The organism is Reichenbachiella sp. MALMAid0571 (assembly GCF_040151475.1).
Lineage (GTDB): Bacteria > Bacteroidota > Bacteroidia > Cytophagales > Cyclobacteriaceae > CAXBNB01.
On the sequence record NZ_JBDKWG010000151.1, the window covers coordinates 1 to 57671 of the forward strand.

The 57671-nt window shown below is 43.5% G+C and carries 54 protein-coding genes, 1 tRNA gene and 1 pseudogene (1 of these 56 running past the window's edge); 42 read left to right on the plus strand and 14 right to left on the minus strand.

The window, feature by feature from the left end:
• The first annotated feature begins 146 nt into the window (after positions 1-146).
• Positions 147-3302 carry a MopE-related protein gene (locus tag AAOP42_RS22035; protein WP_349530759.1) on the plus strand — a complete coding sequence of 1052 codons (3156 nt, stop codon included), beginning with the start codon at positions 147-149 and terminating at the stop codon, positions 3300-3302.
• A 204-nt stretch (positions 3303-3506) separates the two neighbouring features.
• On the plus strand, positions 3507-3671 hold the full coding sequence (locus AAOP42_RS22040; protein ID WP_349530760.1) for a hypothetical protein: 165 nt from the start codon (positions 3507-3509) through the stop codon (positions 3669-3671).
• Between the two features lie 164 nt (positions 3672-3835).
• Here AAOP42_RS22040 and AAOP42_RS22045 read toward each other — a convergent pair whose 3' ends face one another.
• Both AAOP42_RS22045 and AAOP42_RS22050 read right to left on the minus strand, forming a co-directional pair.
• Positions 3836-4732, minus strand: a complete 897-nt coding sequence (locus tag AAOP42_RS22045; RefSeq protein ID WP_349530761.1) for a TIM barrel protein — start codon at positions 4730-4732, stop codon at positions 3836-3838.
• Positions 4733-4984: 252 nt separating this feature from the next.
• Positions 4985-5869, minus strand: a complete 885-nt coding sequence (locus tag AAOP42_RS22050) for a sugar phosphate isomerase/epimerase family protein (protein ID WP_349530762.1) — start codon at positions 5867-5869, stop codon at positions 4985-4987.
• Between the two features lie 416 nt (positions 5870-6285).
• On the opposite strand from AAOP42_RS22050, the gene AAOP42_RS22055 reads away from it, so the two are divergent.
• The 38 genes and pseudogenes from AAOP42_RS22055 to AAOP42_RS22235 all read left to right on the plus strand — a co-directional run bounded on the left by AAOP42_RS22055 (position 6286) and on the right by AAOP42_RS22235 (position 43304).
• Positions 6286-6359, plus strand: a tRNA-Pro gene (locus tag AAOP42_RS22055).
• 284 nt (positions 6360-6643) lie between these two features.
• Positions 6644-7891 (plus strand): site-specific integrase, encoded by a 1248-nt coding sequence (locus AAOP42_RS22060; protein WP_349530763.1) that lies wholly within the window; start codon positions 6644-6646, stop codon positions 7889-7891.
• A 71-nt stretch (positions 7892-7962) separates the two neighbouring features.
• The gene (locus AAOP42_RS22065) at positions 7963-8331 is read left to right on the plus strand and encodes an ArsR/SmtB family transcription factor (RefSeq protein ID WP_073094979.1); all 369 of its coding nucleotides are present in this window, start codon (positions 7963-7965) and stop codon (positions 8329-8331) included.
• Positions 8328-8717: a metal-sensing transcriptional repressor gene (locus AAOP42_RS22070; RefSeq protein ID WP_201430308.1), complete on the plus strand. Its 390-nt coding sequence runs from the start codon at positions 8328-8330 to the stop codon at positions 8715-8717. The genes AAOP42_RS22065 and AAOP42_RS22070 overlap by 4 nt, the downstream gene beginning before the upstream one ends.
• 49 nt (positions 8718-8766) lie before the next feature.
• Positions 8767-8955, plus strand: coding sequence for a hypothetical protein (locus tag AAOP42_RS22075; RefSeq protein ID WP_349530764.1), 189 nt, complete (start codon positions 8767-8769; stop codon positions 8953-8955).
• A 42-nt stretch (positions 8956-8997) separates the two neighbouring features.
• A complete protein-coding gene (gene merTP / locus AAOP42_RS22080) occupies positions 8998-9597 on the plus strand; it encodes a mercuric transport protein MerTP (RefSeq protein WP_268034865.1) in 600 nt (199 codons plus the stop codon).
• Positions 9598-9810 (plus strand): GDCCVxC domain-containing (seleno)protein, encoded by a 213-nt coding sequence (locus tag AAOP42_RS22085; protein WP_073094976.1) that lies wholly within the window; start codon positions 9598-9600, stop codon positions 9808-9810.
• A gap of 148 nt (positions 9811-9958) precedes the next feature.
• On the plus strand, positions 9959-10339 hold the full coding sequence (locus tag AAOP42_RS22090) for an HYC_CC_PP family protein (RefSeq protein WP_349530765.1): 381 nt from the start codon (positions 9959-9961) through the stop codon (positions 10337-10339).
• Positions 10340-10511: 172 nt separating this feature from the next.
• Positions 10512-11810 carry a hypothetical protein gene (locus tag AAOP42_RS22095; RefSeq protein ID WP_349530766.1) on the plus strand — a complete coding sequence of 433 codons (1299 nt, stop codon included), beginning with the start codon at positions 10512-10514 and terminating at the stop codon, positions 11808-11810.
• Positions 11811-12032: 222 nt separating this feature from the next.
• Positions 12033-12467, plus strand: a complete 435-nt coding sequence (locus AAOP42_RS22100; protein WP_349530767.1) for an HYC_CC_PP family protein — start codon at positions 12033-12035, stop codon at positions 12465-12467.
• 119 nt (positions 12468-12586) lie between these two features.
• Complete coding sequence (locus tag AAOP42_RS22105; RefSeq protein WP_349530972.1) at positions 12587-16411, plus strand: efflux RND transporter permease subunit; 3825 nt, start codon at positions 12587-12589, stop codon at positions 16409-16411.
• A gap of 10 nt (positions 16412-16421) precedes the next feature.
• Positions 16422-17846 carry a TolC family protein gene (locus tag AAOP42_RS22110; RefSeq protein WP_349530768.1) on the plus strand — a complete coding sequence of 475 codons (1425 nt, stop codon included), beginning with the start codon at positions 16422-16424 and terminating at the stop codon, positions 17844-17846.
• 115 nt (positions 17847-17961) lie between these two features.
• On the plus strand, positions 17962-19746 hold the full coding sequence (locus tag AAOP42_RS22115; protein ID WP_349530769.1) for an efflux RND transporter periplasmic adaptor subunit: 1785 nt from the start codon (positions 17962-17964) through the stop codon (positions 19744-19746).
• 147 nt (positions 19747-19893) lie between these two features.
• On the plus strand, positions 19894-20406 hold the full coding sequence (locus tag AAOP42_RS22120) for a DUF3347 domain-containing protein (RefSeq protein ID WP_349530770.1): 513 nt from the start codon (positions 19894-19896) through the stop codon (positions 20404-20406).
• A 76-nt stretch (positions 20407-20482) separates the two neighbouring features.
• Positions 20483-20935 carry a 5-fold beta-flower protein gene (locus AAOP42_RS22125; protein WP_349530771.1) on the plus strand — a complete coding sequence of 151 codons (453 nt, stop codon included), beginning with the start codon at positions 20483-20485 and terminating at the stop codon, positions 20933-20935.
• A 95-nt stretch (positions 20936-21030) separates the two neighbouring features.
• A complete protein-coding gene (locus AAOP42_RS22130; RefSeq protein ID WP_349530772.1) occupies positions 21031-21468 on the plus strand; it encodes a hypothetical protein in 438 nt (145 codons plus the stop codon).
• A 24-nt stretch (positions 21469-21492) separates the two neighbouring features.
• Positions 21493-21957 (plus strand): nuclear transport factor 2 family protein, encoded by a 465-nt coding sequence (locus AAOP42_RS22135; protein WP_349530773.1) that lies wholly within the window; start codon positions 21493-21495, stop codon positions 21955-21957.
• A gap of 19 nt (positions 21958-21976) precedes the next feature.
• Complete coding sequence (locus AAOP42_RS22140) at positions 21977-22663, plus strand: DUF2231 domain-containing protein (protein WP_349530774.1); 687 nt, start codon at positions 21977-21979, stop codon at positions 22661-22663.
• A gap of 19 nt (positions 22664-22682) precedes the next feature.
• A pseudogene (locus AAOP42_RS23835) lies at positions 22683-22859 on the plus strand (GDCCVxC domain-containing (seleno)protein); the annotation flags it as partial.
• A 51-nt stretch (positions 22860-22910) separates the two neighbouring features.
• Positions 22911-23585: a class I SAM-dependent methyltransferase gene (locus tag AAOP42_RS22145; RefSeq protein WP_349530775.1), complete on the plus strand. Its 675-nt coding sequence runs from the start codon at positions 22911-22913 to the stop codon at positions 23583-23585.
• The gene (locus AAOP42_RS22150; RefSeq protein WP_349530776.1) at positions 23582-24295 is read left to right on the plus strand and encodes a PepSY domain-containing protein; all 714 of its coding nucleotides are present in this window, start codon (positions 23582-23584) and stop codon (positions 24293-24295) included. Before AAOP42_RS22145 ends, AAOP42_RS22150 begins: the two co-directional genes overlap by 4 nt.
• The gene (locus tag AAOP42_RS22155) at positions 24292-24876 is read left to right on the plus strand and encodes a DUF2911 domain-containing protein (protein ID WP_349530777.1); all 585 of its coding nucleotides are present in this window, start codon (positions 24292-24294) and stop codon (positions 24874-24876) included. Before AAOP42_RS22150 ends, AAOP42_RS22155 begins: the two co-directional genes overlap by 4 nt.
• An 18-nt stretch (positions 24877-24894) precedes the next feature.
• Positions 24895-26958 (plus strand): copper-translocating P-type ATPase, encoded by a 2064-nt coding sequence (locus AAOP42_RS22160; protein WP_349530778.1) that lies wholly within the window; start codon positions 24895-24897, stop codon positions 26956-26958.
• 79 nt (positions 26959-27037) lie between these two features.
• Entirely contained in the window at positions 27038-27433 is a 396-nt protein-coding gene (locus tag AAOP42_RS22165) for a hypothetical protein (RefSeq protein ID WP_219956399.1), read from the plus strand.
• Between the two features lie 148 nt (positions 27434-27581).
• On the plus strand, positions 27582-31958 hold the full coding sequence (locus AAOP42_RS22170) for a CusA/CzcA family heavy metal efflux RND transporter (RefSeq protein WP_349530779.1): 4377 nt from the start codon (positions 27582-27584) through the stop codon (positions 31956-31958).
• Between the two features lie 14 nt (positions 31959-31972).
• Complete coding sequence (locus AAOP42_RS22175) at positions 31973-33175, plus strand: efflux RND transporter periplasmic adaptor subunit (protein ID WP_349530780.1); 1203 nt, start codon at positions 31973-31975, stop codon at positions 33173-33175.
• Between the two features lie 14 nt (positions 33176-33189).
• On the plus strand, positions 33190-33606 hold the full coding sequence (locus tag AAOP42_RS22180; protein ID WP_349530781.1) for a Fur family transcriptional regulator: 417 nt from the start codon (positions 33190-33192) through the stop codon (positions 33604-33606).
• 58 nt (positions 33607-33664) lie between these two features.
• Positions 33665-34033: a DUF3703 domain-containing protein gene (locus AAOP42_RS22185; RefSeq protein ID WP_349530782.1), complete on the plus strand. Its 369-nt coding sequence runs from the start codon at positions 33665-33667 to the stop codon at positions 34031-34033.
• A 14-nt stretch (positions 34034-34047) separates the two neighbouring features.
• On the plus strand, positions 34048-34665 hold the full coding sequence (locus AAOP42_RS22190) for a hypothetical protein (protein ID WP_349530783.1): 618 nt from the start codon (positions 34048-34050) through the stop codon (positions 34663-34665).
• Between the two features lie 15 nt (positions 34666-34680).
• Positions 34681-36633 (plus strand): heavy metal translocating P-type ATPase, encoded by a 1953-nt coding sequence (locus AAOP42_RS22195; RefSeq protein ID WP_349530784.1) that lies wholly within the window; start codon positions 34681-34683, stop codon positions 36631-36633.
• A 39-nt stretch (positions 36634-36672) separates the two neighbouring features.
• Complete coding sequence (locus tag AAOP42_RS22200) at positions 36673-37521, plus strand: RteC domain-containing protein (RefSeq protein ID WP_349530785.1); 849 nt, start codon at positions 36673-36675, stop codon at positions 37519-37521.
• Positions 37478-38824, plus strand: coding sequence for a hypothetical protein (locus AAOP42_RS22205; protein WP_349530786.1), 1347 nt, complete (start codon positions 37478-37480; stop codon positions 38822-38824). Before AAOP42_RS22200 ends, AAOP42_RS22205 begins: the two co-directional genes overlap by 44 nt.
• Positions 38825-38913: 89 nt before the next feature.
• Positions 38914-39195 (plus strand): helix-turn-helix domain-containing protein, encoded by a 282-nt coding sequence (locus tag AAOP42_RS22210; RefSeq protein ID WP_349530787.1) that lies wholly within the window; start codon positions 38914-38916, stop codon positions 39193-39195.
• A gap of 15 nt (positions 39196-39210) precedes the next feature.
• Positions 39211-39975: a hypothetical protein gene (locus AAOP42_RS22215; RefSeq protein ID WP_349530788.1), complete on the plus strand. Its 765-nt coding sequence runs from the start codon at positions 39211-39213 to the stop codon at positions 39973-39975.
• A gap of 241 nt (positions 39976-40216) precedes the next feature.
• A complete protein-coding gene (locus AAOP42_RS22220; protein ID WP_349530789.1) occupies positions 40217-40621 on the plus strand; it encodes a P-loop NTPase family protein in 405 nt (134 codons plus the stop codon).
• A 132-nt stretch (positions 40622-40753) separates the two neighbouring features.
• Positions 40754-41848: a Fic family protein gene (locus AAOP42_RS22225; protein WP_349530790.1), complete on the plus strand. Its 1095-nt coding sequence runs from the start codon at positions 40754-40756 to the stop codon at positions 41846-41848.
• A gap of 3 nt (positions 41849-41851) precedes the next feature.
• Positions 41852-42532, plus strand: a complete 681-nt coding sequence (locus AAOP42_RS22230; protein WP_349530791.1) for an HNH endonuclease signature motif containing protein — start codon at positions 41852-41854, stop codon at positions 42530-42532.
• A complete protein-coding gene (locus AAOP42_RS22235) occupies positions 42519-43304 on the plus strand; it encodes a hypothetical protein (RefSeq protein ID WP_130276927.1) in 786 nt (261 codons plus the stop codon). Before AAOP42_RS22230 ends, AAOP42_RS22235 begins: the two co-directional genes overlap by 14 nt.
• A 148-nt stretch (positions 43305-43452) precedes the next feature.
• Here the strand turns inward: AAOP42_RS22235 and AAOP42_RS22240 are convergent, their stop codons facing one another.
• A complete protein-coding gene (locus AAOP42_RS22240; protein ID WP_349530792.1) occupies positions 43453-43575 on the minus strand; it encodes a hypothetical protein in 123 nt (40 codons plus the stop codon).
• A gap of 682 nt (positions 43576-44257) precedes the next feature.
• Here AAOP42_RS22240 and AAOP42_RS22245 point away from each other — a divergent pair.
• Together AAOP42_RS22245 and AAOP42_RS22250 are read left to right on the plus strand one after the other, a co-directional pair.
• Positions 44258-44875 (plus strand): UCP028583 family protein, encoded by a 618-nt coding sequence (locus tag AAOP42_RS22245; RefSeq protein ID WP_349530793.1) that lies wholly within the window; start codon positions 44258-44260, stop codon positions 44873-44875.
• 622 nt (positions 44876-45497) lie between these two features.
• Positions 45498-45920, plus strand: a complete 423-nt coding sequence (locus AAOP42_RS22250) for a DUF6943 family protein (RefSeq protein ID WP_349530794.1) — start codon at positions 45498-45500, stop codon at positions 45918-45920.
• Positions 45921-45983: 63 nt separating this feature from the next.
• On the opposite strand, the gene AAOP42_RS22255 is transcribed toward AAOP42_RS22250, so the two are convergent.
• From AAOP42_RS22255 to AAOP42_RS22305, 11 genes are all read right to left on the minus strand, one after another.
• On the minus strand, positions 45984-46193 hold the full coding sequence (locus AAOP42_RS22255; RefSeq protein WP_084121501.1) for a hypothetical protein: 210 nt from the start codon (positions 46191-46193) through the stop codon (positions 45984-45986).
• The gene (locus tag AAOP42_RS22260) at positions 46186-46368 is read right to left on the minus strand and encodes a hypothetical protein (RefSeq protein WP_349530795.1); all 183 of its coding nucleotides are present in this window, start codon (positions 46366-46368) and stop codon (positions 46186-46188) included. The genes AAOP42_RS22255 and AAOP42_RS22260 overlap by 8 nt, the downstream gene beginning before the upstream one ends.
• A 44-nt stretch (positions 46369-46412) precedes the next feature.
• On the minus strand, positions 46413-46820 hold the full coding sequence (locus AAOP42_RS22265) for a DUF5675 family protein (RefSeq protein ID WP_106566052.1): 408 nt from the start codon (positions 46818-46820) through the stop codon (positions 46413-46415).
• Between the two features lie 11 nt (positions 46821-46831).
• On the minus strand, positions 46832-47413 hold the full coding sequence (locus tag AAOP42_RS22270) for a hypothetical protein (protein WP_349530796.1): 582 nt from the start codon (positions 47411-47413) through the stop codon (positions 46832-46834).
• Between the two features lie 970 nt (positions 47414-48383).
• Complete coding sequence (locus tag AAOP42_RS22275) at positions 48384-48536, minus strand: hypothetical protein (protein WP_349530797.1); 153 nt, start codon at positions 48534-48536, stop codon at positions 48384-48386.
• 224 nt (positions 48537-48760) lie between these two features.
• Positions 48761-49519 carry a carboxypeptidase-like regulatory domain-containing protein gene (locus tag AAOP42_RS22280; RefSeq protein WP_349530798.1) on the minus strand — a complete coding sequence of 253 codons (759 nt, stop codon included), beginning with the start codon at positions 49517-49519 and terminating at the stop codon, positions 48761-48763.
• 289 nt (positions 49520-49808) lie between these two features.
• Complete coding sequence (locus AAOP42_RS22285) at positions 49809-50975, minus strand: efflux RND transporter periplasmic adaptor subunit (RefSeq protein ID WP_349530799.1); 1167 nt, start codon at positions 50973-50975, stop codon at positions 49809-49811.
• 2 nt (positions 50976-50977) lie between these two features.
• Entirely contained in the window at positions 50978-55306 is a 4329-nt protein-coding gene (locus tag AAOP42_RS22290; protein WP_349530800.1) for a CusA/CzcA family heavy metal efflux RND transporter, read from the minus strand.
• Between the two features lie 51 nt (positions 55307-55357).
• Complete coding sequence (locus tag AAOP42_RS22295) at positions 55358-56758, minus strand: sensor histidine kinase (RefSeq protein ID WP_349530801.1); 1401 nt, start codon at positions 56756-56758, stop codon at positions 55358-55360.
• On the minus strand, positions 56755-57420 hold the full coding sequence (locus AAOP42_RS22300; RefSeq protein ID WP_349530802.1) for a response regulator transcription factor: 666 nt from the start codon (positions 57418-57420) through the stop codon (positions 56755-56757). The genes AAOP42_RS22295 and AAOP42_RS22300 overlap by 4 nt, the downstream gene beginning before the upstream one ends.
• 114 nt (positions 57421-57534) lie before the next feature.
• Positions 57535-57671 carry the end of an acyl-CoA thioesterase gene (locus AAOP42_RS22305; protein WP_349530803.1) on the minus strand. Its footprint extends 382 nt past the window's final position, so the window shows 137 of its 519 coding nt (coding positions 383-519); the start codon falls outside the window, past its right edge — the gene reads right to left on this strand; it ends in the stop codon at positions 57535-57537.

The following is a 57671-nucleotide window of genomic DNA, read 5'->3' on the forward strand; positions in this document are numbered from 1 at the left end:
TTCAAAATCATATTTTTTTGCCGTCTATTTTGATAGCGGCCTTTATTATATTTACAATAGTATTTTACTCAGGGTAAAGATAAACGACAAGGCCGTCTTGTCAATAGTCTTTACCCTCTTTTATAAGGTGACAAAGTAGGGTTAGAATGAAAAAATTATTACTATTATCCGCATTTATACTAAGCATATTTCAAGGATTTTCTCAAACCAAAGGCATCAGTTATCAGGCAGTAATACTAAATCCAAATACGCAGGAAGTACCAGGAGCTACTGTACAAAATAACATATTGCCTAATACTACAGTTGGTATTCAATTTACCATAACAGACCATTCAGGAACTATAGAATATCAAGAAAGTCATACCACCAGTACGGATAAGTATGGAATGATCAACTTGCTAATAGGAGCAGGAAACCCTACAAGCAGTAATGATTTTTCAGATATATTTTGGGATGGCAATGTTAAGAAATTAAAAGTAGAGATTGATTTTTCAGGAGGCAGTAATTATCAATTCTTAAATGAGCAAAACCTTACTTATATTCCACAACCACCAACGCCAGAAGTGTCGATTGGAATTGAAACCAATACAGAAGCTATAATAGATGAAACCGCAAGAGCAATAGCTGTGGAAAAGCTAAATGCCACGGGCATTTCTAGTCTCCAAACGGAACAACAAATACAAAACGCTGCAATAGCATTGAATACGGCTAAGCTAGGAATAACCACTGAACAAGCGACTACCATAAGTAATACTACTGGCATTAACACTGGAGATCAGGATATCTCAGGAATTGATGCCAATGCAGCGGCTGTTGCAACGGAGAAAGAAAGAGCCACAAAGGCAGAACTGGCAAATGAAAAAGCAAATGAAAATGAAATACAAAGAGCAACAACTGCAGAAGAGGCAAATGCAACCGCAATTTCTAACGAAGTAATGCGAGCAACAGCAGCAGAAGAAAATTTAGCTGCCAATTTATCCACAGAAATTATTAATAGAACTAATGTAGCTGCTTTAAAAGCAGATTTGGCTTCCCCAACATTTACAGGTACTGTTTCAGGGATTGACAAAACAATGGTTGGCCTGGAGAATGTCGATAATACAAGTGATGCCAACAAGCCAATCTCCGACCTTACACAATCAGCATTGGATGAAAAAGTAGATAAGGTCTCAGGCAAAGGGTTGTCAACAGAAGATTATACCACGGCAGAGCAAACAAAACTGGCTGCTATCACAGGTTCTAATACAGGAGATCAGGATATCTCAGGAATTGATGCCAATTCCTCCACTATCGGAAACCTGTCAACTCTAACAACCACTACAAAATCAAATCTGGTAGCCGCTGTAAATGAACTGGAAAATGAAAAAGCAGATTTGGCTTCCCCAACATTTACAGGTACTGTTTCAGGGATTGACAAAACAATGGTTGGCCTGGAGAATGTCGATAATACAAGTGATGCCAACAAGCCAATCTCCGATCTTACACAATCAGCATTGGATAAAAAAGTAGATAAGGTCTCAGGCAAAGGGTTGTCAACAGAAGATTATACCACAGCAGAGCAAACAAAACTGGCGGCTATCACAGGTTCTAATACAGGAGATCAGGATATCTCAGGAATTGATGCCAATTCTTCCACCATCGGAAACCTGTCAACTCTAACAACCACGGACAAATCAAATCTGGTAGCCGCTGTAAATGAGACAGATGCCGCTTTAGATTTAAAAGCAGATGTAACATTAAGTAATTTATCCAATACTTCAACAGCAAGAACTAATCTTGGTGTTGCAATAGGAACAAATGTTCAAGCTTATGATGCAGATTTGGAGGATTTGGCCGATGGCATCTTGTCAGCCAGTAAAGTTGAAAATGCTATTACCACAGCTGGCACTAGTGGAGAAGTTTGGACTTCTGATGGAAGTGGCGCAGGAACTTGGTCTGTACCATCATCAAGTGTAATACAAGTTGGGGCAGGTTTAGTGATTTCTGGAGCAGGAACTGTTGATAGTCCATATAACATTACGCTACCATCAGGTGGTACAGCAGGTCAAGTTTTAACAATAGGTGGGGATGGTGTCCCTGCTTGGGCAGATGCCACGGGTGCAGTAAGCATATTTTATCTAGATGCTGATGGTGATGGGTATGGGGATGCGAATGAACCTATAACTTCAACTTCTGCACCCAATGGTTATGTAAGCAATAATACCGATTGTAACGATGATGATATAAGTATCGAACAAGCGACTACTTGGTATATAGATGCAGACGGTGATGGCTATGGCGTTTCAGTTATATCATCATGCATAAGACCTTCCAACGGTTACTTGTTATCGGAGCTGTCTGGCACAGGAACAGACGATTGCAACGATGGTGATGCGAATGAGAAGCCCGGTGAAACGTGGTATATAGATGTGGATGGTGATGGTTATCCCAGCTCAAGTACAGTATCATGTGTAAGACCTAGCAATGCATACTTATTATCTGAGTTGTTAGGAACAGATAATGATTGTATAGATTCCAATTCAGCAATAAACCCAGGAGCCGCAGAGGTTTGTGATGGTATAGATAATAATTGTGATGGTTCTATAGATGAAGGGCTTACTCTTACAACCTATTATGTAGATGCCGATGGAGATGGTTATGGAGATAGTAGTGACCCGGGAACCTCCTACTGTAGCAATCCTGGATCAGGATTTAAAACAAATAATACAGACTGTGATGATTCAAATTCAGCGATAAAGCCAGGAGCAACTGAGATTGGAGGTAATAGCATTGATGAAAACTGTGATGGTAATATATATGTTGTTGGAGATTATGTTGATGGAGGTGTCGTTTTTTATGTACCGACTACACCTACAGACTTAAATAAGGATGGTGTAGTAGATTATGGTTTGGTATGTTCTATTGATGATCTAACAAGCTCAGGTGTTAAGTTCTATAGTAATAATATTAGCGTGGATGGAACTGATCGACGTAAAGGTTTTGGAAAAAGCAATACTGATCTTTTGATTGCGGATATTGGAACTAGCACTCAATTTGCCGCAGGTTTAGCTATTGCATATAGAGGAGGTGGTTTTTCAGATTGGTACTTACCTAGTAAAGATGAGTTAACAGCAATGTATAACAACAGAGACGCTATTAATGCCACTGCAGCTATAAATGGAGGAAGTGATTTTGCTCCTAAAAATAATGGTTATTGGAGTTCTTATTGTATTGTTCAAAAAGCCTATTATATTGATTGGACGGACGGAAGTACGCCTTATATAGCTATGACAAACCTATTTGGCGTGCTTTTTAATGCATGAATAGTTATCTATCATTGTATTATGAGGTAAGAAATAAATGCATTACTTTTTTTGGAGCTTTTCCTGAACTACAGATGGTTTAGGATCAAACAGAAAACCTGTGGAGCAATTGTATTATTTTTATATTATTCTAATTGAGTAAATGCATTTCCATTTGATAGCTCTTTGGCCTTATGAAAATCACGTTAAGAAAATTGACTTTAAATGCCCGAGGCAGAGTCCAGAGGATTTTTTTATAAAGGTATTTATGATGGTACCGAAGGATATGACGGTCATGTAATCATCGAAGCTGGAAGAACTTCCGACGCTATTTTTCTTAATAATTATATTTCTTCAAATGTCTATATGGTTACTGGGGAGGTAGCGTAGGAATTGGCACAACTTCTACAGGCAGTCATAAACTAGCCGTTGAAGGCTCTATTGGTGCTAGAGAAATAAAAGTAGAAGCAGGAACGGGTTGGTTAGATTTTGTATTTGAGGGAAATTACAGGCTTCCATCTTTGATAGAAGTTGAAAATCAATTAAAGAGAATTTTAAACATCACAAATTTGTACCGCTTCCTGCAGACTTGATATCGGGTTATTAACTGGAATCCACTCATGACCAACATAGCCTTTGTAACCATTCGCAAGGAGGGTCTTCATCACGAAACGGTAGTTTATTTCTTGTTCCTCACCAATTTCTCCTCGACCCGGAACTCCAGCAACTTGTACATGACCAATGTACTCCATGTACTTGTTGATGTTGTCAATAATATTGCCATCCATAATTTGAATATGATACACATCAAAAAGCAATCGAAGAGCTGGAGAGCTTACTGATTTGATTATTTCCATACAGATTTCCAGGTGATCTCCCTGATAACCGGGGTGTCCTTTCATATTTTCTGTAACTATCGAGTTTAAAGGTTCAAGTACCATAGATACTTGTTTCTTTTCGGCTATTCGTGCCATTTTTTTATATCCTTCTATACAATTTTTTATTCCTTCTTCCGGTGAGACTTTACTTCCATTTTTTTCTATTGAAGTGTCAAACAACCCGGTAAAAGTCATTACATTGGGAAATCCAGCTGCAGAGGTGGCAACTATGGCATTTTCAAGAGCATCAAAGCACTCAGCATGATGGTTTTTATTGTTCATCCCACGAACAAAAGTGTGAGATTTGGTAGCGGCACATACCATATTCAATTCCTTCAAAAGTGCCCACTTCTCTATTGGAAAAAGTTCAACCCCAGACACTCCCAAAGATTTGCATTGGTTCAAAAATTCTTCAGGGCTCCATTTTGGACCAGCAGCCATAAAAGGCCAGCCTGCAACCACCTGCTTTATATTTCCCTTTAACAATGATTTGCTTTCTGCTAAATTAGGAGAAGCAAGTAAAGAACCAATGCCAAGACCCGCATGTTTAATGAATTTTCGTCTGGAACCCATACTTTTCATAATCCTTGGCAAACTAATAAATGAGAGCTAAAATTAACCTATTGCTTGAAAAATCAAAGCAACTAAAAAAAGTAATGAGGCTGTCTCAAAAGTCATATAATTCCCAGATTCCTGACTGTCGTTAGACAGGAATTCAGGGATCTGTCCTAGAAACAGCTATTACTGCATTTTCAAAGGGATGCCGGAACAAGCCCGGCAACTTGTTTAACTCTTTTGAGACAGCCTCAAAATATTGACTAATACTTAAATCGTTAAAGTATTAATATGGTTATAGGCTTTAGCCAAATTGCCAAAAGGATCGTCCGTACGCTCATCTTCCACAAAGTAATATTCCAATCCGGCTTTGTCCTTTTGATTAAAAATGGATTGAAAGTCAATAATACCTTCTCCAACTGTAGTCTGATCCAAATTGGCGTTGGCATCTTTCACATGAAATAGGCTAAACCTTCCCGGATACTTGTTGATCAGGTCTAACGGTTCGTACCCTCCTTTTTTCACCCAATACAAATCTGCCTCAAATGAAACCAACTCAGGATCGGTATTTTCCAACATTACTTCTAATGGAATTTCGTCATTGCTTTTTTCAAATTCAAAAGCATGGTTATGATACCCAAAGGTAATCCCGGTTCCTTTAAATAATTCTCCCACAGCATTGAGGTTTTCTGCCACTTTACGGTAGTCACTTCTCAATTCGTCATCCAAATAAGGAATAACTAAATACTTCAATCCAGCTTCCTGTGATGCCTCTATCACTTTTGGAGCCTGATCTGCTGTGAAATACGAGCTGTGACAAGAAACCAATTCCATACCCAGGTCACTCACTATTTTTTTGTACTCAGAAGGAGCCATACCGAACAATTGACCATCCAATCCTAAGCCGTAACCTTCAATGAATTTGTATCCAATGTCAGCAATCTTCTTCATCGATCCTGCAAAGTCTTCATTTAAGGCATCACGCACGGAATAAGCCTGTACGCCCATATCCTTAGGTACAATTTTAGGTGCAGCTGCTTTTACTGCCTCGGTTGATTTCTCTCCTTGCTTTTTTGGGCCGCATGCCATTGGTGCTACGATAGCTCCGGCAGCCAATATAGAACTGGCTTTGATGAATTTTCTTCTACTTGTCATAGTAAGGTTTTTAGTTTGCTTTCAATTTAATGGCACAATTTAGGAAATCCTACTGATAGATTTAGAGTCCTAATTGCTAAAATGTGGTATGGATATGTATTTTGAAAGAATTTAATTCAATCACATGATCCAATATAAAACTTAACTCGTGATCATATACTGAGGTTTTAGATTTCAAGTGAACTATTAAAAAGATAGGTTCCTACCTAAAACAGGTATTAATCACTAAATGGAGTTTGCTTTCGACCCAAGGGGTTGGGAGTTAAACCTTATTTTGATTAAACTCTCAAAATTAAGTCTTTGATATTATTTTTTATGACAATGTATTTTTGCTTGAAAATTTATTGTGATTACAAAAAATCATTCTATCTTCGCACCTCGAAAAACACAAGTATTGTATTTCGAAACAAATAAAACGGGATGTAGCGCAGTCCGGTAGCGCACCTGGTTTGGGACCAGGGGGTCCCAGGTTCGAATCCTGGTATCCCGACAACAAAGGTTCATCAGAACCCAAAAGCCTGCAAATCTTACGATTTGCGGGCTTTTTTATTTTTTACGTATCAGTTCGATTTAGACAATTTCAGCAAAAATGAGACCTATCCGGTGAACCAAATGAATGGTTTATTTTAGTTTACCAGATTGATGCAAATAGCTGTAAAACAGATAGTTGCATCGCATAATTTGAACTGTTTTAGGTCTGTTTGAGTGACCTTGTGGAAGCAGTTCACCACGAGAGGAATCATTTTAACACAAACACTCAAAAGCTGAATTGTCATGAGAACTACAAACACCTTCGGAGTTCAGTTCATCACAAGAACGAACAAGGCCAAAGATGGTCTACTCCCAATCTATGCCAGGGTCACCGTTGATGGCCGCAGGGTAGAAATATCATTGAAGCGTTGGATCAAACCAGGCGACTGGAACAGCTCAAAAGGCATGGCCAAGGGCAGCCGGGAAGAAATCAAATCGCTCAATCACTACCTGGATGAAGTCCGGGCAAGGATTATGGAGTGCTACCAGGAGATGCAGGTCCAAAAAAGACTGATCACTGCTGATGCCATCAAGAGTATGTTCCTGGGTACAGACCAAAAGGACTTCACCTTATGCAAGCTGGTGGATTATCACAACCAGACAATGCGGGATACACTGGCGTGGGGCACGATGAAAAACTACTTCACCACTCAGAAGTATATCCATCGATTTTTGAAAGAGCGCTTTGGTACTACCGACATGTTCCTTTCGGAACTGTCTTATAAATTCATCACCGATTTTGAATTCTACCTCCGAAACTATAAACCCAAAGACCACCAGAAGCCGCTTGGCAACAATGGAGTGATGAAGCATCTGGAGAGGTTCCGGAAGATGGTGACCATGGCCGTGAAAATGGAATGGGTAAGCAGGGATCCATTTGACAAGTACCAGCTCAAATTCCATCGGGTGGATCGGGATTTCCTCAATGATGAAGAGCTGGAGGCCGTAGAGAACAAGGACTTCAAAATTGTCCGCCTGCAGTGGGTAAGAGATTTGTTTGTGTTCAGTTGCTATACCGGACTGGCCTACATCGATGCTATGAACCTTACCCCATCCAATATTACCATTGGCATTGATGGGGAATACTGGTTATCTACCTGCCGCCAGAAGACCGACCAGCCGGTAAGGGTTCCTATCCTTCCCAAAGCTTGGGAAATCATCGAGAAATACAAAACCCATCCAAGAGCTGTGCAGAGGGGGGCAATATTCCCAATGATTTCTAACCAAAAGCTGAACTCTTACCTGAAAGAAATTGCTGATCTGTGCGGAATTGAAAAGAACCTCACATTTCACCTAGCCAGGCATACTTTTGCTACTACAGTTACGCTTTGTAATGGTGTGCCACTGGAAACGGTTAGCAAGATGTTGGGTCACTCCAAAATTACAACCACGCAGGTTTACGCCAAAGTGGTAGAGAAAAAAGTGAGTGAGGATATGCAGAATCTAAGAGAGAAACTAGCAGCACCAAAATTGATGAGAAGGGCGAAATAGCCCTTTGTATTTAAGTACTTGCTTAAATAACTATCATTCCCTACCTTTGTTTAAGCAATTGCTTAAATACTATGAATACATGTATCCGTGTCTTTGCAGATAGCATCCAGATCAGTCGCTGCAGAGAAGACTTGAAAAACAAAGAAGAAAGCTTTTTAGAACTGGCCGATGTACTGAATCTGGCAGGTAATGCGGTTCGCCTCAAAATCCTGTACCTCTTGAAACAGGAAAATGAACTTTGCCCATGTGACTTGTCAGACATCCTGGGCATGACCGTGCCGGCCGTCTCCCAACATCTAAAAAAACTGAAGGATGCGGGAATCGTGACGACCAAAAAATCCGGTCAAACCATCTTCTATTCAGTAGAAGAGCAAAGTCAGCGAATCATTTCATCAGTGCTCGATTTGTTTAAGCTCCCAAATTCAATTCCTACCTTATGATACCCCATGATCTCACTCAAAGCATAAAGGTTTCACTAAAAACAGCAACAGGTCAGCTGGGATACATCCTTAGCAAAATAGATGATGTGGACCAGGTTGAAAATATCCTTTTGCAGCTAAAAGCTGTGCAATCCATGCTTGCTAAGACTACTTACGAGTTATTGGATGATGCCTACAGGAAAGCACTAGCAGAAAGGATCTCGTCAGCTTACCAGAGCTGCCCTGGCGACTGTGGCAATGAAGAAACAATAGAAAAGCTGAGAAAACTATTTCCAGAGCTTAAACTCGAAGAAGTGCCTAAAAAACTACGAGAAGCCCGCATGGTGGAAGAAGAATTGAAGAAATTTTTATCCGAACGTTTGGATACCCCCTCCCCCCGTGACTGACCTTTGGAGAGATGTTTCATTAAAATAGATTGATATGAAAAGTAAACTCATGATTTTCGCAACAGCGAGTATTCTCGCAATTGGTGGCCTTGCCTACGGGATCAACTCATCTCCAAAAGCTTGTCCTTTGGAAGGTACTCCAGATTGTCCAAAAGTTACCTGCCCTTTGGCAGGCACTCCTGAATGTCCTTATGACATGAAAGTGGCGGAAGTACCCGCCTGCTGTAAGAAAAAGTAACTGGGAGGGCGCAGAGCCCTTCTTTTTTTGAAAATTAAGTATATGAAAAATTCCCTTTTAACCAGCGGCCTTTTAGCCGCTTTAGTAAGCTCCCTTTGCTGCATCAGCCCGGTGCTTGCATTAGTGGCCGGTGCAAGCGGGATTGCGTCCACTTTCTCATGGCTCGATCCGGCAAGGCCTTTTTTTGTCGGCATCACAGTGGTTGTATTAGGCTTTGCCTGGTATCAGAAACTCAAACCAAAGGCCAAAAAGGAAAAAGAATGTGCCTGTGAGGAGGACCTTCAGCCCTCCTTTTGGCAAACAAGAAAGTTCCTTTCAATAATCACGGTCTTTGCTGCCCTGATGTTGGCGTTCCCGCTTTATGCTCACATTTTCTACCCTAAATCTGAAAAGCAAGTGATCATCGTTGATAAGTCAGACATTCAGACCGTAAATTTTCAAATCAAAGGCATGACTTGTCAGGGGTGCGCAGCGCATGTAGTGCATGAAGTAAATAAGCTCAGCGGCATCCTGAATGTAACCGCCTCCTACGACCAGGGCAATGCCATCGTAGAATTTGATAAATCCAAAACGGACGTCCTTGAAATTGAACAAGCCATCAACTCAACCGGATATTCAGTGACCAATAAAACAGAGAAATAAATGGAAATCATCTTAGAATCTACCATCACTTGCCCCAACTGCGGACATCAGAAAGAAGAAACTATGCCGACTGACGCCTGTCAGTATTTCTATGAATGTGAAAACTGCCACCAGGTGCTAAAACCAAAGGAAGGGGATTGCTGCGTGTATTGCAGCTATGGTTCAGCACCTTGTCCACCAGTACAATTGGACTCTGATCAAGCATGTTGCTAGGGTAGACAATGCTTTATGTGACATACATCATGTTTTGACATGTGCTATGTCATAGCGCCCTCAATAACCGTTGCGTACTTTTGAGTCATATTGAAGGGGATACAAATGGATGCCCCTTCAATGGATGACATTTTACATCAAAAGGCTCATGAAGCGCAACTTATATATCGTCCTGCTCATTGCAATGCTTCTCCCTGGCAAAGGGATGGCAGTGTTTCAGCACTTTTGTGGGGGCGAACTGATCAGCTTCGAGCTTTTTCTAAAACACCACGAACCATGCTGTGACGATCACAGCAACCCTTGTGATGGCTGTGAGGATCAGGAAACCATCTTCTCTCTCGATGATTTCAGGACACCTCATTCTGACATTCTGGTCATTGATTTTTCACATGCGGCAATGGCTCAGCCAGCTTTTCATTTGCCTTCTACACAATTTTTCGAATCAAGAAACTACACAACTCCTAAAAAGGCTCCCCCCGGCTGGTCAGGGCGGTATCGCTCTATCCTGTTCCAGTCATTTCTTCTTTAGCTAACATCTGATTATCAGTTAGTTGCCCAGGTTACGAAACCTTTGGACAATGTCGGAAATGGTTCTGTGTAATATAGCTGTTCCGGGATATTCGAACAGCATTAGACACGATCTATCCGACAAAACTATCATCAAGTTTCTTTAATCAGACTTTCAACAAAATGTTAAAATCATGAAAACGTTTCATAAAATTCAATTGGTATTCATTGCCTTGACACTGATGGTGATCAATACCACATACTCCCAACAACCAGGCTTGCAGTATTTCAGGCCAAACGATAAAAACGGCCTGAATGTATTCGAGCCCTCAAAAGAGGATACAGTTATCTTTGATGGATTAAAAGTGAGGGTTGGTGGCGATTTCGCCATGCAGTTTCAAGGTATTAGGCAAAGCAATACGGCAGGTAACCTGACCAAACTGGGATCAGACTTCAATTTGCCGTCTGCCAACCTCAACCTGGACGTCCAGGTATTGGACGGAGTTCGCATGCATCTTAGGACCTATCTTTCTTCCAGAGCTCATAATGAATCCTGGATCAAAGGTGGTTATATGCAAATTGATAAACTGGATTTTATCAAGCCTGAATTCCTAGAAGGGGTAATGAAATATACCAGTATAACGATTGGGTTGGATGAGTTCAATTATGGTGATGCCCATTTCAGACGTTCTGACAATGCCCGGGCGATCTTCAATCCCTTTGTTGGCAACTACATTATGGATGCTTTTTCAACTGAAGCATTTGGTGAAATTACTGTTCAAAAAAATGGTCTTTTGGCTGTGGTTGGGCTCACAAACGGTAAGCTCAATCAAAATGTAACGGTGAACGACAATACAGACAATAAGCCTTCTATCTACGGTAAGTTGGGATACGATAAACAACTGAGTGAGGATTTGAGAGTGCGATTAACCGGATCATGGTACATCAATAAAGGAACCTCAACAGGCACCTATCTGTATGGTGGTGACCGAGGAGGCTCCAGGTATTACAATGTGCTTTTTACAGTACCGGATGTGGATGGCAATACAGAGGGTGGCCCTCGTGATGGTCAGTTCAATGCCAGGTTCACAAAACTCACAGCCATACAGATCAATCCATTCATCAAATTCAAGGGATTGGAATTCTTCGGGATATATGAATTGGCCGATGGGAGCAACGAATTCACAGCACCTCAAGCTGACACAGAGGGCGCATTCACACAAATAGCAGCTGAGGTATTGTATAGGTTTGGAGCTGATGAACGTTTCTATCTTGGGGGTAGATATAATACAGTAACTGGTAAAATGCGTGAAAGTGCCACAGAAGATTTGGAAATCAGCAGGGTCAATTTTGGTGGAGGCTGGTATCTTTCAAAGAACGTTTTAACAAAAGTTGAGTACATGAAGCAGCAATATGAAGGCAATGCTTGGACAGGGCGTTTTGCCGGGGCTGAATTTAGTGGAGTCGTGGTTGAAGCGGTGATTAGTTTCTGACGGAACTCCCGTGTGGATGAGTTCACCCACACGGGATTCTTTTTACTGCTGTGTAAAAGATAATGACTACAAAAATAAGTGTCAGGAGACTAAGATTTTTCAAGAGAAATACAGCATGAAAATTCACATATTGAAGTATTTGAAATACAAACCATCATTTTTGATATTAAAATCGAACATTCTGAACTAAATTCCGTAGATTTGTATTAGACTTTCTCCAAAGTGCAACGTTTTAGAAAAATATCGGCCATCCTGCTTTCCATCCTGGTGCTGCTCAGTTCCACGAGCTACACCTTTGGTATGCATTTCTGCATGGGGCAGTTGCAGAGCATTGCACTTTTTTCCGGGGCTGAGCCCTGCGAAATGGCCACTCAAAAATCTCCTTGTGCCAATGATAAGCACGATCCAGCTTGCGAACACCAGCAAGTAACTAAGAAAGGGTGCTGTGAAGACCAGACTTTAGTAATTGAGGGTCATGAAGATCTTACGCAAGTGACCAAAGTTGCGGTTCCTGATTTTCAAATGATCGCAGTGCTCTACGTTGTGGTATCGTTTCTTTTCAGTGCCCCTGCCGTTCATCACTATACATTTAACTACTACTCCCCCCCTTTGATTGAGCGTGACATAACTGTTCTCGTTCAGTCCTTCCTTATTTGATTTTTGATGATCTGAACCTCCGATAATTTGATTATCGGCCGGGTTCAACTATGCTACGTGGTATGTTGGATTTATTCCATCAGACCATCAAACCATTGTATTCATCAAATAATCAAAATATGCTCAATTCCATAATCAAATTCTTTCTCGAGAATAAGCTCGTTACCGTTCTCGTATTGCTACTCATTGTAGCCTGGGGCATTGTTACAGCCCCGTTCAACTGGGAGGTGGGCTTCCTTCCCCGTGATCCCGTTCCCGTAGATGCCATCCCGGATATTGGAGAAAACCAGCAAATCGTTTTCACCGAGTGGATGGGTCGTTCCCCGCAAGATGTGGAGGATCAAATCACCTATCCGCTCACCACGGCATTGCTGGGTCTTCCAGGTGTAAAAAGTGTGCGGAGTAGTTCTGCCTTTGGCTTTTCCAGCATCTACATCATCTTCAACGAAGACATTGAATTTTACTGGAGCCGGTCAAGGGTACTGGAAAAGCTCAACTCGTTACCTGCCGGCTTATTGCCCCCGGATGTCCAACCCAAGCTTGGTCCTGATGCCACCGCCCTAGGGCAGGTGTATTGGTATACGCTGGAAGGTAGGGACAAAGATGGAAACCCTACAGGAGGTTGGGATCTCCACGAACTGCGCACCATCCAGGACTATTACATACGCTACGCCCTCACGGCAGTGGAAGGTGTGGCCGAGGTGGCTTCTGTGGGTGGATATGTCAAAGAATATCAGGTGGATGTTGACCCTGCTGCACTGAAAGCACACGGTGTTTCTCTGATGGATGTGATGCAGGCAGTAAGGAACAGCAACATCGATGTAGGGGCCAACACCATTGAAGTAAACCGGGTGGATTACTTCGTCAGAGGTCTGGGATATGTGGAGGAGCTGGCCGACCTGGACAAGGCCGTGGTGAAAGTAACCGATAATGTACCCATTCGGGTGAAGGATGTGGCCGTGGTAAACATTGGCCCACAGCCCCGCAACATGAGCGGAATCCTGGATAAGTCAGGAGCTGAAGCTGTGGGCGGTGTGGTAATTGCCCGCTACGGTGACAACCCCTTGAAAATCATCAATGCGACAAAAGCGGAAATTGAAAAAATAGCCGATGGACTTCCGTCCAAAACACTGGCAGACGGCACGGTTTCTAAAGTAACGATAGTACCCTTCTATGATCGCACCGGCTTGATTTACGAAACCCTTGGTACCTTGTATGAAGCCATCAGCCTGCAAATATTGATTACCATCATTGTGATCATTGTGATGGTGTACAACCTGCGGGCATCTATCCTCATTTCAGCGCTTTTGCCACTGGCGGTACTCATGTGCTTCATATTCATGAAATACTTCGGAGTAGATGCCAACATTGTAGCCCTGTCCGGTATTGCCATTGCCATCGGCACCATGGTCGATCTTGGTATTATCCTCAATGAAAACATTTTGCGGCACCTGGAAATTGCCCCGGAAGGCCAGTCCAAGTTAAAAACTGTCTATGATGCCACTACAGAGGTAGCTTCCGCCATTGTTACCGCAGTGAGTACCACCATTGTCAGTTTTTTACCAGTTTTCACCTTGCAGGCAGCTGAGGGTAAGCTCTTCGGGCCATTGGCCTACACCAAAACCTTTGCTTTGGTTGCTGCTCTGATATTTACCCTCATCATCATGCCTGCCTTTTCTCACTGGATATTCTCCATGAAAAAAGGCAAAGGCAAAACAAGTCTGTACTTGAATTACCTGTTACTCATTGTCGGCCCGGTAATAGCCTTCACCGTCTGGTCTTGGGCAGGATGGTTGCTGTTTGGTTTTGGTTTGATCAATGTGCTGCTGCATCATTTTCCTGAAAGATTAGGTAAGTACCGTGACCTGATGATGGTAGGAGTTACAGTGGTTGCGGTTGCTTGGCTGTTGGCCACCGAATGGGTTCCGCTGGGTGTGTCCAACAGCTTGCTGGTCAACTTCCTGTTTATAGCGGTGATTCTAGGCTTTGTGCTTGGCACCTTCGCTTTGTTCCTCAGGCTTTACCCTAAAATACTCATGTGGTGCCTGGACAATAAGGGCTTGTTCCTGGTTATACCTGTTGTCATTATTTTATTAGGTGCCAATATCTGGCTGGGTTTTGACAAGGTATTCGGCTTTTTGCCAAAAGCAACAGAAAAATTAGGCTGGAACTTAAGGGAAACCCCGGGATGGACGGCTGTATCTGAAGTGTTTCCGGGCTTAGGCGAAGAGTTCATGCCGTCTCTCAATGAGGGTTCATTTCTCCTGATGCCCACATCCATGCCGCACTCCGGCATAGAAGTAAACCGTGAGGTACTGCAAAAACTGGATATGATGGTAACGGCCATCCCCGAAGTGGAAATGGTGGTCGGTAAAGCCGGCCGTGCGGAAACGGCCATTGATCCGGCCCCTATCTCCATGTTTGAAAATACCATCAGCTACAAAAGCGAATATGTTTCGGATATAGATGGAACCAAGCAACGCTTTCGGGTGAATGATGATGGTCAGTTTCTGCTTCAAAATGGAGACGTTTATGACCCGGAAACCATGTCCCCTGAGCAAATAGATATAAAGCATCTCACTCCTGATCCTGATGGAGAATATTTCCGCCAGTGGCGGGATCACATCAAAACACCGGATGACATTTGGGACGAAATTGTTGGTGTCGTCAATATTCCGGGCGTAACCTCCTCTCCCAAATTACAGCCTATTGAGACACGCCTGGTGATGTTGCAAACGGGTATGCGGGCCCCTATGGGTATTAAGGTGTATGGACCTGATTTGAAGACCATTGAAGAATTCGGCCTTCAACTCGAGAAATACCTGAAAGAAGTGCCATCGGTAAAAAGTGAAGCTGTCTTTGCTGACCGGATTGTGGGAAAACCTTATTTGGAGATTGACATAGACCGGGATCAGATTTCCCGCTACGGATTGAACGTACGGGACGTGCAAGACTATATAGAAACAGCCATCGGTGGCATGAAGCTGAGCACCACGGTGGAAGGAAGGGAGCGCTTTCCGATAAGGGTACGCTATGCCCGTGAATACCGTGATGATCCTTCATCCATTGAAAACATGCAGGTACCCACACCCTTAGGCAACTACATTCCGTTGGGTCAATTAGCGAAAATCACCTATCGCCCCGGGCCCGAAATGATCCGTGGGGAGAACAGCTTCCTTGTAGGCTATGTGCTATTGGACAGGAAAAAGGAGTTTGCAGAGGTTACCGTAGTAGAGGATGCGCAACGCTACCTGAGATCAAAGATAGATGCAGGTGAACTGACCATTCCTGCTGGTGTCCGCTATGAATTTTCGGGAAGCTACGAAAACCAGGTGCGGGCAGAGAAACGACTCGCAATTGTAGTCCCGCTATGCCTTATGGCCATTTTCCTGATCCTGTATTTTCAGTTTCGAGCCATCTCTACCACCTTATTTGTATTCTCAGGCATTGCTATGGCTTTTTCAGGTGGGTTCATGATGCTCTGGCTGTATAGTCAGGGTTGGTTCATGGATTTTTCGGTCTTTGACACCAATATGAGAGAACTCTTCCAGATGAAGACCTACAACCTGAGTGTGGCCGTCTGGGTAGGCTTCATAGCACTGTTTGGAATCGCTACCGATGATGGCGTAGTGGTGGCTACTTACCTCAAGCAAAGCTTTGAGAAACGGGAACCTGAAAACGTGAAGGAGGTTCGCAAAGCTGTATTGGAGGCTGGTCAAAAGCGGGTACTCCCGGCCATGATGACCACCGCCACCACTTTACTGGCCCTCTTACCTGTACTCACATCTTCCGGGCGAGGATCCGACATTATGATACCCATGGCCATTCCTTCATTCGGGGGCATGATCATCGAAATTATGACGGTTCTGCTGGTGCCAGTCCTATACTGTTGGTGGGCAGAGCGCAAGATTAAACGCAATCCCGAAGTATTTACAGAATCTTAAATCTAGGAAGATGAAAAAAATAGCAATTATAATACTACTACTTCTGGGAATTCAAAACATTGGCTTCTCACAAAGCCTGGAAGAATCCTTGGAGATAGCTGCTGAAAACAATCCGGAGCTTAAAGCCTATTTCAATGATTACCTGGCGGCACTGGAACAAGTGCCGCAGGTGGGCACTTTGCCGGATCCGGAATTGAGCATAGGCTTTTTTATCCAGCCTATGGAACGATTCATGGGCAACCAGCAGGCAGACATTCAACTGATGCAGATGTTCCCTTGGTTTGGGATGCTGAAAACCCAAAAGGATGAAGCCAGCAAAATGGCATTGGCCCAATACGAAGTATTCCAGGATGCTAAAAACCGTTTGTTTTTTCAGGTAAAAAACAACTGGTACGAAATGTACCGCCTGGAGGAGGACATCAGGATCACGGAGGAAAACCTCGAAATCCTGAAACAGTATGAGCGACTGGCACTTATCCGTTTTCAGAGTGCAGGTACAGGGGGTGGTTCAAGTTCTTCCGGTATGTCGGGGAATGCTACGATGAGCAGTGGTAACTCCACCTCATCAACATCTTCTACTGGTGGTATGGGAGGAAGTATGAACAGTGGTTCTACAAGTAAAAACAGCGCAAAGAGTAATTCTTCGATGAACTCATCCGCATCAATGGGCGAGGGTAAATCTGGTATGAGTGATGTGCTTAGGGTAAGGATCGAAATCAAGGAGCTGGAAAATACACTGGCTCTACTAAGAGATTCCAGGGTACCACTTGTCGCAGAATTCAACCAACTCCTCAACCGTAACATCGATGAGCGTGTGTCACCAGTGGATTCACTGACTGATACAGCACTGCCTTTGGAACGATTGGCAATACTGGACAGCATCACCCAAAACAACCCGATGCTGAAAATGCTGGATGCCGAGGAACAGGCGTATGAAGCACAAAAGAAAATGGCCAGACTGGAAGGCAGACCCATGCTGGGGGCTGGGGTAAACTATATCCCTTTTTCTCCACGAATTGAAGATGGTATGCCAATGGGTGGCAATGACATGGTGATGCCTATGATCAGGTTAACCATACCCATTTACCGTAAAAAGTACAATGCCTTGCAAAAGGAGGCGGAGCTAAGGCAATTGGCAGTGCAGCAACGAAGAGAAAACACGGTCAACCAACTCTCAACGCAATGGTCAAGCGCCATGCGTGACCTGGATGATGCAAATAGGAGAACAAGGCTGCACAGAGAGCAAACCGATCTGGCAAAGCAAACCCTGAACCTGCTGATGACCAGCTACGCTACGGATGGTCGGGATTTCGAAGAAGTATTGCGTGTGCAACAGCAGCTTCTCGACTATCAACTCAAGCTGATCGCAGCAATTGTGGATCAGCATATTACAATAGCGGTGCTGGAAAATCTGGCAGCAATAGAACTGAATTAAATGGTGATCAAAAATTTTAAAACGATGAAATCGAGCATGACCAAAATGACGCCCAAAGGCATGAATTTACCTATGCGAGATTCCATCTGACCTATAAAAAATAAATTATAAACAGATGAAAGAATTAATTAAAAATAAGAAAGTCCTCCTGACCGTGCTTGTAGCATTTATGCTTGGGGGCACTATAGGCTGGCTGGCAAAGCCATCTCCAAGTCCATCGGAGACCGAAGAAGCTGTTCATGTACATGATGAAGATTCTGATCAAATATGGACTTGCTCCATGCACCCACAGATACGGCTTTCAGAACCGGGCAGTTGTCCAATCTGCGGGATGGACCTGATCCCAGCTTCAAGTAAACGGTCTGCTGCCTCGGCCAGTCCACTTATGCATGAGATGACACCCGAAGCAGTGGCCATGGCCAATGTCCATACTTCCCTGGTTACAGGAGTATCTCCTGAAGGGGAGCTTTTTCTAACCGGAAAAGTGAAAGCCGATGAACGCCAACTGGCTTCTGTCACGGCCAAATTTCCGGGACGTATCGATCAGCTTTTTGTCAATTTCACCGGCCAGGTTGTCCGGCAGGGCGAAAGGTTGGCCACCATTTATTCACCCGAGCTGGTTACAGCACAAAAGGAACTTTTGGAGGCTGCTTCTACCAAATCCACCTATCCCGAACTTTATCAGGCAGCCAGGGAAAAACTGCGCTTATGGAAACTTAATGAGAAGCAAATTGACGATCTTGAAGGTTCTGGAAAAGTGCAGGATCAATTTGATGTGCTGGCCGACAAAAGTGGTATTGTAACCCAGCGGAATATTTCAGTTGGTGATTATGTGAACACTGGATCAGTTTTATTTGATATAGTTGACCTGAACCGGGTATGGATAATGATTGATGCGTATGAATCCGATCTCCCATTTGTAAAAATCGGTGATGAGGTCAACTTTACCGCAGCAGGCATTCCCGGAGAGACCTTTAAAGCTAAGATTACCTACATAGATCCGGTCATAAATTCTTCAACCCGTGCAGCCTCTGTGAGGGCTGAGGCCTCCAACAGCAACGGAGAGCTGCGACCTGAAATGTTCATCAACGCCAGGGTGCGGACCACTTTACGCAAAGGGCAATCCTCTTTGGCCATAACTCGCACCGCTCTGCTTTGGTCGGGCAAGCGCTCCATTGTATATGTCAAGGTACCCGACACAGAATTCCCTACCTACGAAATGCGTGAAATCACCATTGGCCCACGTATGGGCGAAATGTGGCTGGTGGAAGCCGGACTGGAAGCGGGTGAAGAGATAGTGACCAATGGAGTATTTGCCATCGATGCGGCTGCACAACTTTCCGGAAACTACAGTATGCTCATGCGTCCGGATGTGAAAACCATGGACGTACCACAGGCTTTCAGGGAACAAATCACAGCGCTGGCCGATGCTTATTTCAAAGTAAAGAATGGTTTGGTCGCTGATGATCCAAAGGCTACACAATCCGCATTGGAACAGTTGGAGGCAGCTTTGGACCAGATTGACATGGCCGGGCTGAAAGGCCAGGCACACGATCACTGGATGGCTTTGAAACAGAAGTTTTCAGAAGCAACTAAAATGATGCAGGATGAAGAAAACCTCGATGGCCTGCGGCAACACTTCTCTATGCTTTCAGAAAACATGCTGGAGGTGACCGAATCCTTTGGATTGCAAAAAGACAAAGTGTACAAGGACTTCTGCCCAATGGCTTTCGACAATAAGGGCGCATTTTGGCTCAGTGAATCGGAAGAGATTCTCAACCCCTATTTCGGTGAGGCTATGCTTTCCTGTGGGGAAGTAAAAGAGACGTATCTCAAAGGTCAAAAAGTCTTTGAGGATGGAGGGCCTGCCAAGCAAGCAGCCAGTGGACATAACCATTAAGAGATGAAAAGTTGCTGTAAAACCGGAGATGAAAAAGCTCCTTCAACAATAAAAAAATGGGTCAGCCGGATGGTCTGGGGAGTAGTCATTCTTCTGGTCACTGGTTTAGCCCTGATTCAAGTATTTAACCTTTAAACAAATAGAAAAATGAAAAAAACAATGATCATGCTATGCCTGGCTTTAGTAAGCTGGGGAGCAACCGCACAACATGACCATGCAGCGCATGGAGCACAAACGAGCAGTCAAAAGATGGAACCAATGTTCAAAGACAAGGCATTAGGTTCTTCCTACACACAGTACATCACTTTGAAGAATGCTTTGGTGGCGTCTGATTTTCAGAAAGCAAAATCTGCTTCTGAATCTTTGGTGAAAGCCATTCACAATGTAAAAGGCAGTGATAAAGTCCATGCAGAAGCGGCCAAAGTTGCCGAGTCAGCTACTCTGGAAAACCAACGCAAGGCATTTACAGCGTTGAGCAATGAAATGGCCACTTTGGTGAAGGGTGCTGACATCAGCATGGGTGAACTCTACCTGGAATACTGCCCCATGGCCAACGGCAACACCGGAGGCTATTGGCTATCCAACGAAAAGGAAATCCGCAACCCCTACTTCGGTGACAAAATGCTGAAGTGCGGGAGCGTAAAAGAGACGATTAACTGACCCTAGTTTTGGCATAAGGGATTGGGTTCACTATAAGCTGAGCCCGATCCTGACACCAGGCACAAATCAATCAGAAATGAAAAAGAACATCATTTTCAGTATAATATTCCTGGGAGGAATACTGCTGGCCGCACAGGGCCTCTTGGCACAGCCAAGTAGCAAGACAGAGCAACGCCTTATTCATATCAATGGAAAAGGCGAGGTATCGGATGACCGAGGCACCAAACTCGGATACATCAGCAAGGAAGACATAGTTTTCAACAATCAGAATCAAAAGCTGGGCTTTATCAAAAATGGTAAAGTGTATGATGCTGAAGGTAACTCCTTAGGTAAGGCCAAAAAAGATGGTCGCTATTACAACAATGATGGAGTCTTCATTTTGAATACCAAAGGGACTGATGATACCTGCGAAATCCTGGATCCGGAAGGTCACAAGCGAGGGACAGTTCATAAAAACTATAAACTTCATGCGTGTGCTGCGCACTGTTTCTTCTTGGAACAGGAAATGAAAAAAGAGGAAGATAAGTAAAATTAAAGCCCTGTTGGAGAGTGGCCTTTATGCTGGTGTTGTCTTGCATGCAATCCGGCCGCCACTCTTCAATCAGGCACCAAACTCTAAATGCGATGAAGAAGAGAACTCACAACGATAGTCCAAAGGTGACAACCAAAGACAAGTTAATGGCATATCTAACATTATTTGCTCTGATTGTAGTAGTTACTGTAGCGGTATTTTGGATTCAAGGTTACCACATGGGCTCATCAGTTAGTCTAACCAGTGATGAGATAAAGACCCCAGTTGACCCAAGCTTGGTATGTATGGTCAATGACGCCTATATGGGTGTAGCCCAAATTCCGGTACCTGTAAATGGCAAAACCTACTACGGCTGTTGCCAGGGATGTGTTGATAAGCTCAACAATCTGGAAAGTGCAAGGATCGCCATTGATCCGTACAGTGGTAATCCTGTAGATAAATCGGAGGCTTACATCGTGCTGATGAACCCGCAAGGTGCAGTTGCCTACTTTGAATCAGAGATTAATTACAGCGCATTTAAGAAAAACTAAAAACAATCCTTTAACCCAAAATCCATGAAATTGAAACTGCTTTTTTTAGGTCTTGCTGCCATAGTGGCCGTGAAGACTCAAGCGCAACAGTCGGATGAAATTAACCAGGTAAAACAAGTACTGGAATCATACAAACAGGCCATTGAAAGCCTCGACACAACGGGCACGGGTAATTTATTTGTATCACAATCAATTGTTGTTGAATCAGGCAAAGTTGAAGGCCGATATCAGGACTATCTGGCCAACCACCTGGGCCCGGAGCTCCATCATTTCGAATCTTTCAAGTTTAGTGACTATGAAGTAGCCATTGAAGTCGCTTTGCCATTTGCCTTTGCTACTGAAACCTACAAATACACCATTGTGCTAAGCAAGGACAAGTCAGTTATTGAGCGAAAAGGAGTTGCCTCCAGCATTTTGAAAAAAGAAAACGGTCAATGGAAAATATGGCAAACCCATTCGTCAGCAAGAAAACCACAGACCAATCATTAACCAACTAAATAATATGACAATGAAAAATACTCTAAAAGCAGTTGTATTGGTACTATTCACTATTACAACCGTATCGGCACATGACGGCCACAAAAGCAAACAAGACAGTATCGCCCAACAAGCGGATACCGTGATGAATGCTCATTCCACCGAAGAAGAGCATACAGACCACACCCGTATCAGCGAGGCAGACAGCCACGATGCACATGCACAAGATGCACACCACGAAAAAAAGGTCACCGCAGACCTGGCCGATTTCCCTACAATCCATCCACTGATTGTCCATTTCGCTATCGTATTGTTGATAGTGGGAGCCATTCTGGCGGTTGTCAACATCTATTTCATCAAAAAGGAATTGGCGTGGACAGCCTTTGCCCTGGTGCTGGTAGGTTTTATTGCTGCGTACTTGGCCGGCAGAAACTTCCATCCGCATACGCACGGACTAACCGAACATGCCAAGCTCGTGCTGGAACAACACGACTTCTGGGCTGACTGGACAATCAATCTTGGATTTATCGGCTTGCTATTGCAAGGAATCAACCTGTTCATTTTCCAATCAAAAAGATGGGCTATGGCTATTGTGGCAGTTGTGTTATTGAGCGCAGCTTATGCCGTGGCACAGGCAGGACATTACGGAGCACAATTGGTACACATAGAAGGTGTAGGGCCGGAAGGTAAATTTTTGGAATTGGAACATGGACATTAACTGATTTTAAATCACCTGTATGCCCGGATTGTTTTTTGATTCGGTACTTACCTGTCCGGTATGCGGCCAGCAGCAGGTTCGCAGAATACCTTATAACGAGCAGCTAAATAGCTTCTATTGTAAGGGCTGTGAATGTAAGATTACTGTTCAGGGTGATCAGTGTTGTATTTTTTGTGCATTTGGTTCACATAAATGTTTGGTCTACCAAGGCTGGGAGAAATTAGAACAAAAACAATTGAGAGAAAAAATGAACCATGATGAACATAAGTCTGAGAAGAAATTCATCCCCGCACTCGGGTATGATTTTCTTACAGCATGGTACGATGCTACCATACGCATCACCATGCCGGAAAAGAAATTTAGAAACGAGTTAATTAACCGTTTAAAACCCGAACCTCTGGAGCAAATTTTTGAATTTGGTTATGGTACAGGAGCCAATCTGGCGATTGCCTCTTCACGGTCTCCCAACTCTTCATTTTTCGGATTGGACATTGACCCAAAGGTACGGGAGATCGCCTTTTCAAAGCTCAAAGGCAAAGACATTCTGGTTGAACTCCAACTCTACAACGGTGATATTTTCCCGTATGACGATGCTGTTTTTGACAAGGCCTACAGTTGTCTGGTATTTCACCAATTAGATGATGAAACAAAAGCGCATTGTTTAAGGGAAATCTATCGGGTTCTAAAGCCTGGAGGCAAGCTCATCATAGGTGATTGGGGCAAGGCAAAGAACCGATGGATGCGCACAGTTTTTTACACCGTGCAGCTTCTGGACGGTTTCAAAACCACCACGGCCAATGTAAAGGGCTTGCTGCCGGATTACATCCGAGAGGCAGGGTTCACAGATGTGAAGCAGACTGGCTTTATTAATACCCATATAGGTACATTTTGCTATTACGAAGGGATAAAGATTAAAAAATGAAACGAAACAGAAACTACTACATCCGAAAAATACACCGGTATCTGGGGCTATTTATTGGCATTCAGTTTATAGGATGGACGATCAGTGGCCTCTATTTCAGTTGGACGGATATTGATGAAATTCATGGAGATCAGTTCCATGGTGAGCATGTCATGACGCATTCACCCCGGAACTTGATCAGTCCGGCACAATTGGATTCAACGCTTGGTATTTCATCCCTTGAGCTTCGCTACATCAATCACCAACCGCATTATTGGGTCAACGATAGCCTGCTTTACAATGCCCTGACTGGGCAAATCATAAAGGGCATAACCGAAACGGAGGCGGCCGAAATCGCACAGAACCATCTTGTAAAAAACCTGGAAATCCTGAAAACAGAATGGATTACTGAAACCGACAACCATCATGAATACCGTGGCAGGCCGCTACCAGCCTGGGCTGTCCACTTTGATCATCCCGACAAACTGGTAGCATACATAGATGCCTCCAATGGCCGCTTTGAGCGGGTAAGGCACAGCAGTTGGCGCTGGTTCGACTTTCTTTGGATGTTTCACACCATGGATTATGCCGGGCGGGACAATTTCAACAATTGGCTGCTCAGGGCATTTTCAGTCTTTGGCCTTTTTACGGTGCTATCAGGCTTTACACTTTACGCAGTATCCTCTAAAACTTTCTTAAAAACCACTTCAAAACTTAAAAAGAAAAAATGATGAACAAACTGATTTACACACTTGCACTGGGATTGCTGATCGCATCCTGCCAAAACAAAAAAAGCGAACACGGTGAGCATGAGCACCATCAGCCGGAAAAAGCACCTACTGAACAATCGGACAACTCGAAAAAGAGCATTCCTCAGGAAGCGCATGGCAATGTGGGTAATGCCCATGTTTCTATTAACTACCATTCACCAGCCGTTAGAGGTAGGGTCATTTGGGGAGGCTTAGTACCCTATGATGAGGTTTGGGTAACCGGGGCACACAGTGCCACCACGATAGAATTTTCCAAAGTAATCCAAATCGAAGAAACTACGATCCCAAAAGGAAAATATGCGTTCTTTACCATTCCCGGACAGGAACGCTGGACATTGATCCTGAACAAAAACTGGGAGCAGCACCTGGCCGATGATTACGATCAGGCCGATGATGTCATCAGGATTGAGGTAACACCGGAAACGGGAATGCCACTTACCGAACGGCTAACTTATACCATTGAAGATAAGGGAGAAGGCTCAGGTGCTATCCGCATGTCATGGGAAAAGCTCAGTATTTCCCTTCCCTTTAAAACAGATTAACCACTAAAAATTTTACTCATGGAAAAGCATAACCACGATCATCACAAGCATCACCATCATGAGCATGATACCGGGATTGAAAAGTCTCATTCATCGGAGCATCAAACCATCAACAAATCAGACCATCAGCATGGACACCACGATCACCACGCCATGATGATCGAAGATTTCAAAAAGCGTTTTTGGATTTCTCTGGTGCTCACTGTACCGATTCTGGCACTATCTCACATGATCCAGCAATTAATTGGATTTGAGATTACCTTTTTCGGTGATCAGTATGTACTTTTTGGCCTTTCGTCTATCCTCTTTTTCTATGGAGGATGGCCTTTCCTCAAAGGACTTTGGGACGAGCTAAAAGACAAAAACCCGGGAATGATGACCCTGATCGCAGTGGCCATTACCGTGGCTTACGTGTACAGCTCGGCAGTGGTTTTTGGTTTGGAGGGAATGGACTTCTTCTGGGAGTTGGCTACTCTGATTGTCATCATGCTGCTAGGGCATTGGATCGAGATGAAATCGGTCATGGGTGCATCAAGAGCGCTCGAATTACTGGTGCAGATGATGCCTTCCGAAGCGCATTTGGTACAAGGAGACCAAATCAAGGACATCAAGGTTGATCAACTGAAAAAGGAGGATATCATCCTGATAAAAGCCAATGAGAAAATACCTGCGGACGGCACAGTGGTGGATGGGGAAAGCCACCTGGACGAAAGCATGCTCACCGGTGAGAGCAAGCCGGTGAAAAAATCCAAAGGAGACCAGGTCATTGGTGGATCGGTAAATGGCAGCCAGTCCATCAAAGTAAAGGTGTCCAAAACCGGCAAAGAAAGCTACCTAAACAAAGTGATCACTTTGGTGGAAGAGGCTCAGAAAGCCAAATCCAAAACCCAAAATCTGGCCAACATTGCCGCCAGATGGCTCACGTTCATTGCCATTGGTGCCGGCACGATTACACTGGTAACCTGGATCAGTCTGGGCAAACCGTTGGACTTTGCCCTGGAGCGGATGGTGACCGTCATGGTTATTTCCTGTCCACACGCATTGGGTTTGGCCATTCCATTGGTCGTAGCAATTTCCACAGCTGTTTCCGCAAGCAAAGGCTTGCTAATCCGTAACCGTACCGCTTTTGAAAATGCCCGGAAAATTACTGCAATGGTATTTGACAAGACCGGGACTCTGACCGAAGGGAAGTTTGGGGTTTCACGATATGAGAGTCTGACGGATGATATAGACAAAGAAGAGCTATTGGCCTTTGCCGCTTCGTTGGAGCAGCAGTCCGAGCATCCAATTGCTCAAGGCATTGTGAAAGTAGCGAAAGAGGCAGGTCTGACATTGAAAAAGGTTGAAAATTTTGAATCGCTGACGGCCAAGGGCATTCAGGGCAAGATCGATGGACAAAACTGGAAAGTGGTCAGCCCCGGCTATCTGAAAGAAAACAACATAAACATCCCTGAACAGGCAGGATCTGATGCCGCAGAAACCATAGTTTTTGTGCTTTTGGAAGAAAAGTTGATTGGCTTCATAGCCTTGTCCGATCAAATCAGGGAAGAAAGCCCTAAGGCCATCGAAACGCTTCGGGAAAAAGGCATGAAACTATACATGGCTACCGGTGACAATGAGAAAACGGCCAAAGCAGTAAGCGACAAACTTGGGCTGGATGGCTACTATAGCGAAGTGCTTCCACACCAAAAAGTAGACATCATCAAGAAACTTCAGAAAGAAGGCCACTTTGTGGCTATGACGGGTGATGGGGTAAATGATGCCCCTGCACTGGCACAAGCCAATGTGGGTATTGCTGTAGGTTCAGGTACCGATGTGGCAGCCGAAACAGCCGATATCATATTGGTTAACAGCAACCCAAAGGACATTGCCAACCTGGTACTGTTTGGCAGGGCCACTTACAACAAAATGATCCAGAACCTCGCTTGGGCTACCGGCTACAACGCAATTGCATTGCCTTTGGCCACAGGGTTTATCCCCGGCCTGGTGATTAGTCCTGCTATAGGCGCAGTATTCATGAGCCTGAGTACGATCATAGTGGCCATTAATGCGCAATTGCTGAAAAGGAAGATGAAAAGCTGAACTATTTAGGAATCCCCAAGGGTACTTGCCGACTTTTGCAATACCCTTGCACATTAATTTTGCGTATATTTGCAGGCAAATGAATTCCATTCTATCCATATCGTTCAGCTTTCTGTTCCTGATGCAGGCAATGGGACCTACTTTGGATTTATGTTGTGAATTAGCAAAGCTTCCGGTGCTTTTTGAACACTACGAGGAATATGCAGAACATAATGGAACTTCATTCGCAGAGTTTATTGACTTTCATTATGGTGACGGGCAAAATGCAAAAGGCCACCATGATGACGAGCATGACAAAAACTTACCTTTTCACGGTCAGCACCAGTGCTGTCACGGATACACTTACATAGCCCAACTATGGGGGTATACAGAAATGACTCCCATTCATATTACAACAGAAATAAGAGCAACACGCTATAGTTTTTCTCTTTGTTCTGAGTACTCAGAATCCCCTTTTCAGCCTCCCAAGGCCTGATTTACCGGGCAATTTTCAAAATCAACCTTTGAATCATTGCATTTGTGCAATGCTGTAAGGTGCATTTTGCTATTTCCGTCCGGCATTCCACCGATGGGCATTTTTGCCCCAATCAATTCATTAAATCAGGATTCAAAATGCAAAATAAATGCTGGATAAAATCATTCAATTTTCAGTCAAAAACAAACTGATCATTGGCCTGCTCACGCTGGGCCTGGTCATTTGGGGAGGCTACTCGCTTACACAGCTTCCCATTGATGCCGTACCGGATATTACAAACAATCAAGTACAGGTTATCACCTCTTCCCCATCTCTGGCGGCAGAAGAAGTAGAACGTTTAATCACATTCCCCATCGAAATCACCATGGCCACCATCCCAGAACTGGACGAGATCCGTTCATTCTCCCGTTTTGGGCTGTCTGTGGTGACCATCGTGTTCAAAGAAGATGTGGATGTGTATTGGGCTCGTCAGCAGGTAAACGAACGCCTGGCCGATGTGCAAGCCCAAATCCCACCGGGAGTGGGTCAGCCGGGTATGGCCCCCATTACTACCGGATTGGGGGAAATTTATCAATATGTGGTAGGTACCGAACCGGGCTATGAAGATCAATATGACGCCCGTGAGTTACGGACGATCCAGGACTGGATTGTGCGAAGGCAGTTGCTCGGTACTCCAGGGGTGGCGGATGTAAGCAGCTTTGGAGGCTATCTCAAGCAATATGAAATTGCCATAGACCCGGACAGGCTCAAGGCCATGAACGTTTCTATAGCCGATATTTTTCAGGCACTGGAAGAAAACAACGAGAATACCGGAGGGGCTTATATCGAGAAAAACCTCAGTGCCTATTTCATCCGAAGTGAAGGTCTGGTAAGCGACATGGATGACATCCGTAACATGCTCATCAAAAATAATCAGGATGGAATTCCTGTCCTCATAAAAGATGTGGCAAAGGTACAGCTTGGGAATGCAGTACGGTATGGCGCCACTACTCGGGATGGTGAAGGCGAGGTGGTTAGCGCCATTGTAATGATGCTGAAAGGAGAAAACTCAGCTGATGTTATTGAGAATGTGAAGAACCGAATCGCTGAGATACGCAAAACATTACCGGAGGGAGTTACCATTGAGCCTTTTCTGGACCGTACAAAATTGGTAAACACTGCCATCGGTACAGTGAGCAAAAACCTGGCTGAAGGAGCCTTGATCGTGATCTTCGTTTTGTTGCTGCTGCTGGGAAATCTCCGTGCAGGTTTGATTGTAGCATCGGTAATTCCCCTTGCGCTCATTTTTGCCTTTGGCATGATGAACCTCTTTGGTGTGTCGGGCAACCTGATGAGTTTGGGAGCTATTGATTTTGGGTTGATTGTGGACGGAGCGGTGATCATTGTAGAGGCTACCCTCCATCACCTGGGTTTACTGAAACTTGGAAGAAAACTTACCCAGCAGGAAATGGACCAGGAGGTTTATCAATCTGTAAGCAAAATAAGGAACTCAGCCGCATTCGGGGAGATCATTATTCTCATCGTGTACCTGCCCATCCTTGCTTTAGTAGGGATAGAAGGCAAAATGTTTGGCCCTATGGCACAGACTGTAAGCTTTGCTATACTGGGTGCTTTTATCCTTTCGCTTACCTATGTACCCATGATGTCCGCTCTTGTACTAAGTAAAAAGACGGAATACAAACCCAATATTTCAGACAAGATCATGGCTTTCTTTCATAAACTGTACGACCCGACAATTCGTTGGGCGATGCAAAAACGGCCATTGATGTTAGCCATTGCACTTGGATTATTTGGCACCTCCCTTTGGGTTTTTTCCAATATGGGAGGGGAATTTATTCCAACACTTGAGGAAGGCGACTTTGCGGTAGAAACCCGGGTGATTACAGGAAGTTCCTTACAAAATACGGTTGCAGCTACTACCCAGGCGGAAAAAATTCTACTCGAACAGTTCCCGGAAGTAAAGCAGGTAGTATCAAAAATTGGTGCAGGAGAAATCCCGACCGATCCCATGCCGGTAGAAGCTGCTGACATGATGGTGATTCTAAAAAACAAAGATGAATGGGTCACAGCCTCTAACAGGGAAGAACTGGCCAACAAAATGGCCGAAGCTCTGGAGGTCATTCCGGGAGTTACTTTTGGATTTCAACAACCCATCCAGATGCGCTTTAACGAACTCATGACAGGGGTTCGTCAGGATGTGGCGGTTAAGATATACGGAGAGGATCTCAATGAGCTTTCGGAGTATGCCGAACAGATAGGACGGCTGGCTTCTGGTGTGGAAGGAGCTGAGGATTTGTACATAGAAGAGGTAACTGGTGTACCGCAAATTGTCATTAATTACAAACGAGACCAACTGGCGAAGTATGGCCTGAGCATTCGGGATGTAAACCGTTCGGTACAGGCAGCCTTTGCCGGGGCTTCAGCCGGACTGGTATATGAAAATGAAAAGCGTTTTGACCTGGTGGTCAGATTGGATAAGACCAACAGGGAGGATGTAGAGTCCGTTCGGAACCTTTACATCGCCCGCAAAGATGGGCACCAAATACCGCTCTACCAGGTGGCCGAAGTGGAAATCCAGGAAGGCCCTTACCAAATCCAGCGAGACGACACCCGCAGACGGATCATTGTAGCTTTCAATGTACGTAACCGGGATGTAGAAAGCATAGTAACCGAGCTTCAGCAGAAAATTGATGAATCGGTGGTATTTGCTCCTGGCTATACCGTTTCTTACGGTGGCCAGTTTGAAAACCTCGTGGAAGCCCGTGAACGACTCTCCTTTGCCGTGCCGTTGGCCCTTCTATTGATTTTTGTATTGCTCTATTTCACCTTCGGTTCTATTAAACAGGGTATCCTCATTTTTACAGCCATCCCACTTTCTGCTATTGGTGGCATCTTCGCTTTATGGCTCAGGGATATGCCTTTCAGTATTTCGGCAGGCGTTGGTTTCATCGCTTTGTTTGGGGTAGCAGTGTTGAATGGGATAGTGCTCATCAGCGAGTTCAATCACCTGAAAAAAGATGGTATCTCCGATATTTTCGAGCGGATTTACAAAGGCACAAGTGTACGTCTGCGCCCGGTAATCATGACGGCTGCCGTGGCTTCCCTGGGCTTTCTGCCCATGGCGCTTTCTCAATCAGGTGGAGCAGAAGTACAGCGTCCGCTGGCCACTGTGGTGATTGGCGGGTTGATCACTGCTACTTTCCTGACACTGGTTGTATTGCCTATCCTTTACTATTATTTTGAAAGAGGGATTAAAGTAAAACCCGGAGCAGTAGCACCTTTGTTGATTATCGGTCTCTTTTTCTTCCAGTTTCAAGAAGTAAAGGCACAGGAATCACCTGCTTCCTTTCAGTCACTGGATGAGGCGATACAAGTAGCGATTCAAAACAATCCGACCCTGAAGGCAGCAGACCTGCAAACCCAACAGGAACGAGCATTAAAAGGTGCCAGCTGGAATTTGTCCAAAACCAATTTCAGCCTTACACATGGGCAGTACAACAGCATTTACGACAATGACAACCAGTTCAATATCTCTCAATCCATCGAATTCCCTACGGTTTATGCCAATCAAAACAAGCTGGCCAAAGCGAGGATGGAAGCAAGCGAATGGCGGAAAAACGCTACGCAAAACGAACTGGTGCAGCAGGTAAAAGCTACTTGGTATATTCTTTGGTTTGAAAAAAGCAAAAGACAGTTATTGCTGGAGCAGGACAGCCTTTACCAGCGCTTTGTGAGGGCAGCAGGTCTTCGTTATCAAACCGGGGAAAGCAACTTGCTTGAGAAAGCAACAGCAGAGTCGCAGGTGGCGGAAATAAAAGTCATGTTGCAGCAAAACCAGTCCGATATTGAAATCTATCAGACCCAGCTACAAACCTTACTCAACCTGGAAAGCCCGATAGATATCACCGTGGGCAACCTGAAAGCAAGGGAAAGCAGTGTATTACTAGATACGCAAGGCATTGCGAATAACCCAACACTTGCCTGGTTCCGCCAACAAATGGAGGTAGCTGAAAGAGAAAAGTCGGTGGAGAAATCACGGCTACTACCGGATCTCACGGTAGGTTATTTCAACCAGTCTCTCAATGGACCCAATCAGGATTTGGATGGCAACCCGGTCACTTTCACTTCCAGCGACCGCTTTACCGGTTTTCAGGTAGGAATAGCCATCCCCATTTTTGGTGCCAAGTCGCAAGGATCGGTCATCAAGGCTGCCGAATTGAAAAAGCAGGAAAACGAAGCAAGGCTACAAGCGGTGACCAACGAACTGCAAGGCAGGCTAAGGTCTCTCATTCAGCAGTACCAAAAATTTCAGACCAGTATCGACTACTACGAGCAAAACGCCCTGCCTCAGGCAGAGCTAATTCTCAAACAAGCTCAGAAAGGATTTGAAAACGGGGAAATTGGCTATGTAGAATACATCCAGGGACTTAACCGGGCATTGACAGTCCGGTTTAATTACCTGGACATTCTCAACCAATACAACCAGACCATTATCCAGATCGAGTTTATCTCAGGCGTTCAATAAAAAGAAATCAACAAATGAAAAATACAATCAAATACATCAACAGAATCTCAATAGTTTTTATACTGGGATTGACTATTGCCTCCTGTGGTTCAAAAAATGAAGGAACAACAGAGGAGCATCACGAAGAAGGTGAGAATACGGTAGAACTCACTGAGGCACAATACGATCAGGCAGACATTCAGATTGGAAATGCCGAAAGAAAGGTTATCGGTTCTGAGCTACGGGTTAATGGAGTGATTGACGTGCCTCCTCAGAGCAATATTTCCATCAACATGCCCTATGGTGGCTTTGTGAAATATACCGAAATGCTGCCGGGCAGCAAAGTGAAAAAAGGTCAGCTTTTGGTAGTGATTGAAAATCCGGAGTTTATCCAGTTCCAACAGGATTATCTTGAGGGCTTGGCCAATCAGGAATTTCTGAAAGCAGAATATGACCGTCAGAAGGAGTTGTTTGATGAAAAGGTGGCCTCTGGCAAAACCTTTCAACAGGCTAAAAGTGACTACCTGGCCAATGAGGCACGAATTAAAAGCATGGAAGAACGTTTGAAAATTATCGGTTTCAATCCTGCTAAAATTGAAGGAGGTACAGTATCTGCTTCGGTCAATATTTATGCACCGGTAACAGGCTCGGTCCGTGAAGTGTACACCAATATAGGCAAGTACATCAACCCACAGGATGTGATCATGGACATCACCAATGCCGAGGATCTGCATGTGGAACTGACGGTATATGAAAACGACATCCCACGGGTAAGGGAAGGCCAGCGCATCCGGTTTGCCCTGGCAAATTCACCTGAAGAATGGCGGGAAGCTGAAGTCTTCCTGATAGGCAGTGGGGTTAGGGAAGACCGTTCAGTAACCGTACATGGGCATTTAAAAAAGATGCATGAAGACCTGAAGCCGGGCATGTATGTAGCTGCCAGAATCGAAACCGACAGTAATGAAGTGCTTGCTGCCCCGGAAGCCTCCATTGTGCGGTTTGGCGGCAAACAATACGTTTTTTCATATGCGGGTAAGAAATCAGAGAACGGTGAAACCGTACACGATTTTGAAATGCTGGAAGTCATCAAGGGATATACCGAAGACGGCTATACGCAGATTTCGTTGGCCGATACAGCGGAGGACTTGAGTAACATTCAACTTGTCACCAAAGGTGCCTTCACCTTGTTGGCTAAAGCCAAAAATACCGAAGAAGAAGGAGGAGGACACGGGCATTAAAATGAAGGACACGTATGATCAAAGAACTCGAAAATAAACTCAAAGAAAAGGATATCCGACCAACAGCCATGCGGCTGTTGGTGCTGGAAGCCCTGACCAGTCAGGAGGCCGCCATCAGCCTTTCTGACCTGGAAAAGGCATTTGAAAAGTCAGACAGGGTGACACTATTCCGCACCCTGAAGACCTTTCAGGAAAACGGACTGGTGCACAGTATAGATGACGGTACCGGAGCACCTAAATACGCCTTGTGCGAAGAGGGATGCGAGTGCAATATCGAACGGGACTTGCACGTACATTTCCATTGCCGGGTGTGTAGTGAAACCTTCTGTTTGCCCAAGTACAAAATCCCTGAAATTGACCTGCCAAGCAAGTTCATGGGCGAAGAAGCCAACCTGGTGGTAAAGGGTGTTTGCGGGAAGTGTGCAGGATGAAAATTGCAATGACTGTGCATTGTGTTTACACGTATTTTCAGATAAAACACTTAACGCTATGAAGTTTAACACTGCCATGCCTAAGGGCCTCAAACCACACTATCGTCAGGAGCTCATTCTGTACAAAGAAAAACTCGCCAAGCGTCACCTTCAGGAAGCTTGGCGACATCTGGAGCGGGCGCACGTCCTTGGTCAGCCCTATCCATACCAGCACTCGGAAGCGCATTGGCTTATGCTCCGGTTCGGCTTCATGATCAAGGATTGGGCAGAAATCCGGGGGCAGATTCTTAGGCTATTTGTAGGAGGAGTAAAATCCTTTGTAGGTAAAGTACCTGTAGGCAATACCGGAGGAGCCAATGTTCCGCCTCTTTTGCCCATGGAAATCCCAGAAGACCTGAAGGCAATAATAGATCAATTCAAAAAATAAATTGATACAAGACTATGACCACCTTGCTCACTGGTACCATCATGCTCAGCCTCCTCCACGGGCTGATTCCCAGCCACTGGCTGCCGGTGCTGGCTCTGAAAGAAAGTTTTGGCTGGCAAGGTAGCAAGACGGTTCGCATTGCGGCTATGGCAGCTTTGGCTCATTCGCTGAGTACCTTTCTGCTGGGCGTGTTTCTGGGCTTATTCAGCCTTTCACTGGCAGAAACGCTTAACAGTTACACCCGTTGGGTCATTCCTGCTTTGCTCATTGCCATAGGGTTTTATTTCATCATCCAACACCACAGGCACCATCATTTTCACTTCAATGAAAAACAAAAGCTGGATCAGGCCGGAGCAACCCAAGTGGTGACCTTGCTGGTATTTATGATGTTTCTTTCGCCCTGCCTGGAAATTGAAGCCTACTTCCTGATGGCAGGTACTCATGGATGGCCGATGATCATGACAGTGGGCTTGCTCTACACCTTCGTTTCCGTGTTAGGGATCACGTTTTGGGTGTATCTCGCACAGAAAGGTCTGCACCGTTTCAACTGGCACAGGCTGGAGCATAATACCGGGCTGGTTTCGGGGTGCATCCTCATTATCACAGGCATCATTTCCTTTTTCACACATTAAAAAACTGACAAGCGTATGACTAATGCAAACAATATAGAAGACAAAGCTTGCTGCAGCACCGACCAGCATCCAGGCAAACCAAAAAAGCAGGGGGAGAAATCCTCCTCCACTTTCCTGCAAATCTGGGGAAGTGGTATTGTAAGCCTTGTCATGCTGCTTGCAGGAATAGCCGCTGACCAATGGGGACAGCCTGCATTTTTCCACGGCTGGATCCGCATCGGTTGGTATGTGCTGGCCTATTTGCCTGTGGGTTGGCCGGTATTGGTCAAAGGCTGGAAGTCAATACTGAAAGGTGATGTGTTCACTGAATTTTTCCTCATGGGAATAGCCACTCTGGGGGCTTTTGCCATAGGCGAATATCCCGAGGCGGTGGCGGTAATGCTTTTCTATGCCATCGGTGAGTTGTTTCAGGATGCAGCAGTGAACAGGGCCAAACGTAATATCAAAGCTCTGCTGGATATCCGTCCGGATTCTGCCTCTGTGTATAGAAGCGGGCAAATGGTGTCCGTACATCCGGAAGAAGTACAAATCGGGGAAACCATACAAGTAAAGCCTGGAGAAAAAATACCTCTCGATGGGGAAATGATCAGTGAAAAAAGCAGCTTCAATACCTCCGCCCTGACTGGCGAAAGCAAACCAGCTACCTACAACAAAGGAGAAAATGTGCTGGCTGGGATGGTGAACCTCGACATGCTGATTGAATTGAAAGTCACAAGGCTGTTCAATGAAAGTTCGCTGGCACGCATCCTGGAACTGGTGCAGAACGCTACCGCACGCAAGGCAAAAACCGAGCAGTTCATCCGCAGGTTTGCACGGGTTTACACACCCATTGTTACCTTTCTGGCCATTGGCCTGGTCTTCCTACCTTATTTCTTTGTAGAAAGCTATGTGTTTGAAGACTGGCTTTACAGGGCTTTGATCTTTTTGGTGATCTCGTGCCCCTGTGCGCTGGTCATTTCTATTCCGCTTGGTTATTTCGGAGGGATTGGGGCAGCCTCCCGCAAAGGCATATTATTCAAAGGCTCCAACTTTCTTGACCTCATGACAAAAGTCAATACCGTGGTAATGGACAAAACTGGAACACTTACCAAGGGAGTGTTTGAAGTTCAGAAGGCCGTGACCATGGACGGTATCACTACAGAGTGGCTTAGCCTGGCGGCAGCTATGGAAAGCAAATCCACCCATCCCATCGCAAAAGCCATTACAGAATACACTAAAAAGCAGGGAGGAGAAATTTCAGAACCCGAACAACAGGAAGAATTAGCCGGACATGGCCTGAAAGGAAAAGTAAATGGTAAGCATGTGCTCACCGGCAACCAAAAGCTGATGGACAAGGAAGGGATTGTTACCTGTGCTGATGCTGCCGGAGAGGTCAATACCGTCATCCATGTAGCAGTGGACCAAAAATATGCCGGTTACTTGGTGATAGCAGATGAATTAAAAGAGGATGCTGCACAGGCGATTGAAGCATTGCACAAAGCAGGTGTAAAAGAGCTGGTCATGCTATCAGGCGACAAAGACGCTGTGACACAACAGGTGGCAAAATCACTGGGAATAGATAAAGCCTTTGGTGATCTGCTGCCAGAGCAAAAGGTGGAAAAAGTAGAAGAGTTGAAAAAGGATACCAACCGTGTCATTGTATTTGTGGGGGACGGTATCAACGATGCTCCCGTCCTTGCTCTGGCAGATGTAGGCATGGCAATGGGTGGTTTGGGCAGTGATGCCGCTATCGAGACAGCCGATGTGGTCATTCAGACTGACCAGCCCTCTAAAATTGCTACTGCTATTCAAATAGGCAAACAAACCAAACGGATCGTATGGCAAAATATAGGCCTGGCATTTGGAGTGAAGCTTATTGTGCTGGCACTGGGAGCCGGAGGTCTAGCCACCATGTGGGAAGCCGTCTTTGCTGATGTGGGAGTGGCGCTGTTGGCTATTTTAAATGCGGTAAGGGTGCAACGAAACTAATTTAGAACATGCTATGGAATCAATAAACTCACTTTTTAAATGCCTGAAAATTATAACCAACAATATGAAGAATTAGAAGATAAGCTTCGAATGATTGATCTGGAAGAGGACGACATTCTAAAAAAATCAGAGCAAAGCTTTCAAATAGCCCTTCAGGCAATTAATCAGTTGAGAGATGATTTGAAGGGTGATCGGTTGTGTTCACAAACCGATGAAATCTACTTTTTCAAGGAGATCAAACCGAAATTCGTTAGTAAGCTCATCTACCACCTCAGCGTATTCAATATTGAAACCAACAAACCTAACGGAGGAATCAAGGTAAAACGTAAATACTATCAAAATGAGTTAGATAAGCTCAAACGGTACTTCGACAACAACTTGGAATTTTACCGCTACTATCGTACCCACAGTAATTATCTGGATCACAAATATTTTGTCAGAGGCAAACAGGACATAAGACTAACGCTTGACTCTTTCTTCTTTGAAACCGATCCAAATTTCTCTACTAGCCACGATTTCAAGGTTTCCAATATCCTTGCCAATGATTTGCTCAATGTCTATCTGGAAGATGAGTTGAACAAGCTGACCTTGAGAGATTTAAACAACGGGAAATCACAAGTCGAACCGAAGGTGAAAATGACATGGACAGACTCCAAAGTAGCTCTGATTGAGCTAATGTACGCACTTCATGCCCGTGGAGTCTTTAACCATGGCAGTGCAGACTTGAAAGAAATTTCCAAATGTTTGGAAGACACTTTTGGAGTTGATTTAGGGCAATACCACCGCACTTTCCTCGAAATCCGCATCAGAAAGACAGGAAGGACAAAATTCCTCGATTCACTTCATGAAAGCCTTATCCGTAGAATGGATGAAGCTGATGAGAAATAACACAATCAATTCATTATATTCAGAGATGGATAATAAGCTCGAAACGACAAGAGGCTACTACAATCCCTCTTTTTTAAAACTGACAGTGAACGCTGATTGTGATTTGTCTGATCTCAATACGCTTAGCAAGGCTCATTTATCTACGTTTTTCCATGAATACATTCATTTTCTCCAGGATTTAACCACCACCTTCGGTGTTACAAATGCTTCGATTATTGCCAATCGCCTTAGGTACTATAATGAGCAATTTAGAACTTCCACAGATCAATTTATCAAAGTAAAAATCCCTTTGATCGATCAAAGTGGAGCTAACTCAAAGTTGAATGCCGAACTACAGAATCTATACCTTGGAACTGGGAATCTGAGAGTTGGCGTTCAGGACCTTAATATTCTTTCTGTGGCCATTCATGATTCTAATATTTTTCTTCCCGACCCATTCTCGAAGTATGCTAAGGAAATTAGAGTAAATCTTACCTTAAACGGTTCAAACGAAACCTTCCAATTTGGGGGGATTTGCATCTTGGAGAATATCGCTCACATTTTGCAAGAAAAGTTTTTTGGAGTAACCGATCACCCATCATGGCCATATAAAGCAGCAGAATATGTTGCTTCACACATTCACCCTCAGTTTGCCTCTAATTTGGAAAACGTACTGGCTTTATGTGAAGCATCTCTAATGTCAATGCATTCCGGAGAAACTTTTGTTTCAATACTCGAAATCATGAAGACACAAAAATACTTGCCTGAAAATGCCAATGATGTATATGATTTTGTTCTACGCAATGTATCGGCTGATTCAAAGTCACTGTTTGAGATTTTTCAGTCTCAGATTAAAAAATCAAAAGAACTATTAGGTGGCTACTTTACTACTGATGTGTACTTGGCGGAAAAAAATTGGGTAGATGAGATTTTATCACAAGGTGAATCAATAAGGCTGAAGAGCTCTGGTTTGTTTTTAGAGATGTTTCGCCAAGCCACTATGCCTTCAGCCAAGTTCATTGAGGTATTCAGCAAATTAGGTACACCCTTAATGATGAATATCAATGGTGATGCTTGGTTTCACCCTCCACAAGCTATTGCTCAAGAAAACATTCAACCTGACAGGCTTGCTGCAATTATGGAAATATTCAACCTGTTTGAATGCGGAACAAAGAAGTGTGATTTGAAACATTATTGCATGACCAATGTCAACGTGGATCAAAGGTGTAATTCCGCACCATGGAAAAGATGGAACGATCCTCAGGTGTGCGCTTATGGAGCATTATGGAAAACATGGGGATTATTTGAAAAAGAGCCCATTTAAGAAAAAATCTTTCCCAACTTCGGTTTGACTTGTGAATAAAACTCACCAAACGGTAACACCTTCGCTGTTCAATCAACATTTGTTACGAAATGGCAACAGAAGTTATTACCACAGATGACCTCCGTGAGTTCAAGATCGAACTCCTGGAAGACCTCAAAAGGCTACTTAAAGAACATTCCGGCCAGCCTACCAAGAAATGGCTGAAATCCTATGAAGTCCGCAAGCTCCTGGGCATTTCGCCCGGCACGCTACAGAACCTCAGAGTAAACGGCACATTGCCTTTTACCAAAATAGGAGGTGTGATTTATTATGACTATGCGGACATTCAGGCGATGCTCCAGTCCAATAAGTTTCAAAACCGCTCGAGGTAAAGCACATGGCCGGGCATGAACTACATCAAGCACCTTTCCGCAGTGTTCCAGCAGATGGATGCAGATACTAGGCTCACGCCCTACCATATCAGTTTGTACATGGCCTTGTTCAGGCGGTGGAACCTCAACTTTTTCAAGAACCCGATTTCTGTATCCAGGGACGAGCTGATGAGGCTATCCAAGATCGGTTCGGTGAACACCTACACCAAGTGCCTGAAGCAGTTGGACCAATACGGATATGTCCGCTACGAACCGTCATACAATCCGCATCGGGGCAGCCTCATTTACCTGTACAGTTTTGATAAGGGTAGTGATACAGGTGCTGATAATGGAAGTGAAATAGCTGTGAGACCTTTTACAAACAATACAAACCCTTTAAACAGTGAAAACGAAACAAACTTGGGTGAACGAGCAAAAAAAATGGAGACTGGTTCAAATGATTTGGAAATGAAGAAAAAAGAAAAGTTGCGGCAAAAGAAAAAAGAAGTCTCAGGCTATGGTCCAGACATCCCTCCTTTGGAAGATCATGTCAAAATCTACTTTGATGAAAAAGGCTATCCGCCCGTGGAGGCTGAGAAGTTTTACAACTACTTCCAGAGCAATGGCTGGCTGGTAGGTGGCCGCTCCAAGATGAAAGACTGGAAAGCAGCCGCCCGCAACTGGATGCTGAACGCACAAAAATTCAATACCTATGCAAAAGATCAGCGAAACCATCAGCCAGGTCCTAAACCCGGAAACCTCCACTCAGGAACCGGCAAGGACTATGGCGAGCCGCTCTAAGTCTCACTCAGAGAGTGTTCGAAGCAACGTCATCCAATTCGACAAATGCCTTGAATTCCTGGAGAAAGCAGGCAAAGCCTACACTAGTCCAAAATTCAGGATATGGAAGGAAGACCACTTGATTATATTCAAACTTTTGGTCTACTTCTATCAGGACAAACCCAATGCTGAAAAGCACGGCATTGACTTACACAAAGGCATTTTGCTGACCGGCCCTGTCGGTTGTGGCAAAACTTCCCTGATGACCCTTCTACGGTTTATGTTGGCTCCCAAAGAGCAATACATCATCAAATCCGCTCGTGATATCACCCTGGAATTCATCCAGGACGGCTATCCTGTTATCAACAAATACTCCAAAGCAGCCTTCCAGCAAACAAGCGGAGAGCTGATCCCTAAAGCCTATTGTTTTGATGACTTGGGCGTGGAATCCAACATCAAGTATTATGGAAACGAAACCAATGTAATGGCCGAGATTCTTTTGAGCCGCTATGATATGTTCATCAGCCGCCACATGCTCACGCATGCCACGACCAACCTTTCCGCCAGTGAGATAGAGAACTGTTATGGGAATAGGGTTAGATCAAGGATGAGGGAGATGATGAATGTAATAGCTTTTGAGAAGGAGGCCAAGGACAAAAGGATATGACGTGTCCCTTAGTGGTACATGTGCAGATTTTCATGTCCCGTTTTTAATGTTTTTGTCTCATGTCCCATCACGGTACATATAACTTGTTTCATGTCCCAATTTTTGTATTTTTGTCTCACGTAATTAATAGGAATGAAGAATATCGATCCATCGAAACCACTCAATGATTTGCCTCTTCTACCTCCTCCGGTGGAAAAAGTAGAGACTATCCAAATCCTCAAACAGGAAAGTAAAGCTGCTGTTGCCCTTGCAGAGCTGAAGGGATTGGCAAGGACCTTGCCCAACCAGGGTATTTTGATCAATGCCATTGTACTCAAAGAAGCACAGGCTAGCTCAGAGGTGGAGAACATCATTACCACGCATGACAAGCTCTATCAGGCTCTGGCAGCCAAGTCGATGACAATTGATCCTTCGACCAAGGAAGTCCTACGGTACAGGGAAGCCCTGCTCTATGGTTTTGAGGAGATTAAAAAGAAAGGCTTCCTAAACACCAATGGTATTGTCCGGATTCAATCCATATTGGAAGAGAATGAGGCCGGAATTAGACAACTACCTGGTACTTCCCTAAAAAACGATCTGACGGGTAAAACCATCTATACACCACCGGACGATAAAGAAACAATAGTCAGACTGATGAAAAATCTGGAAGACTTTATCAATGATGAACCCGATAGAATGTCTCCCCTGATCAGGATGGCCATACAACACTACCAGTTTGAGAGCATCCATCCATTCTATGATGGAAATGGCCGGACGGGCAGGATTATTAACGTGCTTTACCTCATCCTTCACAATCTGTTGGAAATACCCATGCTGTACCTCAGTGCCTACATTATAGGCCACAAAGGAGCTTACTACAAATTGCTACAAGAGGTGAGGACTAAAGACAATTGGGAAGGTTGGATATTGTTTATGCTTAAGGCCATTGAGGATACTGCGACAAAGGCCATTTCCCAGATCCATGGGATCAACAGCATCTTCAATGAGATTCAGGATAAGGTAAAAAATGAAGCCCCTAAAATCTACTCGAAAGACTTGATCGAACAATTGTTTGTTCACCCCTATACCAAAATAGAATATATCTCTAATGGGCTGGGCGTAGAAAGAAAAGCCGCTTCCAGGTACTTAAAGACTTTGGAATCCATTGGAATCCTAAAACTCGAACCTATCGGGAAAGAGAATATTTTCATCAACCAGCAATTGTACCAACTACTGAAGCAAAGTTAGACCATGGCCAAAGCTCGAAAATCCATACCCCAAAAAACGAAATCTCTTTTACAGCAAGAGATTAACTCCCAGTGCCCAATCTGTGATGATCAGAATGTAGATCATTTTGAAATTCATCATATTGACGAAATTCCCGAAAACAATTCCCCTGACAACCTTTTGATGCTTTGCCCGATTTGCCATTCCAAGATTACAAAAGGTGATATTAGTGAGGAGGAGGTCAAACAAATCAAGAACTATCTTATGATTAAAGCTAAAGGCAAATCCAGTGTAAAGTCATCAAATACCATCAACATCAAAGGCAATGTGTCCAACTCTACAGTGGCCAATTCGATCAGTGCACAGACCATTGTTTATAAATCCAGAAGCAAACCAAAGATGGAATTCGCTGATGGTGCCATAGGTAAAAAAGCGGAATTGAAAAACTATGTGAAGCATCTGATAGATCGATATAACGAATACAAGGAAGGCGATGTTGGTAAATCCAAAATGAACTATGCTGCCATTTGGGGCATCATCAAAAAGGAATTTAAAGCCAGTGCCTACCAAGTCCCAGAAGCCCAGTTTGAGGCTCTATGTTTGTTCCTCCAGCATCGCATCGACAATACAAAGCAAGGCAGGATCAACAGAGGGAAAGGCTTTAAGAACTATTCAACATTTGATGAAATCTATGGTGGAGAGTAAGCAGAGCAATCTTGATTGGCTGAAAAAAAGATGCCCAATTCGTCCTAAAAAGTGGCATACTGAAAAGGTTCTCAGAATAAATGAAATTGAGAACTATAGGTTCTATTCTCGGAATTCAACAAAGACTTACAGAGGAATCATTAGTCCGCTAGATATAAAAGGTATTCAATACGCCTATGCTTATAACGATGAGAGTGATATTACCTGGATTGACTTATTGAACAATTTGAAAAGGTTTAAGGATATTCGTCATTCAAACATGACTCATGAAGAGTTGATCGAGCACGCCCAAAGTGATTACAACGAATCCAGAACAGTTTCAAAGTTTGGCTCTCTTTATTTTACTACCACCGGCCAGCACAGAATGACTTTGTGCAAATTTCTCGATTTGGAAAAAGTTACAGTCCAGATTAACGAGTATACCTTTGATCAAGAAAAATTTAATGCCTATCAGGCTAGAAAGAAATTTGTAAAACAGCTGTTAGATAGAGGTCTAATTTCTGAGGAATTATTAGAATCAGAAATAATGAGTTTTGAACACGGCATAAGCCTGAATATCCGAGGAGTTTTCATCATGATGGGAGACCAAATATTTGATGGGCTTATAAACCTTTACGATGGCCTTAGCACGAACAAAGTATTAATCACTTTTGAATCCTTGATTTATGGTAAGCCTTCTACTTTCAATAATGATGTCAGAAGCCAATCTGATTTACTTCAATTCAAGTACTTTTTAAGAAAGTGTAAAGCGGAATTACTGAGTGATGTCTAACATACATCATGATCTCCTTCAAAGAGAAGCGAATTAAGGTCAATCCCTTACCGAAGATAGTCTCTCCCCACACCCCTGTGCCTCCAGCCTGCTCATTCCGCTGCGCTGCACTCACAAGCTTCCAGCACCGCACAGCAAGAGTAGCCCGTTATTCCATTCCACTTCGCTCCATTCCATACCGTGCCACACTTGCTTTTCCCAACCCTGACCCCACGCAGGAAAAGCGGTGTTCGTCTTCCGCCCTCGGCATAGCATCATGCCAGGCCACCACAGCCCATTTTTTGAAAGGGTCTATTTTCTAAGGTCAAAAAATAAGCTGTGTTGCCTTACAGGTCTCCGCTAAAGCTCCGAGCCTGTCATGCTGCTTGCAACTCGGTTGTCATCCTCACGGCAGCCTACTCTGTCTTTTTTGCCGCTTCTCTTCGTTTCGTTGCGCTTGCCAGGCTTTGCAGGAATTGTTTAATTGAAAGCGGTCTGCTTCAGCTTGGCAGTGCTCACTGCACTTCGTTCAGCCGCAAAAAATCCACCGGCTGCCAGTGTTTTTGCTCGCCTGCGGGTCGCTGCGGGCTGCGGGACTGTCATGCTTTTTGCACCAACCCCGGTTCCCAACACACAGGTAATCGCTTATACCCGGCCAACGCTCAAAAGGCAAAAAATCACGCCAGCCCTTGTGTAGTTCCGTTCCATTCCGGGCTTTTGTGGAGGATCAAATTACAAAAGCCCTGCATTCCACTTCACACATAGCAAGCCCCCGCAGTTCGTACCTCACTGCTTTCCGGTCTAGCCCCCTTGCTCCACTCGCAGACGGCTCGCAAGCCTCCGTTCGTTCCTCTCTTCGGCTGGCTTGGCCGTTCGTCCATTACGCTGCGCTCCACAGCCTCCGTCCAGCCGTTTTGGTTTTCCTGCGTTCCCGCACTAAATTCAATTTCCACAGCTAACAATATTGATAATTTATGAATTGTAGAACCAGAAAAAGAAAGGAAGAACTCAACCGAAAATTTTATATTCAACCCGTTAACTACTTAAAACTTCTTAATGGTCAACACAAACAAGGCTGTTGTGGGGCATTGGATGACAAATACTACATCTTTTCGTATAGACCCAGGGGTGATTATGACACTCAATCGAAATACTTTTTTGTCGGTACTCATTGTGCCAACGAATTTCTAGATATTATCAAACACGACCCACTTCCTCTTTTTAATCCTTTAATACATGAGCAGGGGAATCACTCTCCAGGCAACAGTAATTCTTCCGGATCCAAGGACAAAGCATTAATACATCCCTTCAATCGGGAGCTACTTACCGCAATTAATATGCTTTGTATTTCATGGGATATTATTCCAGAGTCAGGACTCGAAAGCATCGTCAAATTCACCAATAAAAGGTCACCCGACCCTAATCTCAATGGTATTGAGTGGTTTAATGAAATAGTAGGGAAGGATAGACAAAGGCGTTCGTTAAGAATAATGATAGACCAGCTCAGGGAGAATAATGAATTAAAGGATTTAAGGTTTGATGAATTGAACAACTACTTGAATGAAAGAGATATTGTAAATAACATCAATTAGAGCGGGTTCAAAATAACCAAAACATAAAGCAAAGTTACAGGCATGCGGATGTGAGAGCTTGCAAGGGTCCGCTTCGCCTGTTTCAAAAAAAATCTCCACCCTTCAGGTAGTATTTTTTTTTCACAGCCCTTGCCGCAATCACACCGTTCCTGTGATGAAGGGCATTATGTTTAAGTTATTATTTAGAGTCCGTTGCGGCAGCCGGTGGTTGCTGGCGGGCGTTCGCACCTCAGGTCGTCCGTTCCATGCAGGCGTTCAGCATTGTGGTATCACAGATTATACGCTTCGCTTTCTATGGTTCGAGTTGTGCCTTTCAGAGCTTCCCTTTTAGGGGGGCTCTTTTTTTCTCTGGTGTCGGACAAAGAAGAACAAAAACAAAGAGTGCAGCTAAGTTAGGCGGGCCGCACTAGGCCAACCCTAATCAGGACCGTCAAGGTCAAGCCCTTCGGGTTTTTGAAAAAATCTCCTCCGCCAATTGGCGGAAGTATTTTTCCAAAAAACCTTGACTGCCCTGTCCATGCCCACCTGACCAAAGGCTTTCTCTTTTCTTTTTTTCCCTTTTTTCTTTTCTCTTTTGAAATGTGTGCGAAGCGCAGCGAGCAAAACTTTAAATGCTCATACTATGCACACTTTTCAGATCAAAACCTACAATGCAGGCTTCTCCAGTGCCCGGCCACATTTCTTCATTTTGTCCAAAGGGCTGAATGCGGGAAAGCCGCTCGATACCCCTTGTCCCAATTGCTTCGCCATCACCACAGAATCGGAAGAGGCACGGAACTTTTATTTCTGGCTCTCTTACGGTCTTTGGCAGGCACAGGCGTTCACGCCACACTTGACCGGTTCTGTTGTCCCATTCATCAGGATAGGTGATGCCAGAGCGGTATTGCTGGCAGGGCAGGAAAAGGCCTTGAAAGACCGTGGGAAGTACCTAAAGTCATTGGCACTCCTTCAGGACTTTGAGAAGAAAGCCAAGATTCTCCAAAAGCAGGTGGAGCTTGTGAAGCAGGTAAAAAGAGCAATTATGTTCCGGATCCTCCTGGAATGAAAAAAGACCCCACGAGGAGGCCTTTTAATTGAGAGGAACACAAACTTTCCCGACTTGCGGGAATCACATCCCCTTCGGAGGTGGATGTTTTCTTTTGAACCGTTGGAATAGCACCTTTAGCAGAATGGACACGGTAAAGCTCACTACCGCTCCAACAGCAGCTAATACACAGGTGTGGAGGATATCCCCGGAGCTGATATTCACCAGGACACTCAGCAACGTGCCTCCGGCAGTTCCTGCCTTCGTGCCTCCTCCACTTACCAGGTTAGCCATCTTTCCTGTCCGCTTTTGCACCATCCTCTACAGTCACCTGACTGACTGCAGTCAGTACCGTCCCACCTACGGTGAGATAGCCGCCCAGGGCAACTATTCCGGCCGGTAAACTGATTGGTGCTGCCAACAGAGCGCCACCAGCTGCCGCTAGTGCCAAACCCACGTTTCGGAGCACTTTGAAAAACTTGGGTGTTGGGGCTTTCGCCCTTTCTATGATCGTCATACGCTTTTTGCTTTTTGAATATTGAGAAATACATTTTCGCCTCTTTCCATGGCCTCAAACACAAGTGTTTTCAGCCTGGAATCGGCAGTTTTGGAATCCGTCCCTTTACCTGGACCGATGACCTTTGAAACCGGGGCTATACAGCCCTTCAGTTCCTTCAGGGCGTCATTGGCAGGGTGAAAAAGGATGCCGCTTCTATTGGGTACATTTTTCACCAGCAAATGCCAGCCCCGTTTATCGGTGTATCGCTTTACAAGCTCATACCTCCCTTCCGGGATGCTCGATACCATCCGCTGGTTTTCCCTCCAGGGAAGCTCGATGGTGGAGCAGACCAGCTGCTCACCATCACAGAGCTTTCCGTTGGTTCCCTCCGGATAATAGCTTCTTGTGAGAATCAATTCCATCCGAACCAAAATTAGGTTTGCTGAACTGCAGGAGCACCATCAATAGCCACCAACGCCAGGGCGTTGTAGGAGCCGTTTTTTAGTGGGTAGAAGCTACCGTTCACTTCCTGATAGAACTCCACACCAAAAACCAGCATTAGTGCCTTGGTACTGTTTGCAGGCAAACCATTGGACAGGTTCACCGCAGCTTCCGCCTGTGGCCCGATTTCAATCTCTCCACTTTCAGAAGCAACCAGGGTGAAGTCATCGGCCTCAAAATCAATCTCCACCGCAGCAGATACAAATTTCAGGTGCGTAGCACCTTGAGGCGCAGCAATGGTATTTTGGGGAACAAAGCCCGGCACATTGACTACAGCTTCACCAGTAGCTCTGTCAATACTTGCGTCAAATGGCGCATATATTGTAGCTCCCAGACGGCCATTTGCATTGAATTCAAAGCCCTGCAAAAGCTCCAGCTCACCATCGAGAACGTTCCGTTCTCCACGGGCACTGGTTGCATCCGCTTTGATCACCTTCACCATTTCTTTGGTCAGTCTGGAGGTCAACCGACTGTCAGAGGTACGCAGAAGTAGCGGCCTAAAGGCCGTTCTCAAAGTCCGTCCGGCTGCACCGGCACGGCCAAACTCAGCACCGTTTTCACGGGTACGCTGAAAAGCCGGATCATTCTGGATCCGGTCTTTGTCCACCCCGCCCTTTTCCCGGGCCAGGTAGCCATCTTTCGTTTTGTAAAAGGACATGTCACCGACCTTGCCCTTCAACTTGATAATCCCAGCTTGTCTTGCCATATCATTTGAATTTTGATTTGTTGCTTCGTTGCAACTCTTCGAAAATCCGATAATTACGAAGGGCAGACAAAAAACAGGTTCCGGTTAGGAACATTGAATACCGTTTATTCCGAATGGTTCAAAATGAACTGCCAATGGCATTCCGTATATTTACAGTACACCAAAAGCATACATGAAGTATAGATAAAGTATGATCGAAACCAAACGAGCCTGTATTTATCCAAAAGACGTGCAGCGGATCACTGGCAAGAGTGAACGATACGGCAGGAAGCTCCTTAACAGGATTAGGGAGGAGCTTGCTAAAGAGTCACACCAGTTCGTGAGCGTAAACGAATTTTGCGAATTCACTGGCCTTGCACCGTCCATTGTAGAGCGCTACATCACCGATTGACCTTGCCAGATGAAGGCAGTCAAACGGCACTAAAATCTATCGCCAGTTACCAATAAAATTTAGCACTTTTTGCCACGATTTGAACCCTAAAAGCGGGCTTTTTTGTATATTTACAAAGGTTTCGGAGTTCACCAAATGCACTCAAACCAGTTCGAATAAATTGAGAACTGAACGGTGAACCCGCTGAAATTCGTTCTTGTAACTTACTGATACATAAAGATTTGCGTGGGGTGGTTCGAATCCTGTCATCCCGACAACAATCCCGATACATCGGGACAAAAGCCTGCAAATCTTACGATTTGCAGGCTTTTTTATTCCTGCCTTGCTGTCAGGCAGGTTTTACGTATCAGTTCGATTTAGACAATTCTTTTTTAAAAGAGGTGACTTCTACGAGCTTTTTGTTTTTAGCAGTTCATTGTCCATGAAAATATTTACCATTCCATGTCGGATGTACTTATAGTCAACCCGCTCTTCTTTTCCTTTTTGCATGGGAATTGGTGTTTTGGCTGATGGAATAGGCTGTTTAGGGGACTCGCCCATACACACAACAGGATTATTCTGGTAATAGGCCGTTTGTAAACATCCAGGACATCTTCCATACAAACTACAAAAGCACTGTTTTGCCGGGGTGGAATGACCCAGCTTTTTACTTTCCAAGGCTTGTGCTCATTTTTTTAACGTATTGCCTACCACAACATGGGAAATGCTGTCCACATATTCAAGCTCAACCAGTTTCCTCGCAGACACAACAGCAAGTTTAAAGATCACTCTTCCTCCTCCTCTTTCAAATGCTTGTAATATTGCTCGATTGCTTTTGGTAGCACTTTCAACAATTCATATTCAGTACTTTCCGCTACAAATCTGGTGGTCAGTCCACCGAACTGAATAAAATCCCGATAGAAATATTCATCCAGATAAGTATCCGTTAAAGAAAATACAATCGATAATTTTTTGCTCGCTCTGGCAAATTCAGCATCTTCCACTTTCCACTTCTTTTGAAGTTCATGACTTTTTTTTTCCTCTTTATAGCTCTTGCTAAACATGCGGTAAAGTGCAGTCATTGGACTGGCTAAAGCAGCCAGCCCCAAATTATAATTCTTTCCTTTTGGATTAACCGGATACACTATACCAGGTACCAGAAAAGGTTTTTGTTTTGCTTTTTTCAAAATGGTATTGGATTGATAAATTCCTGTTACCTCTACATCATCCAGTATTGTTACTCCCTTTTTCATAGAAATAAAAAGGTTTTGAAATTTATCCACTTCAGTGATCACTATGGACAGTGAATCATAACCCACACGAGAAAAATGCAGGGTATCCAGAAAATTGAGTTTAAAATGAAATTTACCATCTATATCTGTAACAGTACCAATATGGCTTTCCAAAAACACATGTACACCTGACAAGTCTTCCAAACTCTCTCCGTCTATCACCATCCCGGAAACTGTAATTTGCTGGGACTGGCTTTCATAAGAAAAAAAGCTTAAACCCATTACCAAAAAACAATACTTGACTAAGTTCACAGATTTTACCTATTGAAGTTTTCTTTTCGCTTATACCAGAAAAATTGACAGAAATTGTACAAACACCAAATAACTAATGCTGTCTGAGTCTGAAAGGTTGTCGATATAGACCTTTTAAAAGAGATATAAATACCTTTTGACACCACTATATCTCCATTTAAAAAAAACAAAACCTAAGCAAAAGCACAAAAAACAACAATCATCATTTCAGATTCTGAATTTCAAAACCAAATTCTATTCTTTTTTTACTATAAAGCTCACCAAAATTGATTTTTAGTAATAGTAATATCTACCCGGTCATAATAAAAAAAGCACCACTGGTCAAAAATTCAGTATTGCTGCTAAAATCTTCATGGTTGAGGATTTCTATGTGCCCTTTTACCAATTTTCCAACCTGAACTTGCTTCTTCTCAAACACCATGTTCTTTTCAGAATTACCAGTCTTAGTCAATACAAAATGTTTTCCACCTATTTCTACTACAGCCGCTTCTGGTAGTGACAGACTTGACCCAACAGACGTGTGTATTTCAGCCTCAACATACATTCCCGGTATAAACAGTTTTGAGTCATTTTCATGCTGCGATAAATGCCCATGAATTGAAGCCGTCCTGTTTTGTGAATCTATGGATTTATTGATCAAATGGACACTGGCCTGATATTCCTTATTGGGATCACTCTGTATTTTAAAAGAAATAGGCTGCCCAACTGCAACATCGGCAAAGTCCTTTTCAAAAAGGCTCAACTCAAGATGCAGGTGGTCTGTATTGATTATTGTAATGGCAATGTCCGAAGGATTTACATACATGCCCCTATTCACGTTCACAGCAGTAACATAACCCGATATGGGTGCTTTTACCGATACCTGAGTTTGCATATTGGTAGCACTTAGGTTGGCCGTATTGATACCCATCAAGCCCAGTTTTCTTTTCAAAGACTCATAACGGGCAAGGGTTGTTTTGTAATCCGCCTCGGCTTTTAGAAAGTTTTTTTGTGAGGTCACATTGTTTTGTGCAAGATTCTTCTGTCTTTCATAATCTGATTTCAGATAGCTTAGAAGCCCCTGAGCTTCCAAATAGTCTTGTTGGAACTGAACGAATTCCGGATTTTCTATAACAAACATCACCTGACCTTTCTTTATTTCCTCTCCAGGCAAAAGGCTCAATTGTTTAACATACCCACCAAAATAAGTACTGACAGAAGCTTTGTTCTCTGGTGGCACATCAAACATACCGTTAGCAATTACTGGTCTATAAAAATCACGTAACTCCATTTTGCCAATTTGCATTTGAAATGAGCTAAACTGCGAAGGACTGATAATGTAGGAACTTTCTCCCCCATCTGCTTCCGCCAATGCCTCTGGATTGTTCTTCACACCACATGAAGCCAAGCCAATAAAGACGGTCAAAAGAAATAAGCCTGATTGTCTTATTTTTATTCTATTAAATATTTTCATCATCATTAATCAATTAAATAGTTGGCCTCTAAAACAGTCTTATTGTATTTAATAAGTGCAGACAAGTAGTCTATTTCTATATTTGCAGCATTTTCAAGCAACTGAACATATTGCAAAAAATCTATGTCCCCATTTGCAAAAGCTTTTTGGGCATGAAAAACCAATTCTTGGGCAAGTTTTTTTCCTGTATCATTGTAATAGTCAAGACCTTGCTCATATTGCTGCATATCCGACATTAAGGACTCATAATGAGACTTTAATCTGGATTGGTAATTTGCAGCCTCATTTGACATGATGAGCGACTGAGTTTTGGAAGCTGCTATTTTTGACTTTTGATCTCCAAACCAAAGTGGCACGGATATCCCTGCCTGAAATCCTAAATAATTTTGTGCATTGAGGCCATTATTTGTTCCTTGAAATAGTGAAAAATGCAGGTCAGGAAGCAATTGCTTTTTTTCTAACAATACCGATTGCCTCGAAAGATTTTGTGCTCCCTTATAGTAATTGATGCCAGGATGATTTGTGGAATCAAGGGGCAAAAGTTCCAATGGCATCAACCCATTGTCAGCAATAGTGAATACCGAATCGGATTGCAACCATTGGCGAAGCATAATGTATGCCTTTTCAACACTCTCCTTGCTCTGCTCCAGCTGAATGGAAATTCCTTTTTGCTTTGTTTCAGCCGTCAACTTTTCGAGATAGTTGGTTTCTCCCCCTTTGTACCTGATGCTGGCACCAATTGCAAATTGAGTATAAAGACTGTCCAGTCGGGTATAATTACGAACCACTTGTTGCCAATAAACCACCTCATAGTATGCTTTTGACACTTCTTTGGCTACTGTTCTTTTGTCAAGCAGATATTGAAAACCAGACAAGCTGGCCTTGTTTTGCATCACTTTTCTTCTTGCTCCATATACTGTTGGGAACCTGAAGGATTGGTTCACTCCCCACACTTTTAAAGGCACATTGTTGGGAGCTATATTGTTTTGGTCGTAACTGTAATAAACCTGCGTTTTATCAATATCAATAGCAGTGCCTATCATTTGATTGTCATAGTTGACCCGTTGAGCTGATGCTTCTAAACCCTTGTTGTTGTCTATCGCAATTTGAATGGCCTGATCTACTGTTATGTTACTTGTTTGTGTTTTTCCCACAAATGGCATCAACATGATAACCAATATAAGGAGGACTGTTGGATGAGGTTTGATTTTTGGCATATGAACTTTATTGTCAAAAAGAGCATACAATACGGGCAGTACAATTAGAGTCAATGCAGTAGCTGAAATAAGCCCTCCAACTACAACAGTAGCCAACGGCCTTTGCACCTCTGCTCCTGCCGAAGTAGAAATGGCCATAGGCAAAAATCCAAGTGCTGCTGCAGCAGCTGTAAGCAATACCGGACGTAACCGATTGTGGGTACCCATCAATATACGCTTATGAACACTGCGAATTCCATGTGCCTTAAGTTCTTTGAATTCTTCGATCAAAACAATGCCATTTAACACCGCAATACCAAACAAGGCGATAAAACCCACTCCTGCGGAAATACTAAATGGCATACCTCGAAAATAAAGAAGAAGGACTCCACCTACAGAAGCCAATGGAATAGCACTGTATATCAACAAGGCATCCTTTACTGAGTCAAATGCAAAATAGAGCATTATGAAAATAAGAGCCAGTGCTATTGGAACTGCAATCATCAGTCTGGCTCTGGCAGCACGTAAGTTTTCAAACTGGCCTCCATAGGAAATAGTATAACCAAATGGCAGTTTGATTTCATTGTCAATAATTTGCTGAACATCCCCGACTACCGATTCCAAATCCCTGTTGCGGACATTGACTCCTACCACGATTCTCCTCTTGGTATTGTCACGTGATATTTTTGCTGGACCTTTGGTGTATGAAATACTGGCAAACTCTCCAAATGGCAGATGGTTTCCATCCGAAAGCAATACGGATGTGGCTTCTATATTGTTTATATCTTTTCTATGGACTTTATCAAACCTTACCACCAGATCAAACTGTTTTTCACCTTCAAAAACTGTCCCTGCGGGCATCCCTGCAAAACCCATGGTAATTATCTTATTGAGGTCTTCAATATTCAATCCATATTTAGCTATTTTTTGACGGTTGTATGTCACAGACATCTGAGGAAGTCCGACGGTTTTCTCTACTGTAATGTCTGCAGCACCATCCACATTTTGTATAGCCTTTTGTATTTCAACAGCCTTTTTACTTAAGATATCTAAATCTTCTCCAAAAATCTTAATCGCTAAATCAGCTCTCACTCCGGTTATCAATTCATTGAAACGCATTTCTATAGGTTGGGTAAACTCGTACTCTACTCCGGGAATTTCCGAAAGAGCAGTCTTAAATGCATCTGCTAATTCATCCTTACTGCTGGCTGTAACCCATTGATTCTTTGGTGTTAGTTTTATGATAACATCACTTTCTTCCATAGACATAGGATCTGTCGGTACTTCAGCAGCTCCAATCCTTGTTACCACCTGATCTACTTCGGGGAATTTCTTGAGAATATTTTCCATTTTGGTAGTAAGCTCAACCGTTTTGCTAAGCGAAGTACCTGTCTTCAATACTGGTTGGATTACAAAATCACCCTCGTCAAGTGTAGGTACAAATTCTCCTCCCATTTGGGAGAATAGACCGACAGCAGCAACCAACAGTAAGACAGCTAAAGTCAGTACTATTTTCTTTTTTCTAAGAGCCCAACTAATGGTAGGTCGGTATTTTATTTCCAACCAACTCATCAGTCGGGATGAAACAGTTTTTTTTCTAGGATCGGTGGGCTTGATGAAAAGAGAAGCCATCATGGGAACATAGGTAAAACATAGCAGCATGGCTCCAATCAGAGCAAAACTAAAAACCAAAGCCATCGGCTTAAACATTTTGCCTTCCACATTAGCAAGAGACAGAATGGGAATGAATACGATAATGATAATCAACTGTCCAAATACTGCCGAACGCATCATTTTGGTAGCACCTTTAAAGGTAATTTGGTTGATAAACTCTTGCTTCTGAGCACTTGGCAGTGATAGTATTTTTTCCCTGTCACTAGTGATTTTGAAGGCAATAAATTCCACTATAATAACAGCACCATCTATGATAATACCGAAATCAATGGCTCCAAGACTCATTAGGTTTGCATCTACTCCAAACACATACATCAGGGACAATGCAAAAAGTAGACAAAGGGGAATAACCGAAGCAACTACCAACCCTGAACGAATGTTGCCCAAAAGCAATACCACTACAAAAATAACGATCAGACAACCCAGTAACAGATTTTCAGCAATCGTAAAGGTAGTTTTGGCTATCAACTCACTCCTTTCAAGAAAAGGATTGATACTGATACCAGGAGGAAGTGTGGGTGCAATTTCTTCAACCCGCAATTTCACGGCTTCAATCACGGCTTTGGAACTTGCTCCTTTGAGCATCATTACCTGTCCCAATACTTTTTCTCCTTCACCATTTCCTGTAATAGCTCCAAAACGTGTCGCATGCCCGAAACCTACTTTGGCCACATCCTTAATAAAAACGGGAATACCATTCCGGTTTTCTACTACTATATCTTCAATGTCTTTCAGCGTACTGACTAGACCTTCACCCCTGATGAAATAAGTCTCATTGGCCTTTTCAATGTAACCACCTCCGGCAATACTGTTGTTTTTTTCAAGGACATTAAAAACTTGGGACAAAGAAAGGTTCATAGATCTCAGTTGTACCGGGTCAATAGCCACTTCGTATTGTTTGAGAAAACCTCCCCAGGTATTTACTTCTACCACACCAGGTATGCCGGATAAACGGCGTTTGATAATCCAATCCTGAATGGTACGCAAGTCACTTGTCGAGTATAAGCCTTTGTGTTTTGAATCTACCTCAATAACATATTGGTAGATTTCTCCCAGTCCCGTGGTTACCGGCCCCATAAATGGTTGTCCAAAACCCACAGGAATTCGTTCTTCAGCAGACTTAATCTTTTCCGCTATCAATTGTCTGGGTAAATAAGTACCCATATCATCGTCGAAAACAATGGTAACTACCGACAAACCAAATTTTGATACAGACCGAATTTCTTTTACTCCTGGCAGGTTGGCCATTTCCAATTCCACCGGATAGGTTAGAAATTTCTCCACATCTTCAGTAGCCAGGTTTCGGGAGGTGGTAATAACCTGCACCTGATTGTTGGTAATATCAGGAACGGCCCCTATAGGAATATTGACCAAGGAATAAGTGCCAAAACCTACAATTCCCAACACAAATAGGAATATAATTAATTTATGGTTTATACTGTATTGAATAACTTTTTCCAACATACCTGAGTGCATCTATTACGTTGACTCAAAAGTATGTCTGTGCTCCTAAGGCTAATATGAAGGTTTTCTTAAGATTTGCTTAAAATTGATAGTTACTTTCGTCCCTTTGTCCAGTTTACTTTCAATAGACACTGATGCCCCAATAGCATTTGCTGCCCTCTGAGTAATGGATAAGCCCAGACCATTACCTGATATTTGCTTGTGCCCCAAGGCATCTGATCGAAAAAACGGATTAAATATTTGCTCAATGTCTTCTTCCTTTATTCCTATGCCTTCATCTTCTACGATGCAAACCGAACCTTGCTCATTTTGTCCAATCGTAATAAAAAGGGTAGAATCTTCATCTGAATACTTTATGGCATTACCAATGACATTCTCAAGAATCAGATAAGAATATTGCTGTGGAATCAGTGATTCAGTATGCAAGTTATCCGAAAACTCGATTTTAATCTGTTTCGCCTCTATTTGCTTTTCAAACCTTAGGAGTACATCTTCTAATAGTGCTGTAATTGATAAAGTGTCAAGGTCAGTATTGGACAAACTGGTATCAAGACGAGCCATATGCAAAAGCTGTTCAACTGTAGTAGTGATCTTATCTATTTCCAAAAGCGTATCCGTTATTTTTGTTTCATAGTCCTCTTTGCTTCTTGGCTTTCTTATCAATACCTCAAGCGTACCCCGAATGGAAGCCAATGGGGTTCTCAGTTCATGGGAAGCATCAGAGGTAAATTGACGTTCTCTCTGAATGGCATTTTGAATACGGTTCATCAATTCATTGATAGAAGATGATAAAGTATATAATTCATCCCGATTCTTTGGGAGTACTACCCGTTCATCAAGATTGTTTTTCGTTATTCTATTGGTCGTTTCAGTAATGCTTTTTATAGGTGCAATACTCCTGCCAGCCAGGTAACGTGATATGAAAAACAAGCCTACGAGTATCATAGGATATGATGCCAGTAAAACATTTTTCAATCTGACTATTACCATTTTGGAAGATTCCAATGACATGGCAGCCAATATATAGCCTTTTATTACTTCTCTTTCTAAAATTGGAATCTGAACTTGTCTTATAGCTTTATTGTGCAGCAATGTATCGAAATGAACTCCTATCTTATTTGCTGTATTAAAATATAACTTTTGTTCTTTTAAGTTGGGAGATTTATCCATCAGTACTCCCCTGTGGTTCATTATTTGTAAAAACACAGGATTCACTTGTATTTCTTTATGCTCTCTTTCTTCCCATTCTGCCTTATTGATAAAACTTATACTATCACCGTGGATTTCAACTTCAGCAGTATGTTTATTGGCTTCAAAGGAAAGGTCCTGATCAAGGTTTTGATATACAGTTTTTTTTACAATAAAAAATACAGTACAAAAGACCACAGCAATAATGATGGATGTGGCGATCAGGTAATATGCGGCAATTCTATTTCGAAAATCTATGTTCATTCATCTTTGGCCATGTATCCGACACCACGAATGGTTTTGATCAACTCTTCGTTTCTCAACATAAGTTTTTTGCGTAATGCATTGATGTAAACATCAATCACACTGGTATTATAATCAAAATGTATGTCCCATACGCTTTCAATTATCCTTGTTCTCCGGCATACTTTCCCTTTATTTACCATCAAGTATTCAAGCAAAGCAAATTCCTTTTGAGTCAGATAAATTTCCTCATTATCCCTGAAAACCTGATGAGTATTCAAATCCATTTTTATATTACCAAGAGTAAATTCATTGTGTTCCCCTGATTTTGGCCTGAGTTGAACTCTGATTCTTTCGAGTAATTCTTCAAAGTGAAAAGGTTTTTTGATGTAGTCGTTCGCACCGGATTGCAAGCCAAATATAGTTTCATCAACAGTGTCCTTTGCTGTGAGAAATATAACAGGTGTATCTTGAAAGGCCTTCCTGAATTGTCGGCAAATTTCGATACCACTAACACCCGGTATCATCCAATCCAACAGTAGAATATCATATTCACCGGATAAGGCAAGCCTTAAGCCTATATTACCTTCTTCAGCAACATCTACAGCAAAAGATTCTTCCTCAAGACCTTGTTTAAGAAAGTTGGAAATTCCCGGCTCATCTTCTACTATCAGTATCCTCATACTACAAATATTAAATTTTGCACATTAAGTTGTCCTCAATAGTTTCTTAAGATATCCTTAAAATCTGAAAAGTCAATTACTACAACGAGTAAGATTCCCGGAAATCTGGCATCCTTATTTTTTAGTAGCAATCTCCAGTTTAATCTGCTTGATCCGATCCTGGAAATTGGTTTGTTTGATGTCAAAATCAGAAAAGCTAATGGCATCAAGGTATTGAGTGATTTGCTCCGGATGATCAACAGGATGTCCAT

What these genes read in the sequence shown, in the direction of transcription:
- AAOP42_RS22035 (WP_349530759.1), top strand. Translation starts at nt 147, where the DNA reads ATGAAAAAATTATTACTATTATCCGCATTTATACTAAGCATATTTCAA.
- AAOP42_RS22040 (WP_349530760.1), top strand. Translation starts at nt 3,507, where the DNA reads ATGCCCGAGGCAGAGTCCAGAGGATTTTTTTATAAAGGTATTTATGAT.
- AAOP42_RS22045 (WP_349530761.1), bottom strand. Translation starts at nt 4,732, where the DNA reads ATGGGTTCCAGACGAAAATTCATTAAACATGCGGGTCTTGGCATTGGT.
- AAOP42_RS22050 (WP_349530762.1), bottom strand. Translation starts at nt 5,869, where the DNA reads ATGACAAGTAGAAGAAAATTCATCAAAGCCAGTTCTATATTGGCTGCC.
- AAOP42_RS22060 (WP_349530763.1), top strand. Translation starts at nt 6,644, where the DNA reads ATGAGAACTACAAACACCTTCGGAGTTCAGTTCATCACAAGAACGAAC.
- AAOP42_RS22065 (WP_073094979.1), top strand. Translation starts at nt 7,963, where the DNA reads ATGAATACATGTATCCGTGTCTTTGCAGATAGCATCCAGATCAGTCGC.
- AAOP42_RS22070 (WP_201430308.1), top strand. Translation starts at nt 8,328, where the DNA reads ATGATACCCCATGATCTCACTCAAAGCATAAAGGTTTCACTAAAAACA.
- AAOP42_RS22075 (WP_349530764.1), top strand. Translation starts at nt 8,767, where the DNA reads ATGATTTTCGCAACAGCGAGTATTCTCGCAATTGGTGGCCTTGCCTAC.
- merTP (WP_268034865.1), top strand. Translation starts at nt 8,998, where the DNA reads ATGAAAAATTCCCTTTTAACCAGCGGCCTTTTAGCCGCTTTAGTAAGC.
- AAOP42_RS22085 (WP_073094976.1), top strand. Translation starts at nt 9,598, where the DNA reads ATGGAAATCATCTTAGAATCTACCATCACTTGCCCCAACTGCGGACAT.
- AAOP42_RS22090 (WP_349530765.1), top strand. Translation starts at nt 9,959, where the DNA reads ATGAAGCGCAACTTATATATCGTCCTGCTCATTGCAATGCTTCTCCCT.
- AAOP42_RS22095 (WP_349530766.1), top strand. Translation starts at nt 10,512, where the DNA reads ATGAAAACGTTTCATAAAATTCAATTGGTATTCATTGCCTTGACACTG.
- AAOP42_RS22105 (WP_349530972.1), top strand. Translation starts at nt 12,587, where the DNA reads ATGCTCAATTCCATAATCAAATTCTTTCTCGAGAATAAGCTCGTTACC.
- AAOP42_RS22110 (WP_349530768.1), top strand. Translation starts at nt 16,422, where the DNA reads ATGAAAAAAATAGCAATTATAATACTACTACTTCTGGGAATTCAAAAC.
- AAOP42_RS22115 (WP_349530769.1), top strand. Translation starts at nt 17,962, where the DNA reads ATGAAAGAATTAATTAAAAATAAGAAAGTCCTCCTGACCGTGCTTGTA.
- AAOP42_RS22120 (WP_349530770.1), top strand. Translation starts at nt 19,894, where the DNA reads ATGAAAAAAACAATGATCATGCTATGCCTGGCTTTAGTAAGCTGGGGA.
- AAOP42_RS22125 (WP_349530771.1), top strand. Translation starts at nt 20,483, where the DNA reads ATGAAAAAGAACATCATTTTCAGTATAATATTCCTGGGAGGAATACTG.
- AAOP42_RS22130 (WP_349530772.1), top strand. Translation starts at nt 21,031, where the DNA reads ATGAAGAAGAGAACTCACAACGATAGTCCAAAGGTGACAACCAAAGAC.
- AAOP42_RS22135 (WP_349530773.1), top strand. Translation starts at nt 21,493, where the DNA reads ATGAAATTGAAACTGCTTTTTTTAGGTCTTGCTGCCATAGTGGCCGTG.
- AAOP42_RS22140 (WP_349530774.1), top strand. Translation starts at nt 21,977, where the DNA reads ATGAAAAATACTCTAAAAGCAGTTGTATTGGTACTATTCACTATTACA.
- AAOP42_RS22145 (WP_349530775.1), top strand. Translation starts at nt 22,911, where the DNA reads ATGAACCATGATGAACATAAGTCTGAGAAGAAATTCATCCCCGCACTC.
- AAOP42_RS22150 (WP_349530776.1), top strand. Translation starts at nt 23,582, where the DNA reads ATGAAACGAAACAGAAACTACTACATCCGAAAAATACACCGGTATCTG.
- AAOP42_RS22155 (WP_349530777.1), top strand. Translation starts at nt 24,292, where the DNA reads ATGATGAACAAACTGATTTACACACTTGCACTGGGATTGCTGATCGCA.
- AAOP42_RS22160 (WP_349530778.1), top strand. Translation starts at nt 24,895, where the DNA reads ATGGAAAAGCATAACCACGATCATCACAAGCATCACCATCATGAGCAT.
- AAOP42_RS22165 (WP_219956399.1), top strand. Translation starts at nt 27,038, where the DNA reads ATGAATTCCATTCTATCCATATCGTTCAGCTTTCTGTTCCTGATGCAG.
- AAOP42_RS22170 (WP_349530779.1), top strand. Translation starts at nt 27,582, where the DNA reads ATGCTGGATAAAATCATTCAATTTTCAGTCAAAAACAAACTGATCATT.
- AAOP42_RS22175 (WP_349530780.1), top strand. Translation starts at nt 31,973, where the DNA reads ATGAAAAATACAATCAAATACATCAACAGAATCTCAATAGTTTTTATA.
- AAOP42_RS22180 (WP_349530781.1), top strand. Translation starts at nt 33,190, where the DNA reads ATGATCAAAGAACTCGAAAATAAACTCAAAGAAAAGGATATCCGACCA.
- AAOP42_RS22185 (WP_349530782.1), top strand. Translation starts at nt 33,665, where the DNA reads ATGAAGTTTAACACTGCCATGCCTAAGGGCCTCAAACCACACTATCGT.
- AAOP42_RS22190 (WP_349530783.1), top strand. Translation starts at nt 34,048, where the DNA reads ATGACCACCTTGCTCACTGGTACCATCATGCTCAGCCTCCTCCACGGG.
- AAOP42_RS22195 (WP_349530784.1), top strand. Translation starts at nt 34,681, where the DNA reads ATGACTAATGCAAACAATATAGAAGACAAAGCTTGCTGCAGCACCGAC.
- AAOP42_RS22200 (WP_349530785.1), top strand. Translation starts at nt 36,673, where the DNA reads ATGCCTGAAAATTATAACCAACAATATGAAGAATTAGAAGATAAGCTT.
- AAOP42_RS22205 (WP_349530786.1), top strand. Translation starts at nt 37,478, where the DNA reads ATGAAAGCCTTATCCGTAGAATGGATGAAGCTGATGAGAAATAACACA.
- AAOP42_RS22210 (WP_349530787.1), top strand. Translation starts at nt 38,914, where the DNA reads ATGGCAACAGAAGTTATTACCACAGATGACCTCCGTGAGTTCAAGATC.
- AAOP42_RS22215 (WP_349530788.1), top strand. Translation starts at nt 39,211, where the DNA reads ATGAACTACATCAAGCACCTTTCCGCAGTGTTCCAGCAGATGGATGCA.
- AAOP42_RS22220 (WP_349530789.1), top strand. Translation starts at nt 40,217, where the DNA reads ATGACCCTTCTACGGTTTATGTTGGCTCCCAAAGAGCAATACATCATC.
- AAOP42_RS22225 (WP_349530790.1), top strand. Translation starts at nt 40,754, where the DNA reads ATGAAGAATATCGATCCATCGAAACCACTCAATGATTTGCCTCTTCTA.
- AAOP42_RS22230 (WP_349530791.1), top strand. Translation starts at nt 41,852, where the DNA reads ATGGCCAAAGCTCGAAAATCCATACCCCAAAAAACGAAATCTCTTTTA.
- AAOP42_RS22235 (WP_130276927.1), top strand. Translation starts at nt 42,519, where the DNA reads ATGGTGGAGAGTAAGCAGAGCAATCTTGATTGGCTGAAAAAAAGATGC.
- AAOP42_RS22245 (WP_349530793.1), top strand. Translation starts at nt 44,258, where the DNA reads ATGAATTGTAGAACCAGAAAAAGAAAGGAAGAACTCAACCGAAAATTT.
- AAOP42_RS22250 (WP_349530794.1), top strand. Translation starts at nt 45,498, where the DNA reads ATGCACACTTTTCAGATCAAAACCTACAATGCAGGCTTCTCCAGTGCC.
- AAOP42_RS22255 (WP_084121501.1), bottom strand. Translation starts at nt 46,193, where the DNA reads ATGGCTAACCTGGTAAGTGGAGGAGGCACGAAGGCAGGAACTGCCGGA.
- AAOP42_RS22265 (WP_106566052.1), bottom strand. Translation starts at nt 46,820, where the DNA reads ATGGAATTGATTCTCACAAGAAGCTATTATCCGGAGGGAACCAACGGA.
- AAOP42_RS22275 (WP_349530797.1), bottom strand. Translation starts at nt 48,536, where the DNA reads ATGGGCGAGTCCCCTAAACAGCCTATTCCATCAGCCAAAACACCAATT.
- AAOP42_RS22285 (WP_349530799.1), bottom strand. Translation starts at nt 50,975, where the DNA reads ATGATGAAAATATTTAATAGAATAAAAATAAGACAATCAGGCTTATTT.
- AAOP42_RS22290 (WP_349530800.1), bottom strand. Translation starts at nt 55,306, where the DNA reads ATGTTGGAAAAAGTTATTCAATACAGTATAAACCATAAATTAATTATA.
- AAOP42_RS22295 (WP_349530801.1), bottom strand. Translation starts at nt 56,758, where the DNA reads ATGAACATAGATTTTCGAAATAGAATTGCCGCATATTACCTGATCGCC.
- AAOP42_RS22300 (WP_349530802.1), bottom strand. Translation starts at nt 57,420, where the DNA reads ATGAGGATACTGATAGTAGAAGATGAGCCGGGAATTTCCAACTTTCTT.